The sequence below is a fragment of the Reyranella sp. genome, assembly GCF_036558665.1.
In the GTDB taxonomy this organism is placed as follows: Bacteria; Pseudomonadota; Alphaproteobacteria; order Reyranellales; family Reyranellaceae; genus Reyranella.
On record NZ_DATBFE010000070.1, the window covers coordinates 1 to 52,125 of the forward strand.

52 protein-coding genes and 3 tRNA genes are annotated in these 52,125 nt (G+C 64.9%); 26 read left to right on the plus strand and 29 right to left on the minus strand.

What is annotated here, in order from left to right; translation table 11 throughout:
• Positions 1–98: 98 nt before the first annotated feature.
• A complete protein-coding gene (locus tag VH499_RS10920) occupies positions 99–1,124 on the minus strand; it encodes an isopenicillin N synthase family dioxygenase (RefSeq protein WP_332052758.1) in 1,026 nt (341 codons plus the stop codon).
• A 113-nt stretch (positions 1,125–1,237) separates the two neighbouring features.
• Here VH499_RS10920 and VH499_RS10925 point away from each other — a divergent pair, with 113 nt between their 5' ends.
• Positions 1,238–2,008: an SDR family oxidoreductase gene (locus VH499_RS10925; protein ID WP_332052759.1), complete on the plus strand. Its 771-nt coding sequence runs from the start codon at positions 1,238–1,240 to the stop codon at positions 2,006–2,008.
• Between the two features lie 15 nt (positions 2,009–2,023).
• Here VH499_RS10925 and VH499_RS10930 read toward each other — a convergent pair whose 3' ends face one another.
• Positions 2,024–2,767, minus strand: coding sequence for a 2OG-Fe dioxygenase family protein (locus tag VH499_RS10930; protein WP_332052760.1), 744 nt, complete (start codon positions 2,765–2,767; stop codon positions 2,024–2,026).
• Positions 2,768–2,839: 72 nt separating this feature from the next.
• Here VH499_RS10930 and VH499_RS10935 point away from each other — a divergent pair, with 72 nt between their 5' ends.
• On the plus strand, positions 2,840–3,721 hold the full coding sequence (locus VH499_RS10935; protein ID WP_332052761.1) for an alpha/beta hydrolase: 882 nt from the start codon (positions 2,840–2,842) through the stop codon (positions 3,719–3,721).
• 9 nt (positions 3,722–3,730) lie between these two features.
• On the opposite strand, the gene VH499_RS10940 is transcribed toward VH499_RS10935, so the two are convergent.
• From VH499_RS10940 to VH499_RS10975, 8 genes are all read right to left on the minus strand, one after another.
• Complete coding sequence (locus VH499_RS10940) at positions 3,731–4,489, minus strand: SDR family oxidoreductase (RefSeq protein ID WP_332052762.1); 759 nt, start codon at positions 4,487–4,489, stop codon at positions 3,731–3,733.
• A complete protein-coding gene (locus tag VH499_RS10945) occupies positions 4,476–5,261 on the minus strand; it encodes an SDR family oxidoreductase (RefSeq protein ID WP_332052763.1) in 786 nt (261 codons plus the stop codon). The genes VH499_RS10940 and VH499_RS10945 overlap by 14 nt, the downstream gene beginning before the upstream one ends.
• Before the next feature lie 97 nt (positions 5,262–5,358).
• Positions 5,359–6,528, minus strand: a complete 1,170-nt coding sequence (locus VH499_RS10950) for an ABC transporter substrate-binding protein (RefSeq protein ID WP_332052764.1) — start codon at positions 6,526–6,528, stop codon at positions 5,359–5,361.
• 50 nt (positions 6,529–6,578) lie between these two features.
• A complete protein-coding gene (locus VH499_RS10955; RefSeq protein ID WP_332052765.1) occupies positions 6,579–8,429 on the minus strand; it encodes an AMP-dependent synthetase/ligase in 1,851 nt (616 codons plus the stop codon).
• Positions 8,430–8,442: 13 nt separating this feature from the next.
• Positions 8,443–9,216, minus strand: coding sequence for an ABC transporter ATP-binding protein (locus VH499_RS10960; protein WP_332052766.1), 774 nt, complete (start codon positions 9,214–9,216; stop codon positions 8,443–8,445).
• Positions 9,217–9,328: 112 nt separating this feature from the next.
• Positions 9,329–10,087, minus strand: coding sequence for an ABC transporter ATP-binding protein (locus tag VH499_RS10965; RefSeq protein ID WP_332052767.1), 759 nt, complete (start codon positions 10,085–10,087; stop codon positions 9,329–9,331).
• Complete coding sequence (locus VH499_RS10970) at positions 10,084–11,226, minus strand: branched-chain amino acid ABC transporter permease (RefSeq protein ID WP_332052768.1); 1,143 nt, start codon at positions 11,224–11,226, stop codon at positions 10,084–10,086. Before VH499_RS10970 ends, VH499_RS10965 begins: the two co-directional genes overlap by 4 nt.
• 9 nt (positions 11,227–11,235) lie before the next feature.
• Positions 11,236–12,183: a branched-chain amino acid ABC transporter permease gene (locus tag VH499_RS10975; RefSeq protein WP_332052769.1), complete on the minus strand. Its 948-nt coding sequence runs from the start codon at positions 12,181–12,183 to the stop codon at positions 11,236–11,238.
• 52 nt (positions 12,184–12,235) lie between these two features.
• On the opposite strand from VH499_RS10975, the gene VH499_RS10980 reads away from it, so the two are divergent.
• The 3 genes from VH499_RS10980 to VH499_RS10990 all read left to right on the plus strand — a co-directional run bounded on the left by VH499_RS10980 (position 12,236) and on the right by VH499_RS10990 (position 14,483).
• Positions 12,236–13,417, plus strand: coding sequence for an acyl-CoA dehydrogenase family protein (locus VH499_RS10980; protein WP_332052770.1), 1,182 nt, complete (start codon positions 12,236–12,238; stop codon positions 13,415–13,417).
• A gap of 104 nt (positions 13,418–13,521) precedes the next feature.
• Positions 13,522–14,025 (plus strand): PaaI family thioesterase, encoded by a 504-nt coding sequence (locus VH499_RS10985; RefSeq protein ID WP_332052771.1) that lies wholly within the window; start codon positions 13,522–13,524, stop codon positions 14,023–14,025.
• On the plus strand, positions 14,022–14,483 hold the full coding sequence (locus tag VH499_RS10990) for a PaaI family thioesterase (protein ID WP_332052772.1): 462 nt from the start codon (positions 14,022–14,024) through the stop codon (positions 14,481–14,483). The genes VH499_RS10985 and VH499_RS10990 overlap by 4 nt, the downstream gene beginning before the upstream one ends.
• A gap of 6 nt (positions 14,484–14,489) precedes the next feature.
• Here the strand turns inward: VH499_RS10990 and VH499_RS10995 are convergent, their stop codons facing one another.
• On the minus strand, positions 14,490–15,998 hold the full coding sequence (locus tag VH499_RS10995) for an MDR family MFS transporter (RefSeq protein WP_332052773.1): 1,509 nt from the start codon (positions 15,996–15,998) through the stop codon (positions 14,490–14,492).
• Between the two features lie 98 nt (positions 15,999–16,096).
• Here VH499_RS10995 and VH499_RS11000 point away from each other — a divergent pair, with 98 nt between their 5' ends.
• Entirely contained in the window at positions 16,097–16,903 is an 807-nt protein-coding gene (locus VH499_RS11000) for a transglutaminase family protein (RefSeq protein WP_332052774.1), read from the plus strand.
• Entirely contained in the window at positions 16,900–17,817 is a 918-nt protein-coding gene (locus VH499_RS11005; protein WP_332052775.1) for an SDR family NAD(P)-dependent oxidoreductase, read from the plus strand. The genes VH499_RS11000 and VH499_RS11005 overlap by 4 nt, the downstream gene beginning before the upstream one ends.
• A gap of 64 nt (positions 17,818–17,881) precedes the next feature.
• Here the strand turns inward: VH499_RS11005 and VH499_RS11010 are convergent, their stop codons facing one another.
• From VH499_RS11010 to VH499_RS11020, 3 genes are all read right to left on the minus strand, one after another.
• On the minus strand, positions 17,882–18,865 hold the full coding sequence (locus VH499_RS11010) for a G1 family glutamic endopeptidase (protein ID WP_332052776.1): 984 nt from the start codon (positions 18,863–18,865) through the stop codon (positions 17,882–17,884).
• Between the two features lie 83 nt (positions 18,866–18,948).
• Positions 18,949–19,848 carry a hypothetical protein gene (locus VH499_RS11015; protein WP_332052777.1) on the minus strand — a complete coding sequence of 300 codons (900 nt, stop codon included), beginning with the start codon at positions 19,846–19,848 and terminating at the stop codon, positions 18,949–18,951.
• Positions 19,849–19,899: 51 nt separating this feature from the next.
• Positions 19,900–21,675 (minus strand): adenylate/guanylate cyclase domain-containing protein, encoded by a 1,776-nt coding sequence (locus VH499_RS11020; protein ID WP_332052778.1) that lies wholly within the window; start codon positions 21,673–21,675, stop codon positions 19,900–19,902.
• A gap of 318 nt (positions 21,676–21,993) precedes the next feature.
• On the opposite strand from VH499_RS11020, the gene VH499_RS11025 reads away from it, so the two are divergent.
• The gene (locus tag VH499_RS11025; protein ID WP_332052779.1) at positions 21,994–23,142 is read left to right on the plus strand and encodes a M20 family metallopeptidase; all 1,149 of its coding nucleotides are present in this window, start codon (positions 21,994–21,996) and stop codon (positions 23,140–23,142) included.
• An 18-nt stretch (positions 23,143–23,160) separates the two neighbouring features.
• Positions 23,161–23,568, plus strand: a complete 408-nt coding sequence (locus VH499_RS11030) for a TfoX/Sxy family protein (protein WP_332052780.1) — start codon at positions 23,161–23,163, stop codon at positions 23,566–23,568.
• A gap of 6 nt (positions 23,569–23,574) precedes the next feature.
• Here the strand turns inward: VH499_RS11030 and VH499_RS11035 are convergent, their stop codons facing one another.
• Positions 23,575–24,468 (minus strand): alpha/beta hydrolase, encoded by an 894-nt coding sequence (locus VH499_RS11035; RefSeq protein ID WP_332052781.1) that lies wholly within the window; start codon positions 24,466–24,468, stop codon positions 23,575–23,577.
• A 78-nt stretch (positions 24,469–24,546) separates the two neighbouring features.
• On the opposite strand from VH499_RS11035, the gene VH499_RS11040 reads away from it, so the two are divergent.
• On the plus strand, positions 24,547–26,244 hold the full coding sequence (locus VH499_RS11040; protein ID WP_332052782.1) for an N-acyl-D-amino-acid deacylase family protein: 1,698 nt from the start codon (positions 24,547–24,549) through the stop codon (positions 26,242–26,244).
• A 63-nt stretch (positions 26,245–26,307) separates the two neighbouring features.
• On the opposite strand, the gene VH499_RS11045 is transcribed toward VH499_RS11040, so the two are convergent.
• The 3 genes from VH499_RS11045 to VH499_RS11055 form a co-directional block, all read right to left on the minus strand.
• A complete protein-coding gene (locus VH499_RS11045) occupies positions 26,308–26,865 on the minus strand; it encodes a hypothetical protein (RefSeq protein ID WP_332052783.1) in 558 nt (185 codons plus the stop codon).
• 109 nt (positions 26,866–26,974) lie between these two features.
• Positions 26,975–28,276 (minus strand): aspartate aminotransferase family protein, encoded by a 1,302-nt coding sequence (locus VH499_RS11050; RefSeq protein ID WP_332052784.1) that lies wholly within the window; start codon positions 28,274–28,276, stop codon positions 26,975–26,977.
• A complete protein-coding gene (locus VH499_RS11055) occupies positions 28,273–28,878 on the minus strand; it encodes a 2-hydroxychromene-2-carboxylate isomerase (RefSeq protein WP_332052785.1) in 606 nt (201 codons plus the stop codon). The genes VH499_RS11050 and VH499_RS11055 overlap by 4 nt, the downstream gene beginning before the upstream one ends.
• Before the next feature lie 62 nt (positions 28,879–28,940).
• On the opposite strand from VH499_RS11055, the gene VH499_RS11060 reads away from it, so the two are divergent.
• The 3 genes from VH499_RS11060 (at position 28,941) to VH499_RS11070 (ending at position 31,195) form a co-directional block, all read left to right on the plus strand.
• Entirely contained in the window at positions 28,941–29,693 is a 753-nt protein-coding gene (locus VH499_RS11060; RefSeq protein WP_332052786.1) for a glutamine amidotransferase-related protein, read from the plus strand.
• A gap of 100 nt (positions 29,694–29,793) precedes the next feature.
• On the plus strand, positions 29,794–30,756 hold the full coding sequence (locus VH499_RS11065; protein ID WP_332052787.1) for an SPFH domain-containing protein: 963 nt from the start codon (positions 29,794–29,796) through the stop codon (positions 30,754–30,756).
• Positions 30,757–30,760: 4 nt separating this feature from the next.
• A complete protein-coding gene (locus VH499_RS11070) occupies positions 30,761–31,195 on the plus strand; it encodes an NfeD family protein (protein ID WP_332052788.1) in 435 nt (144 codons plus the stop codon).
• A 28-nt stretch (positions 31,196–31,223) separates the two neighbouring features.
• On the opposite strand, the gene VH499_RS11075 is transcribed toward VH499_RS11070, so the two are convergent.
• Positions 31,224–31,382, minus strand: coding sequence for a hypothetical protein (locus tag VH499_RS11075; protein ID WP_332052789.1), 159 nt, complete (start codon positions 31,380–31,382; stop codon positions 31,224–31,226).
• A gap of 138 nt (positions 31,383–31,520) precedes the next feature.
• Between VH499_RS11075 and VH499_RS11080 the strand changes: the two genes are divergently transcribed.
• A complete protein-coding gene (locus VH499_RS11080; protein ID WP_332052790.1) occupies positions 31,521–32,726 on the plus strand; it encodes an MFS transporter in 1,206 nt (401 codons plus the stop codon).
• Between the two features lie 16 nt (positions 32,727–32,742).
• Here VH499_RS11080 and VH499_RS11085 read toward each other — a convergent pair whose 3' ends face one another.
• Both VH499_RS11085 and VH499_RS11090 read right to left on the minus strand, forming a co-directional pair.
• Entirely contained in the window at positions 32,743–33,189 is a 447-nt protein-coding gene (locus VH499_RS11085) for a hypothetical protein (RefSeq protein ID WP_332052791.1), read from the minus strand.
• A gap of 159 nt (positions 33,190–33,348) precedes the next feature.
• On the minus strand, positions 33,349–34,287 hold the full coding sequence (locus tag VH499_RS11090; RefSeq protein WP_332052792.1) for an acetamidase/formamidase family protein: 939 nt from the start codon (positions 34,285–34,287) through the stop codon (positions 33,349–33,351).
• Between the two features lie 63 nt (positions 34,288–34,350).
• Between VH499_RS11090 and VH499_RS11095 the strand changes: the two genes are divergently transcribed.
• Positions 34,351–35,223 (plus strand): 23S rRNA (adenine(2030)-N(6))-methyltransferase RlmJ, encoded by an 873-nt coding sequence (locus tag VH499_RS11095; RefSeq protein ID WP_332052793.1) that lies wholly within the window; start codon positions 34,351–34,353, stop codon positions 35,221–35,223.
• On the opposite strand, the gene VH499_RS11100 is transcribed toward VH499_RS11095, so the two are convergent.
• Positions 35,165–36,403: an MFS transporter gene (locus VH499_RS11100; RefSeq protein WP_332052794.1), complete on the minus strand. Its 1,239-nt coding sequence runs from the start codon at positions 36,401–36,403 to the stop codon at positions 35,165–35,167. The two genes, VH499_RS11095 and VH499_RS11100, sit on opposite strands and share 59 nt — an antisense overlap.
• A complete protein-coding gene (locus tag VH499_RS11105; RefSeq protein ID WP_332052795.1) occupies positions 36,400–37,221 on the minus strand; it encodes a polyphosphate kinase in 822 nt (273 codons plus the stop codon). Before VH499_RS11105 ends, VH499_RS11100 begins: the two co-directional genes overlap by 4 nt.
• A 98-nt stretch (positions 37,222–37,319) precedes the next feature.
• On the opposite strand from VH499_RS11105, the gene VH499_RS11110 reads away from it, so the two are divergent.
• The 4 genes from VH499_RS11110 to VH499_RS11125 are packed head-to-tail and all read left to right on the plus strand — an operon-like array spanning position 37,320 to position 41,014.
• Positions 37,320–38,444 carry an ABC transporter permease gene (locus VH499_RS11110; protein WP_332052796.1) on the plus strand — a complete coding sequence of 375 codons (1,125 nt, stop codon included), beginning with the start codon at positions 37,320–37,322 and terminating at the stop codon, positions 38,442–38,444.
• Positions 38,444–39,268, plus strand: coding sequence for an ABC transporter ATP-binding protein (locus VH499_RS11115; protein WP_332052797.1), 825 nt, complete (start codon positions 38,444–38,446; stop codon positions 39,266–39,268). Before VH499_RS11110 ends, VH499_RS11115 begins: the two co-directional genes overlap by 1 nt.
• Positions 39,258–40,292: an MlaD family protein gene (locus VH499_RS11120; protein ID WP_332052798.1), complete on the plus strand. Its 1,035-nt coding sequence runs from the start codon at positions 39,258–39,260 to the stop codon at positions 40,290–40,292. Before VH499_RS11115 ends, VH499_RS11120 begins: the two co-directional genes overlap by 11 nt.
• On the plus strand, positions 40,289–41,014 hold the full coding sequence (locus VH499_RS11125; protein ID WP_332052799.1) for an ABC-type transport auxiliary lipoprotein family protein: 726 nt from the start codon (positions 40,289–40,291) through the stop codon (positions 41,012–41,014). The genes VH499_RS11120 and VH499_RS11125 overlap by 4 nt, the downstream gene beginning before the upstream one ends.
• 18 nt (positions 41,015–41,032) lie before the next feature.
• Here VH499_RS11125 and VH499_RS11130 read toward each other — a convergent pair whose 3' ends face one another.
• Positions 41,033–42,022 (minus strand): phosphotransferase, encoded by a 990-nt coding sequence (locus tag VH499_RS11130; RefSeq protein WP_332052800.1) that lies wholly within the window; start codon positions 42,020–42,022, stop codon positions 41,033–41,035.
• Positions 42,023–42,240: 218 nt separating this feature from the next.
• Here VH499_RS11130 and VH499_RS11135 point away from each other — a divergent pair, with 218 nt between their 5' ends.
• Positions 42,241–43,167 carry a hypothetical protein gene (locus VH499_RS11135; protein WP_332052801.1) on the plus strand — a complete coding sequence of 309 codons (927 nt, stop codon included), beginning with the start codon at positions 42,241–42,243 and terminating at the stop codon, positions 43,165–43,167.
• A 68-nt stretch (positions 43,168–43,235) separates the two neighbouring features.
• Here the strand turns inward: VH499_RS11135 and VH499_RS11140 are convergent, their stop codons facing one another.
• A complete protein-coding gene (locus VH499_RS11140; RefSeq protein WP_332052802.1) occupies positions 43,236–44,795 on the minus strand; it encodes a fatty acid--CoA ligase in 1,560 nt (519 codons plus the stop codon).
• Between the two features lie 114 nt (positions 44,796–44,909).
• On the opposite strand from VH499_RS11140, the gene VH499_RS11145 reads away from it, so the two are divergent.
• Positions 44,910–45,881 carry a UDP-glucuronic acid decarboxylase family protein gene (locus VH499_RS11145; RefSeq protein ID WP_332052803.1) on the plus strand — a complete coding sequence of 324 codons (972 nt, stop codon included), beginning with the start codon at positions 44,910–44,912 and terminating at the stop codon, positions 45,879–45,881.
• A 37-nt stretch (positions 45,882–45,918) separates the two neighbouring features.
• On the opposite strand, the gene VH499_RS11150 is transcribed toward VH499_RS11145, so the two are convergent.
• Positions 45,919–46,941, minus strand: a complete 1,023-nt coding sequence (locus VH499_RS11150; protein ID WP_332052804.1) for an NAD-dependent epimerase/dehydratase family protein — start codon at positions 46,939–46,941, stop codon at positions 45,919–45,921.
• Between the two features lie 221 nt (positions 46,942–47,162).
• Here VH499_RS11150 and VH499_RS11155 point away from each other — a divergent pair, with 221 nt between their 5' ends.
• Together VH499_RS11155 and VH499_RS11160 are read left to right on the plus strand one after the other, a co-directional pair.
• Positions 47,163–47,954 carry a glycosyltransferase family 2 protein gene (locus VH499_RS11155; RefSeq protein ID WP_332052805.1) on the plus strand — a complete coding sequence of 264 codons (792 nt, stop codon included), beginning with the start codon at positions 47,163–47,165 and terminating at the stop codon, positions 47,952–47,954.
• Entirely contained in the window at positions 47,951–49,705 is a 1,755-nt protein-coding gene (locus tag VH499_RS11160; RefSeq protein ID WP_332052806.1) for a carbamoyltransferase family protein, read from the plus strand. The genes VH499_RS11155 and VH499_RS11160 overlap by 4 nt, the downstream gene beginning before the upstream one ends.
• A 6-nt stretch (positions 49,706–49,711) precedes the next feature.
• On the opposite strand, the gene galE is transcribed toward VH499_RS11160, so the two are convergent.
• The 3 genes from galE to rlmB all read right to left on the minus strand — a co-directional run bounded on the left by galE (position 49,712) and on the right by rlmB (position 51,627).
• A complete protein-coding gene (gene galE, locus VH499_RS11165; protein ID WP_332052807.1) occupies positions 49,712–50,695 on the minus strand; it encodes a UDP-glucose 4-epimerase GalE in 984 nt (327 codons plus the stop codon).
• A gap of 16 nt (positions 50,696–50,711) precedes the next feature.
• Positions 50,712–50,786 (minus strand) — tRNA-Thr (locus VH499_RS11170).
• A 79-nt stretch (positions 50,787–50,865) separates the two neighbouring features.
• A complete protein-coding gene (gene rlmB, locus VH499_RS11175) occupies positions 50,866–51,627 on the minus strand; it encodes a 23S rRNA (guanosine(2251)-2'-O)-methyltransferase RlmB (RefSeq protein WP_332052808.1) in 762 nt (253 codons plus the stop codon).
• 113 nt (positions 51,628–51,740) lie between these two features.
• On the opposite strand from rlmB, the gene VH499_RS11180 reads away from it, so the two are divergent.
• The 3 genes from VH499_RS11180 to VH499_RS11190 form a co-directional block, all read left to right on the plus strand.
• Positions 51,741–51,827 (plus strand) — tRNA-Tyr (locus VH499_RS11180).
• Positions 51,828–51,865: 38 nt separating this feature from the next.
• Positions 51,866–51,939, plus strand: a tRNA-Gly gene (locus VH499_RS11185).
• 49 nt (positions 51,940–51,988) lie between these two features.
• Positions 51,989–52,125 (plus strand): GTP-binding protein (locus tag VH499_RS11190; protein ID WP_332052809.1); only part of this gene is annotated, 137 nt, incomplete at its 3' end.

Genomic DNA, 52,125 nt, shown 5'->3' on the forward strand with positions numbered 1-52,125 from the left:
ATCGCGGGACAGCATCGTGGGCGGCCGCGAGAATGACAGGTTTTCCTGTTAATTGCCTTTTTGCTTTCGAGCATTCCGCTCGGCCAACGTGCCCCGCCTTACTTCCAGCGCGCGGTCGCGCGCTCGCCGGGGGCGATGGCCGCTTCGTCCGGCGCCGGCACCTTCTGCATGTGCTCGTAGCGTTGGGCGGCGAACCACAGCGCATAGTCGCCGAACTTGATCGGCGGATACTTCGCAGGCCGTTCGGCGGACTGACAGCTCGGCAGGCACTCGATGACCGTGTCGTGGTTGGGATCGAAGAAGAACGGCACGGCGTAGCGGGTCTGGCCCGACACGTTGCGCACGCGGTGCGGCGTCGACAGGAAGCGCTCGTTGGTCCAGCGATGCAGGATGTCGCCGCCATTCACCACGAACGCGCCTTCGACATAGGGCGCATCGATCCAGCGGCCGTCGGGTAGCAGGATCGAGAGGCCCTGCACCTTGTTCGGCGGTAGGAGCGTCATGAAGCCCGAGTCGGTGTGCGGTACCAGGCTCGCGACGCTGGCGTCGTCGCCATCGATCGCGGGATAGCGCGACATGCGCAGGATCAGGTGCGGCCTGGCGTAGGCCCTGTCGAACCAGGTCGCCGAAAGGCCGAGCGCGAGTGCATAGAGAGGCACCAGGCGTTTGCAGAGCGCCTCCAGGGTCGCCATGTAGGCGAGCACCGTTTCGCGAAAGCGCGGCAGCTCGGCGGGCCACTTGTTCATCGCATGGAAGCGGCGGTTGGAGAGCACGTCGGGATCGTCGGCTCCGCGCTCGCGGCGCAGAAAGTAGGCCTCGTTCTGGCTCGCCTTCAGTCCCTGCGCCACGGCGTTGGCTGGCGCCTTCGCCGCGATCGGCACATAGCCGATATTGTGATCGTCGGCCTTCAATGCGAGCTTGGCTTCGATCGGCTGCGCATGGAAGCGCGCCGCCGCCTCGTAGGTGGCATCGATCAAGGATTGCGGCACGCCGTGGCCGGCGAGGTAGTAGAAGCCGACGCGCTCGAAGGCGAAGCGCACCTGCGCTGCCGTTCGTTCTGCGGCACCAGGCTTGCCGGCGAGGAAGTCCGAGGCATCGATCAGGGGAATTTCACCGCCGATCATCGTTGGCGACCTGGAAAGATCCTGCGGCATCGCTCGGCCCTCCGGCTGGCCCGACGCTACCACGAGCGCCGCCTTTGTGCGACACAGAGCGATCGATTTCAGGAGGAAACCGCATGCCATCGCCGCTTTTCGACCTCGCCGGCAAGGTCGCCGTCGTCACCGGATCGAGCAAGGGGATCGGCAAGTCGATCGCGCTCCATCTCGCGCTGCAGGGTGCCAGGGTCGTGGTGTCGAGCCGCAAGGCGCCGGCGTGCGAGGAGGCCGCGGCGGAGATCCGCAAGGCCGGTGGCGACGCCGTCGTCGTCCCCTGCAACATCTCCGACAAGGCGCAGTGCCAGAACCTGATCACCCAGGCGAAGAAGCAGCTCGGGCCGGTCGATATCCTGGTCTGCAACGCGGCGTCGAATCCGTACTACGGATCGACCGAGAAGATGCCGGACGAGGCCTTCACCAAGATCATGCAGAACAACATCCTCTCCAACATCTGGCTGATCAACCTCTGCGTGCCCGACATGCGGGCGAGGAGGGAGGGGTCGGTGATCATCGTGTCGTCGATCGGCGGCGTGCGCGGCACGGCGGTGCTCGGCGCCTACGGCATTTCCAAGGCGGCGGACATGGCGCTCACGCGCAATCTCGCGGTCGAGCTCGGGCCGGACAATATCCGCGTCAATACGATCGCACCGGGGCTCGTGAAGACCGACTTCGCCAAGGCGCTGTGGGACAATCCCGAATATCTCAACAAGCGCCTGCAGACGGCGCCGCTGCGCCGCATCGGCGAGCCCGACGATATCGGCGGCATCGCCGTGATGCTGGCCGGCAAGGCCGGCGCCTTCATCACCGGCCAGACCATCATCGCCGATGCCGGCGTGACCATCGGCAGTTGACGCGGTCGGCTATGATCAGGCCGCTTTCTTCCTGAACGTCACGACCAGCACGTCGCGATAAGCGGGCTGGGCCGCGTTCTCCGGCTCGACGGGCGTGACGCCGTGATAGCAGCGCGAGTCGTCGACCAGCGCCGCGTCGAGGGGATCGGTCAGGGTGAAGCTGCCGAGCGTCCGCCTGTCGAGATCGTGCACCGTGGTCGTACCGCTTCGAATGTTGCGGCGAGCGACCAGCAGCACCAGCACATAGTCCACGCCATCGCGATGCATGCCCTCGGGTGTGGGCCTGCCCTCCTCGCCGAGCCGGGCCTCGATGCGGAACTGGTGCGCCTCGACATGCCAATGCGCCACGTCGGGCGCGAGCCGGCCGAACAGCGAACGGCAGTATTCGAGAATGGTGCGGAAGCTGGCGCCGTCGGCGATCTCGGACCTGATCGGCTCGAACCAGCGTTCGATGCCGCCGTTCAAGACGTTGTAGTCGAGACTCTGGTAGTGCGGCTGATGAGGTCCTCGCACGATCGCGCCCTGACGCGGCGCGGCGAACACGCCAAACCGCCGCCGGCGATAGCGTCCGCCGTCGGCCATGTACGTGTCGGTCGCCAGATCGTTCCAGCTCTCGGCGAAAGCGGCCCAGTCGGCGAGCGTGCCGAAGCGGCCGAGCGCAGTACGCATGTCGGCAGCCTCGACGAAGGCATAGCCGGCGCGCGCGATCGCCCCGCGAATGCCCGTCGCGTTCTGCAGTCCCGTTCCGATCTCGCTCATTGGTCGAAGCGTAGCACCGCCGGGCGGCGGGCCGCCATATGAGCTAAAGTCGAGGCGTGCCGGAGAAAAACAATGCCTTATGCAACGACCGACGATGGCGTGAAGCTCTACTTCGAGGAGACGGGGGTGGGAATCCCGATCGTCTTCGTGCACGAGTTCGCGGCCGACCACCGCTCCTGGGAGGCGCAAATGCGCCACTTCGGGCAGCGCTATCGCTGCATCACCTATGGCGCCCGCGGCTACCCGCCGTCGGACGTGCCGGAGAAGCCCGAGAGCTATTCGCAGGACCGCGCCACCGACGACATCCTAGCGGTGATGGACCATCTCGGGATCGACAAGGCGCATGTCGTCGGCCTTTCGATGGGCGGGTTCGCGAGCCTCCACTTCGGCTTTCGCCATCCCGCGCGGGCCCGCTCGCTGGTGGTTGCCGGCGTGGGATATGGCGCCGAGCGCGACCAGCAGGCGCGCTTCAAGGCCGAAGTCGAGGCGGTAGCGAAATCGCTGCTCGGCGAGGGAATGGCGGCGTTCGCCGAAAAATATGCCTACGGGCCGACCCGGGTGCAGTTCGAGAACAAGGACCGGCGCGGCTTCGCCGAGTTCAAGAAGGCGCTGGCCGAGCATTCGGCGCTCGGCTCGGCCAACACCCAAATCGGCTGCCAGGGGCAGCGGCCCTCGCTCTACGACCTTGTTGACAGGATGCGGACGCTCGCGGTGCCGACCCTGATCCTGACCGGCGACGAGGACTGGCCCTGCCTGGCGCCAGCGTTGCTGATGAAGCGCGAGATCCCGGCGGCGGCGCTCGCGGTGATGCCCAATTGCGGCCACACCATCAATCTCGAGGACCCCGACCAGTTCAACCGCATTGTCGGCGACTTCATTGCCCAGGTCGAAGCCGGCCGGTGGCCCAAGCGCGATCCGCGTGCCATGGGCACGTCGATCACGGGCATGAGGTAGCGGCCAGCGTTATGCCGTCAGCCCGCCGTCGCAGATGAACTCCGAGCCGGTGGAGAAGCTCGCTTCGTCCGACAGCAGGAACAGGATCATGTTCGCCACCTCGCCGGCCTCGCCGAGGCGGCCGAGCGGATGCAGCTCCTCGAGCCACTGCCGGCCCGACATGTTCCCCACGTTCTGCGTGAGCCGCGGCGCCACCATCGGCGTGTCGATATAGCCCGGATGCACCGAGTTGCAGCGGATATTGTATTTCATCTGCGCGCAATGCAGGGCCACGTGCTTGGTAAGCAGGCGCACCGCACCCTTGCTGGCGCAGTAGGCCAGGGCATAGGAAGCGCCGCGCAACCCCAGCACTGACGAGATGTTCACGATCGAGCCGCCGCCCGATTGCTTCATGGCCGGGATCACCGTCTTGCAGCCGAGGAAGGTGCCGAGCGCATTGATATCGTTGACGCGACGGTAGTCTTCCAGCGTGCAGCTTTCGATGTCGGTGCGGGTTCCGATGCCGGCGGCGTTGAGAAGGCCATGCAGGCCGCCGAACGTCTCCGCCGTGACCGCAATGGCTTTCTGCCACGCCGCCTCCCGGGTGACGTCGAGCGGCAGGAAGAGGGCCGACGCGCCGAGCTCGTCGGCAAGCGCGCGGCCTTTCTCCTCGTCGCGGTCGGCGACAACCGATTTGCCGCCTTCGCGCACCACCAAGCGTGCCGTCGCAGCGCCGATCCCCGACGCGCCGCCGCTCACGAGCACGACCTTGTCGTCAAGACGGGGCAAGCGGCAACCTCCTCATCAGGCCCGACGTGATGCCACCGTCGGCCACAATCTCCGCACCGGTCACGAAGCTCGACCGGTCGGAGGCGAGCCATAGCACGACCTCGCCCAGCTCGGGTGGTTCGGCCATGCGGCCGATCGGATGACGCGCGCCGATGAAAGCCTTGCCCTGCTCGTGGCCGACGGCTTGCCACAGCGGGTTGAAGATCGCGGTGTCGACCCCGCCCGGATGCACCGAATTGCAGCGAATGCCGTACTTCTTCTCGGCACAGTAGAGGGCCACGCTCTTGGTCAGCAGACGCACGGCGCCCTTGCTGGCCGTATAGGCGATCGGTCCGGCACCGCTCACCAGTCCGGCGATCGACGAGATGTTGACGATCGAGCCTTTGCCCTCGGGCTTGCGCGGCGCGGTCCTCTTCATTCCCTCGATGGCGTGCTTGCAGCCGAGGAAGACGCCTTCCGAATTGATGGCCTGCACGCGCTGCCATTCCTCGACCGTGGTCGTCTCGACGTTGCCGTTCGCGCCGCTGATGCCCGCATTGTTGACCAGGATGTCGAGCCTTCCCTCGCGCTCCAGCACATCGGCCAGAAGGGCCTTCCATGACTGTTCCGATGCGACGTCATGCGATACGAAGCGGCCGGCGCCATCCTTCGCCGCCTGCATGTCGGCCACGATGACCGTCGCGCCGGCGTCATGCAGAAGCCTTGCCGAAGCGGCACCGATGCCCGACGCGCCACCGGTGACGATCGCCACCCGGTCCGAAAGTTCGCTCATGTCCCGCCGACCTTAGCGGCCGCAGCGCCGCGAACCTAAGGAAAAAGCCCCGCCTTCAGGGGGCGGGGCCGTTTCGCCTGATGTAGTCGCCGCGCGGCTAGAAGCCCAGCGGCTGGCTGACGCGCGTCCAGCGCCCGCCTTTGACTTCGGCCAGGAACGACGAGTTCGCACCCTGGCGGATCTTCGGTCCGAAGTTGATCTCCGGTCCGCCGAAGATGTCGTGATAGCCCTTGATCGCCTCCAGGCCGGAAATGAAGCTGTCGAGCGTCAGGTTCTTCCCGGCGTTCTGAAGGCCTTTCACGGTCAGGTCGGCGGCGACATAGCCGTAGACCGCGCCGATATTGGGATCGATGTTGTACTTGGCCTTGTACTGCTTCACGAAGTTGGCAACTGCGGGGAGCTGGCTGTCGGCATAGGGCATCTCGGTGAGGCCCATCCCGTAGAAGCCATCCATGCCCGGCGCCGCGCCGACGACCAGGTCGTAGACGGCCGCGGAGCCCATGAAGGTGACGTCGTTCCAGCCTTCCTTGCGGGCGGCGGTGTAAGGGACGACGGTGTCGCGCACGATCGTGCCCATGGCGATCAGATCGCAGCCGGCCGACTTGAGCTTGGTGAGCGACGCGGTGAAATCCTGGTCGGTCGGCTTGTGCGATGTCATTTCCAGGATCTTGAGGCCGAGTTTCTTGGCCTGCTCCTCGGCGCCCTCGACGATCTCCTTGCCGAAGTCGGTGTCCTGATACATCACGCAGAGCTTCTTCTTGCCCTTTTGCGTGACCAGATAGTTGATGCCGGCGCGGATCTGGTCGACGTAGCTCGCGCCCGCGACGAACTTCAGCCGGTCGAACGGCTCATACATCGAGCGCGCCGAGGAAAGCGGGAAGAGGTTGGGCACGCCCGCCGCCAGCTCCTCCTTGAAGCAGGCATTGTTCATCGGCGTGCCGAGCGGCGCGATGAAGGCAAACACCTTGTCGCGGTTGATGAGCTTGTTGCAGGCCTGCACCGCCTTGGGTACCTGATAGGCCTGATCCTCGACGATCACCTTGATCTTGCGCCCGTTCACGCCGCCTGCGGCATTGGCCTCGTCGAACCGCATCTTCACGCCGTTCGACGACGACACGCCGTAGGTCGCGGCCGGGCCAGAAAGGTCGGTGTGCATGCCGAACACGACCTCGCTCGCGGTCACGCCGCGGGTCTGCGCCGATGCGCTTGCGCCGGCGGCCGCCGCAAGGACGATCGCCAACGCCGCTACTCTTGCCGAATGCCTCATTTGCTCCTCCCGTTGGGTTTCCACCATGCCGGACGTTTCCACGATCTGGATCACGCCGCTTCCACGTACATGCCGTCAATCAGGCTCTTGTACTTCTCGTTCACGAACTTGCGCTTGAGCTTCATTGTCGGCGTGAGCTCCTCGTCCTCGGCGGTGAGCTGCTGCTCGATCAGCCGGAACTTCTTGATGGTCTCCACGCGTGCGAAGTTCTGATTGACCTTCTCGATCTCCGTGCCGATCAGCTCGATCACCTCGCGGGTGCGGCACAGCGAGGTGAAGTCAGTGAACGGTACGTTGTTGTCCTGTGCGTGCTTGGCGACGTTCTCATAGTCGATCATGACCAGGCAACTCAGGAATTTGCGGCGATCGCCGATCACGACCGCATCCGAAATGTACGGGGAGAATTTCAGCTGGTTCTCGATCTCCGACGGCGTGATGTTCTTGCCGCCGGCCGTGATGATGATGTCCTTCATGCGGTCGGTGATCTTGAGATATCCCTCGTTGTCGAGGGAACCGACGTCGCCGGTATGCAGCCAGCCGTCGCGGACCGTCTCGGCCGTCTTCTGCGGATTGTTGAGGTAGCCCATGAAGACGTGCGGCCCGCGCAGCAGGATCTCGCCCTCGGAGGAGATCCTCACTTCGGTGCGCGGAGCCGCAATGCCCACCGTGCCGAGCTTGATACAGTCGGGCATGCCGGTCGCCACGCCGCAATTCTCGGTCTGGCCGTAGACCTCGCGCATGTCGACGCCGAGCGCGCGGTACCACTTGATGAGATCCGGCGCGATCGGAGCCGCGCCCGTCCCGGCGAAGCGGATGCGGTGCATTCCAATCGCGCGCTTGATGTTGTCCAGCACCATGAAATCGGCCAGCCGGAAGAGCAGGCGCTGGAGGGTCGATGGTGCGCGCCCGTCAAGCCGCGCTTCGGCGATCCCAAGTCCGACGCCGATAGCCCAGCGATAGGCCATCCTGCCGATCCAGGTCGCTTCCTTCATGCGGATGGCGATGCCCGAATAGAAGCGCTCCCAGATGCGCGGCACCGCAAAGAAGCTCGTCGGCGCCACCTCGCGCACGTTCTCGGGCACGGTCTCGACGCTCTCGGCGAAGTTGGCGATGGCGCCCGAGCGCAACGGCAGGAACACGGTGAAGGTGCGTTCGGCGATGTGGCAGAGCGGCAGGAAGGCGAGCTGCTCCCCGCCCATGGTCATGGGGATGAAGGCATCGGCGTTGCTGATCTGGAAGATCACGTTGCGGTGCGAGAGCATCGCACCCTTGGGCGGACCGGTGGTCCCCGAAGTGTAGACCAGGAGGGCCAGATCCTCGGCGCGGGAGCCTGAGACCAGCTTCTCCCACAGCCGCGGATGATCCGTCTGGTGCTGCCTGCCGAGCGCCAGCAGCTCGTCGAACGCCATCACCTGCTCGTCGCGGAAGTCCGACAGCCCTTCCATGTCGAAGACGAACACCTTGCGCACCAGCGGGCAGCGCTCGCGCACTTCGAGGAACTTGTCGAGCTGCTCCTCGTCCTCGACGAACAGGAAGCGCGAGCGGCTGTCGCTCAGGATGTACTCGACCTGCTTGGCCGAGTCCGTGGGATAGATGCCGTTCGAGATGCCGCCGGCGCCCATCGTTCCCATGTCGGCATAGAGCCATTCGGGAACCGTCTCGGCCAGGATCGAGACGACCTCGCCACGGGCGAGGCCGAGCTTCGCCAGACCCAGCCCGGCAGCGCGCGCCCGTTCGCCGTAGTCGCGCCAGCTCGTCGACCGCCAGATGCCGAGGTCCTTCTCGCGGAACGCCGTGCGGCCGTCGCGCGCGCTCACCTGGTGCCAGAAGAGCTTGGGAATCGTGTCGCAGCCCTCGACCTGGATCGCTTGGCCGGAGACTGGCATGGCATCGTCCCTCATCGCGTTCCCCTCGCTATCGCCAGGTCTTGCGCTTCTTCCAGCGGCGCTGCCCGCGTGCGCCCTGTTCCTTGATCCCGAGATAGAACTCCTTGATGTCCTCTTTCTCGACCAGCCGCTCGCAGGTATCGGCCATGACGATGCGGCCGACTTCGAGTACATAGCCGTAGTCGGCAGTGCGCAATGCCATATTGGCATTCTGTTCGACCAGCAGCATGGTCACGCCGCGCTCGCGATTGATGCGGACGATGATGTCGAAGATGTCCTTGACGAGCTTCGGCGAGAGCCCGAGCGACGGCTCGTCGAGCAGCATCAACTTCGGCCGCGCCATCAGGGCCCGGCTGATCGCCAGCATCTGCTGCTCGCCGCCCGACAGCGAGCCCGCGCGCTGGTCGGCGCGCTCGCGCAGGACCGGGAAGTAGCCGAAGACCGCCTCGAGATCCTGTGCCACGCCATCGCCGTCGCGGCGGGTAAAGGCGCCCATGCGCAAATTCTCGCGCACCGTCAGGAAGGGGAAGACCTCGCGGCCTTCCGGCACGTGGCTGATGCCGAGCCGCATCACCTTGTCGGGATCCATGCGCCGGATCTCGCGGCCCTGGAACACGATGTTGCCCTTCTGCGGATCCATGACGCCGCAGATCGTCTTCAGCACCGTGGTCTTGCCCGCGCCGTTGGACCCGAGAATGGTGATGATGCCGCCCTCGGGAACCTCGAACGAGACGCCGCGGATGGCCATGATCGGACCATAGTAGGTCTCGATGTTCGTCACCTTCAGGATGGGTTCCGCCATGGCGCTCACCTTGCCTCCCCAGCGTCGCTGGGAAGGACCCCTCCGTCCGCTATGCGGACACCTCCCCACGCGCAACATGGGGAGAGAGAGAAGTGAACGGATCCGCGCATCCTCAGCCTCCCAGATAGGCTCGCGCGACTTCGGGATGGCTCTGCACTTCCTGCGGCGTGCCGGTCGCGAGCGGCCGGCCATAGTTCAAGGCCAGCACGCGGTCCGACACGGCGGAAACCAGCGTCATGTCGTGCTCGACCATCAGCACGGTGACGCCGAGGACGGTCTTGATGTCCTGGATCCAGAAGGCCATGTCCTCGGTTTCCTCGACGTTGAGGCCGGATGACGGCTCGTCGAGCAGCAGCAAGCGCGGGTTTGTACAGAGGGCGCGGGCGAGCTCGGTCACCTTGCGCACGCCATAGGGCAGATTGACGATCAGGCTGTCGCGGTATTGCTGCAGGTCCAGGAAGTCGATCACGTGCTCGACGGCCGCACGATGCTCTACTTCCATGCGCCGCACCGAGGGCAGGAAGAGCAGCTCCGCGAAAAAGCCCGATTGCTTGTGCGCATGGCGCGCCAGGAGCAGGTTCTGCAGCAGCGTCGCGTGCTCGAACAGCTCGATATTCTGAAAAGTGCGAGCGATGCCGAGGGCGGCGATCTTGTGCGGCGGCACGGTCGTGATGTCGCTGCCATCGAACAGCAGCCGGCCGCCCGTCGGGTTGTAGATGCGACTCACGAGGTTGAAGATCGTGGTCTTGCCGGCGCCGTTGGGACCGATGATGGTGAAGACCTCGCCCTTCTCGACGTCGAAGCTCACGCCGTCGACGGCCCGGATGCCCCCGAAGTTGATCGAGAGATTGTCGGCGGTGAAGAGGCTCATCTCAGCCGCTCCGATCGCATGTAGCTCTTCTGCCGCCTGAAAGTCGCCTTCTTGTACATCGGGAAGGTCGAGAAGAAGAGTTTGATCTTGAGCCAGCGGCCATACATGCCGAGCGGCTCGAGCAAGATTACGAGGACCAGGATCAGGCCGAAGATGCCAGCCTCGACGCCCGGCTTGGCGAGGAAGGCGCCGATCGCGGCGCCCAGACTTCCGATCGGCGCGAGACCCGTGGTCGTGGCGAAGTTGGCGAGACTCTCGGGGATCGAATCGCGCAGGATCGCGATCAGCGGCGGCAGCAAGGCGACGAAGATGGCGCCGAACACCGCGCCGTGCAGCGATCCCAGCCCGCCCACGATGACCAGCAGGAGGAACTGAATGGACAGCAGGATGGTGAAGATGTCGGGCGCGAGATAGGCGATCTTGTGCGCGAACAGCGCGCCGGCGAGGCCCATCAGCCCGGCGGAGTAGGCAAAGGCGAAGGATTTGTAGATCGCGAGATTGACGCCCATCGACTGGGCCGCGATCTCGCTGTCGCGGATCGCAATCCAGGCGCGTCCGGTGGGTGCCCGCAACAGATTGCGCGTCAGCCACAACGCTACGACCAGGAAGAAGAGGCAGAGGTAATAGAACGAGCGGTCGTCCTCGAACACGAGACCGAAGATCGTCGGCTTGTCCACCGGCATGCCGGCGAAGCCGTGTGTCACCGACTCCCAGCGGGTGAACACCTCCTGAATGATGACGGCGAAGGCGAGCGTGGCGATGGCGAGATAGATGCCGGTCATGCGCAATGCGGGCAGGCCGACTACGAATCCCGCAGCGGTGGTAATCACTACCGCCAGCGCCATCGCCACAACCCAGGGCAGGCCCTGCTGCAGGAAGTAGGCGTGGGCGTAGGCGCCGATGCCGAGAAACGCGGCATGGCCCAGCGACACAAGGCCGGTGTAGCCCACCAGCACCATCAGCGAGATGCCGCAGAGCGCGTAGATAAAGACCCAGCTCGTCTCGCCGACATAGTACTCGTCGATGACGAACGGCAGGCCGACCACAAGCAGGGCCAGCAGGCCGTACCAGAAAGCATCGACGCGGTCGCGGAACAGCCGGATGTCCTGCTCGTAGCTGGTCTTGAACAGGAACCGCATGCCGCCGCCCTATACCTTCTTGCGTGCCAGGGTGCCGAACAGACCCTGTGGCCGTATGGCGAGGACGGCCAGCATGACGATGTAGGGCGCGGTGTTCTTGAGCCCTTCCGACAAGGTCGCGCCGGCATAGAGCTCGATGAGGCCGATGATGATGCCGCCGATCAGCGCGCCGGGAATCGAGCCGAAGCCGCCCAGTACCGCCGCGGCAAAGGCCTTGAGCGCGACCGCGAGCCCCATGTTCGTATCGATCAGCGTGACCGGCGAGAGCAGGATGCCCGCCGCCGCCGCGACCGCGGCCGAGATCGCCCAGATCATGGAAAAGATCAGCTTGACCGGAATGCCCATGTAGTAGGCCGCGAGCTGGTTCTGCGAAGTCGCCTGCATCGCGATGCCGATGCGCGTATGGGTGAAGAAAAGATAAAGCAGACCGCACAGCAGCAGGGTGCCGACGACGATCGAAAGATACTGATGGCTGAGGGTAACGCCGCCGATCGTGGTGACGCCACCGAAGGGCGTGGGCAGGGTATAGATCTCCGAGCCCCAGGTGACGCTGGCAAAGGTGCGGAAGATTGCCCCCAGGCCGATGGTCAGCATCACCACGGCGAACTGCGGCTGTCCGATCACGCGCCGCAACACGACGGCATCGAGCAGCGCGCCGAACACCGCCACCAACACGCCGGCGATCAGGAACGCGACCCAATAGTCGAGCTTCCACCAGACCACTGACATGTAGGCGACGAAGGCGCCCAGCATCAGCAGGTCGCCCTGCGCGAAGTTCACGAGCTCCGTGGCCTTGTAGATCAGCACGAACCCGAGCGCGACCAGGCCGTAGATGCAGCCGACTGCAAGCCCGTTCAGGGTGAGTTGCAGAAAGTTAACCAGTTTCCATCCCTTGTGACGGGCGATCTCACGCCACCTCGTACCGTGCCAATATGAACGGCTATTCAGCGCTGTCAACGCTGGGCCGCAAGCGTGCAAACTGGCACAACGAAGCGCAAGGAGAGTGCCGATGGCCGTCGCCAATTCCCCCGGACTGACGTTATCCGAAACCGCTGCGCCCAATCCTTTCTATACGGCGGAGCATGAAGCGTTCCGCGCCACGGTCCGCCGCTTCGTCGACCGCGAAATCATGCCTTACGTCGACACGTGGGACGAAGCGGAGGAGTTTCCGCGCGACCTCTACAAGAAGGCTTCCGCCGCGGGCGTGCTCCAGCTCGGGTTCCCGGAGGAGTATGGCGGCGTGCCCACCGATCCTTTCTTCGGGATCATCAAGTCGGAGGAGCTGGCGCGCCATGGCAGCGGTGGCATCAATGCCAGCCTCAACAGCCACACGATCGGCGCCCCGCCCATTGCAGCGCTCGGGCCCGAATGGATGAAACGCCGGCTGCTGCCCGAGATCCTGGCCGGCGAGAAGATCAGCGCGCTCGCGATCACCGAACCCAGCGGTGGCTCGGATGTCGCGAACCTAAAAACGACGGCGCGCCGCGAGGGCGACCACTACGTCGTGAACGGTTCCAAGATGTTCATCACGTCGGGCGTGCGCGCCGATTATTTCACCGTCGCGGTGCGCACGGGCGGGCCAGGAGCGGGCGGCGTGTCGCTGCTCCTGATCGAGCGCGACCGCGAGGGCTTCTCGCGCACCAGGCTGAAGAAGATGGGCTGGTGGGCGTCCGATACGGCACAGCTCTTCTTCGACAATGTCCATGTGCCCGTCGACAACCTGATCGGCGAAGAGAACAGGGGCTTCATCGGCATCATGCTGAACTTCAACCAGGAGCGGCTCGGCATGTCGGCCGGCGCCTACGGCTATGCCAGGGTCTGTCTCGAGGAAGCGATCGCTTATGCCCGGGAGCGCCACACTTTCGGCAAGCCCTTGATCGCCAACCAGGTCGTGCGCCATCGACTGGTCGACATGGCGATGCGTGTGAATGCCGTGAAATCGACGCTCGAGTTGCTGGCGTGGCGGGTCGGGCGGGGCGAAAAGCCGGTGGCGGAGATCTGCATGCTGAAGAACCTCGCCACCTCGACCCTCGAATATTGCGCCAACGAGGCGATGCAGATCTTCGGCGGCGCGGGATATCTGCGCGGCACCAAGGTCGAGCGCATCTATCGCGAGACCAAGGTGATGTCGATCGGTGGCGGTTCGGTCGAGATCATGAAGGATCTCGCCGCCCGGCAGATGGGATTGTAGGAAGAAAGGAAGATCCCTCGCCCTCGGCTCGGGATGACAGGACTTCCGGGATCAAGGAAGTGCGTCATTCCGAGCACCAGCGAGGAATCTGCCAGGAGTGACGCATGGCCAAATCCCTCACGACTCCGGAAGAGCGCGTGGCGCTGTTCCAGAGGCTCTTTTCAGACACCATTCCCCACAACAAGGCGCTGGGACTGAAGGTGCTCGCGGTCGCGCGCGGGCTCGCCTCGATGCGGCTCGACTGGCGCGAGGAACTGGTCGGCAATCCGGAAACGGGTGTGCTGGCCGGCGGGCCGCTGACGGCGATGCTCGACGGCTGTTGCGGCATGGCGGTCGCGACCATGCTCAAGGAGCCGATGCCTTTCGCCACCCTCGACCTGCGCATCGACTACGCCAAGCCCGCTGTGCCGGGAAAGCCGGTGATCGCCGAAGCCGAATGCTATCGCATCACGCGGTCGGTTGCCTTCACGCGTGCCTTCGCGCATCAGGGCGATGCGAAGGATCCCGTGGCCGCGGCTGCCGGCACCTTCATGCTGGGCACCAAGGGCAAGGTGACGCCCGCTCATCTGACGGGCAGGGAATTGCTGCGCAAAGGAGGGGCATCGTGAGCCGCGGCCTCATGAAGCACCTTGCCGAGGCGCGCAAACAGGGCGATGTCGGCCGGCTCGGCGAGGCCATTCCCTATGCGCGCTGGATGCGAATCGCGCCCGAGAACGGGACGGGCGAGCTGCTCACCCGCATGCGCTATCACGAGTCGCTGATCGGCAATACGTTTCTCCCCGCGATCCATGGCGGCACGCTGGGGGCGATGCTGGAGATGGCGGCGATCTTTCATCTGTTGTGGGAGATCGAAGCGGAGACGGTACCCAAGATCGTCAACATCACGGTCGACTATCTGCGATCGGCGCGGCCGCACGACGTCATCGCTTCGGCCAAGGTGACCAAGCAGGGACGCCGCATGGTCAACGTGTTCGTCGAGGCCTGGCAGGATGACCGCAGCAAGCCGGTCGCGACGGCCCAGGCGCATTTCCTCGTGACGGCCGACGACGAGCCGTCGGCCCTGTGACCTGCTTCAGGGGCGGCCTCGATCCAGGGTCGTGGTCGGGCCGAGCGCGGCGGGCAGACGGGCGCCGAGAACGAGGACGACGAGTCCCACCACGGCTCCCACGACGTAGACATTCCGGACTGCCGCGGCCATGGCCGAGGTGAGCGTGGCGATCTCGGCCGGGGCGAGATGCTGGCGCAACGCCGGTTGCATCAGTCGCGCCGCCACTTCTCCGGCCCGCGGGGCGAAGTGCAGCAGGCCGATATTCACGAGGGCGCCGAACAGCGCGGCGCCGGTCGATTGGCCGACGATGCGCATGAACATGTTCGACGCAGTCGCCGCACCACGCTCGCGCTGGGTGGCGACGGCCTGCACGGAAACGAGATAGGTCGTGTTGCAGGAGCCCATGCCCAGGCCGATAAGCAGCGCGCCGGCGCCTGCCCAGAGCGGGCCGCTTTCCGGCACCATCGTCATCAGAACGATGCTGCCGAGGACGAGCATGGTGCCGCCGAACATCGCGCTCACGCGGTAGCTGGTGCGGATCATGACGCGACCCGAGCCGGCGCTTGCCACGGCCCAACTTATCGACATGGCGGCGAGCACCATGCCGGTCACCGCGGCGCTGCGGCCCATCACGCCCTGAACGTAGGTCGGCAGGAAGGCGCTGACACTCATCATCACCATGCCGATGGCGAAACTGCCGAAATTGCCGAGCGCGATCACCCGGTTGGTCCAGAAGCGGATGGGCAGCATCGGCGCCTCGACGTGACGTTCGTGGCGCACCAGCACTGCCAATGCAGCGACGCCTACCACGATGCACGCCGCCAGCAGCCAGGGACTGAGGCTGCTGCCCTGGATCAAGGCCATCATCAGCGTGCCCGCCCCCAGCATCAGCAGGAAGGAGGCGAGAAAGTCGATGCGCGGCGCGCGCGCGTGCAGCTGCTCGCGGAAGAAGACCGCGAGCATCGTCATGGCGAGCGCCCCGATCGGGAGATTGACCCAGAACACGGCAGACCAGCTGACATGCTCGACCAGGAACGCGCCGAGCGACGGTCCGACGATCGCGGAAATACCGAAGACGCTGGACAGGAAGCCTTGCACACGCGCCCGTTCGGTCGGCGTGTAGATATCGCCGACGATCGTATAGGCGACCGGTTGCACGGCGCCGGCACCCATGCCTTGCAGGGCTCGAAAGACGATCAGCGACAGCATGCCCTGGGCGAAGCCGCAGAGCGTCGAACCGACCAGGAACAGGCTCGCGCCGGCGAAAAAGATCCGCTTGCGCCCGAACAGGTCCGCCAGCCGACCGTAGATGGGTATGCTTACGGCCTGCGACAACAAGTAGGCGGCGAAGATCCAGCTGAAGAGGTGGAAGTCGCCGAGATCGGCGACGATGGTCGGCATTGCCGTCGCCACGATGGTGCTTTCCACCGCGGCCATGAAGGTCGCCATCATGCAGGCGGCCAGGATGAGGCTCCGGCGACCGGCCACTCCAACCACTGGCGCGGCCTCCTGCACGACACCCTTTTCCGACATGCGACGCTCCGACCTTCTCGTCAGGTCATGAAAATACGGTTCGCGACAGGCGTAAACCGCTTTCCGGATGTGCATGGGTGATTTGCGCATCCTGCCTCATGGACTCAATCGTTCCTTTCGGGGCACAACGGCTGGCCATGGATTTCGATGCTCTCAGGACAACTAAGGACGATGCCGTGCGGGATGGCGCCGCTTTCGACGCCTATCTTCGGCCGGGAGATCTGATCGACTCGAACCATCCGGAGATCGTCGCGCGGGCAAGCCGGATGGCGGGCGCCGGCAGTGAGCGCGAGAAGGCATTGCGGCTCTACTACGCCGTGCGCGACGGGCTGCGCTACGATCCCTACAACACGCCGATGAAGCGCGAAGCCTATCGCGCCAGCACGACGCTCGCGGCCGGCCACGGCTATTGCGTGAACAAGGCAGGCCTGATGGCGGCGCTCTGCCGGGCGTCGGGCATTCCCGCCCGGGTGGGCTATGCCGACGTACGCAACCACATGACCACGAAGCGTCTGGCCGAGCTGATGGGCAGCGATGTCTTCTACTACCATGGCTACACGGAGGTCTGGCTTGATGGGCGCTGGCTGAAGGCGACGCCTGCCTTCAACAAGGAGCTGACCGAGCGGTTCGGTCTCAAGCCCCTCGAGTGGGACGCCGCGTCCGACTCGATCTATCATCCGTTCGATCTCGGCGGCCGGCGGCACATGGAATATCTCGCCTATCGCGGCGTGTTCGCCGACATCCCGTTCAATGAGATCCGTGATGCGTTCCGCCACTACTACCCACGCATGACCCGGCTGCAGGAGGAGATGCCGCTCGGAGGCGACTTCGCCGCGGAAGGCGCCGTCGAGGCCGCCCGCAACCAGGCCATCTATTCAAGTTCCGGGAAAGGGAGACGCGAATGACAAACATGCTGAAGGACAAGGTCGTGCTGATCACGGGCGCCGGCGGCGGCATCGGCCGCGAGATGGCGCTGCTGGCGGCCAAGGAAGGCGCCAGGGTGGTGGTGAACGACCTCGGCGGGGCGGTCGACGGCGAGGGCTCGGGCAGCGCCACGCCGGCCCAGAAGGTCTGCGAGGAGATCGCCGCGGCCGGCGGCAAGGCGGTACCCAATGCCGACAGCGTCACGGATCCCGCCGGCGCGGAACGCATGGTGAAGAGCGCGGTCGAGACTTTCGGCAGGATCGACGGCGTCATCAACAATGCCGGCATCCTGCGCGACCGCATCTTCCATCGCATGAGCCACGTGGACTGGAAGATGGTGATCGACGTACATCTCAACGGTGCCTTCAACGTGAGCCGTGCCGCGGCCAACTATTTCAAGGAGCAGAAGTCGGGCGCCTTCGTGCATTTCACCTCGACCTCGGGTCTCGTCGGCAATTTCGGCCAGGCGAACTACTCGGCGGCGAAGATGGGCATCATCGGACTCTCCCGCTCGATCGCGCTCGACATGGCGGCATTCAACGTACGCTCGAATTGCATCTCGCCGTTTGCCTGGACGCGCATGATCGGCACCATCCCGGCCGATACCGAGGCGCAAAAGGCACGGCTGGAACGTTCGAAGCGGATGACGCCGGCCAAGATCGCGCCCATGGCGGTCTTTCTGCTGTCCGACGCGGCCGAAGGGATCAGCTCGCAGATCTTCGGCGTGCGCATGAACGAGATCATGCTGTTCAACGCCAACCGACCGGTGCGCTCGGTGCACAATTCCGACGGCTGGACGCTGGAGGCGATCGCCGAGCATGCGGTGCCGTCGATGAAGCCCTACTTCACCGATCTCAAGCGCTCGCCGGAGTACTTCACCTGGGATCCGATTTGAGGTGCCGCATGCCGGCCCAATTGTCGGCCGGCTTTTGGCTCCGGGCGACTGCGGGGAATCCGGATCACCGATAGACAGTCATGACCCTGTCTTCGTCGACAGGCCTGGCGATTGATATCTTTGCCGTTCGCTGCGGGTTGCTTCGCATCTCGTACATGTCGATGAGCTTTGGCACCTCCACATCGCGCTCGACTTGCGCTCCGGTGCTCGGGTTGGTGGCGACAGCAAGGCAATCGCTGAACAATACCGTGCCGTAGTCGGGCAGGACCTGGATTTGCGATCCTACCGACGGCCGCTCCAGGATCCATTCAGCGGTGGCACCGGAGATCCGCAGCGCGGGAAAGCCAGGGTTGGGGATCGGGGCGGCCTGGTCGAACAGCATCGCCTGACCATTGGATATGTTCTTGATGAGAAACTTCGCGCTGTTGCGACCGGGGTTGGCGCAAACATTGGCCATGATGAAATCAAGATGTTTGATTGTCGGAAACGGCAGCGGTATGGGAATCCCGGCTCCGCTGACGTCCCTTGCCCACCACTGCCACCAGGCGCGATACTGCTCTTGTGACACGCCCGTCGCGATGTCGAGATCCTGACCGGTACCGATTTGCGGCAAGGAGGATTGATAGTATCGGCGCTGACCATCGAGCCCGATCCACGTCGAACTGCTGAAGAACAGGTTGCCGGCCGCTGCGGCCGCTGGCTTGCTTGGGGTCGGAACCTGCCACGCACCATGGATCGAGTCGAAGATGGTTCCATCCCGCGGTGTCAGGTAGGCACCCGACCAGTTAAGGCTACTCTGACGCCTGGCCAGCAGATCGATAGCGGGGCCTCGGCTATTCACGCGCAGGTCGGCAACCAGTTCGAGATCTGCGGGCGAGATGTCGAATCTCTCGAAGTGCGACCGGGACTCGAACATCTTCTGCCAGAAGGCATGCAGAAGCGGCAGTCGCTTCGGATCCGGCCTCGGCGGGAAGCCGAACTTGTCGAGGTCCTGCGCCGGCGCCGTGAGTGGATCAAAATCGGCGGGCGGCGGATCGTAGGCCGTCACGCTCTCCTTGATCTTCTTGGCAAGGGCCGCGAAGTCCTGTGACAAGCTCCTGGGCTTGACTGCCCGTTTCTCGGGTTTCCTTGTCATGACCATTCACCCGCTGCATCACGAATAGTGTTGTTGAAGCGGTTGGCTGATGCGCCAGGAGGAAGAAGCGGCGGGCAGTTCTTGAGTGCGGTCAACAGCGAACCGGCAAGATCCTTTCCGCCGGCCGAATCGCTGGGATAGTGCAAGCCGGCGATTTCCCGGTTCCGCGCCACCTCGTCGGCGAGGACGCTGAGGTCGTCGTTGATGACGCTCTGGTCGCCGGCCGGCACAGTGGACTGTGACAACACCTCCTCTATGCAAAGCTGCATAAGGTGCGCCTGTGTCGAGTGCCCGCTCGGAAACGACGAATGGCCCGGAACGGGAACCGGAGGCAGCAGCGCCGGACATAGCTGCGAAGGCCTTGTGACGTCGTAAAGGGCCTTGAAGTACAGCGCGCCGAACGATCCGATCTGGCTGGCGATATGGAGGACCCGGTACGTTCTCGGGTGTGAACCCGGCGTTATTGTCAGCAGCGCCATGTAGTCGGAAATGAACTCGACGTCCTGCGACAGGATGGCTCCCATCGCATCGGGTCTTTCGTCCCGTGCCGCCAGGACAAGATTGTTCAGGTCGCCATCGAAGTTTGCCACGAGCGCATTCTTGATGGCCGTGAGACTGGGTTCGGCTGCGGCCGCCCAGCCGGTCGGCGCCAGCTCGTGCAGGATGGACCATGCGTACCACTTCGCCGTCCAGTGACGATCTCCAAAGCCGTCGACAGGCGCAGCCCGGCGCAGCTGTCCAAGCTCCTTGGTGTTGGTCGGATCCAACCTGGTGACGAACGGCAGGTCGGCCCGATCGGAGATGAACCATCCGCCGCCGAATTCGCCGGAAAGGCCGGCATTTCCCGTGTTACCGGTATTGCCGGTGTTGCCCGTATTCCCCGTGTTGCCAGTCATGTCGAGTTCTCCTTCCCGATGCAAACACCGCCCCGTGCACCTTTTTCGACATCAGTCCGGTAGTCCGGCGGAGCGCAAGCGGGCCAGCCAGGTGTCGAGTGTGGTGCCCCGGAAAGGACAGACCTTGGCGTAAGGTCCAAGACGGAAGGTCGGCTGGATCCGCAGCAGGTGCCGTGCCGCAATTGCCGCTTCCTCGCGGTGATCGAGGGCCATGAGCGTGGCGACAAGCGTGCGCGAGTTGAAGCGGATCAGTTCGTTCCGCGCCATTGCGCTGCGCGCCCAGTTCAGCGCTTGCTCGTAGCCGCCGTTGATGTAGTGGGCTTGGGCAAGAAGACCCTCGTGCCAGAACGAGAGTGCATCCAGCGGCGAAAGCCGGACGCCCTGTTCGCCCCGGCGCACGGCGGTCGGGCCATCGCCCAGAAAGCCGGAAGTGGCACTGCCCATCGTCCAGGCCATCGCCAGACTGGGTCCCGCCTCGATGGCGCGCTCCAGAGTAGCGGCAGCCTTGTCGAATTCGTGCAGCAGGAAGGCTTGCGCATGGCCATGCACCGCCAGGGCCAGTGCATCGTTGGCGCCCCGTTCAATCGCTTCGGCCGCGTACTTGGCGCCTGCCAGCGCGTCCGCTCGGGGATCGGGCGATCCGATCTCGCCGACGCGAAAAACGTACCAGAAAGCGATGTAGGAATAGGCCGGCGTATAATTCGGATCGTGTGAGATGGCCTGTTCAAGCAGTCCGCGGGCTCGCGAAAAGGAGTCGTAGTCCATGCGGTAAAGCAGGTCGAGCGCCTGCAGTACGAGATCGTAGGCCGTCATATTCTGCGGATGCTTGCGCATTGCGCGCATGAGCTCGCGTTCGCGAACCTGCGGCGCAATCGCTTTCACCACGTTTGTTGCGATGCGATCCTGGAGGGCAAAGAGGTCGTCCAGCTCGCCGTCATAGTAGTCGCCGCGAATGACATTGCCGGTTTCCGTGTCGCTCAGTTCGGTGCTGATGCGGAGAGTGCGTCCGGATCGACGGACGCCGCCGTACAGGACGTAGCGAACGCCCAGCTGGTCCCCGATCGCTCGTACGTCGATGTTCGCGCCACCGTAACCGAGAGTTGAGCCGCGGGAAACGACGAAGAGTTCCTTGAGTGCGGCAAGGCCACGAATGATATCGTCCACCATGCCATCGACGAAGTAGGCTTCGTCGGGACTGTTCAAGTGCATCCGAAACGGCAGCACTGCGAGCGATGGCCGAGGCTCCGAGCCGGTACTGACGTCGCCGACAAGCTTCGCCGGTGCCATCGGGGCGTTCAACGCGAAGACTCTGGTAGGGCGACCAAGATTGCGAAGATGCAGATCGCCCAGATCGATCATATTGACGCCGATGTCCGGTGCTACCTGCTCGGCAATGGCCCCCGACACGACCACGCCGCCAGCTGTGGCATAGGACTGGAGGCGCGCGGCGACATTGACGCCGTCCCCGTAGATGTCGTTGTGCTCGACAATGACATCGGCCGCATTCAGCGCCATGCGGAAGCTGATTCGCTGGTCGACGGGTTCGCCGACGGTGTGGTTTGCAATGGCCTGCTGCAGTTCCAGGGCGCATCGTGTTGCTTCGTGCGCGCTTTCGAAGATTGCCAGGAAGCCGTCGCCGGTGTTCTTGACGATCTGGCCATGCCTCGCCATTACACCCGGGTCGAGTATCGCCGTGCGCATCTGCATGAGACGCAGGTGCGTTTGCTCTTCATGCGCCTCCATCAAGCGGGTATATCCGACGACGTCGGCGGCAAGTATTGCGGCGAGGCGACGTTGAATTTCTAGCAAGGCACAATCCCCCGGCAAGGCAACGCTACCGAGCGCAACCTTGCGGCACCCTTACGCCACCAGCGGAGTACTCAATGCTTTGCACAACAGCACAGTGCTGCTGCTGATTGTGGAGGAGCCCGTCCTCTTCGCCTATTCGACTATATTACCTGGAAGTGCAGAGCGAAAGCGGCGGCAAGTGCGGTCAGCTCAACATTTGTGTAAGGCCGCATGGCCAGCTATGCCGGCCCCAGGACATCTTTGGCAAGATTGTGAACATATGCGCGGCCAGCGCCGAGCAGCAACGCCGCTTGCGCTATCGCCGGACACCGCGGGCAGAATGGGAGAACCAGCGTCATGGTAGCGGAAAGAAGGAAGAACGAACCGGGGATCGATGCCGAGGAGGTGCTGGCCGGCATCGTCGAATGGGTCTCGATCGAGAGTCCGAGCCACGATGCCAAGTCGGTCAACAGGGTGGTCGACCATGTCGAGGGACAGTTCCGCGATCTCGGGCTGAGCATCGAGCGCACCGCGGGCGTCAACGGCTTCGGTGACATCCTGGAGTGCAGGACGCCGTGGGGCGAGGGCAGCGGCATCCTGGTGCTGGCCCATCTCGATACCGTCCATCCGATCGGCATGATCGAGAAGGACCTCAAAATCCGCCGCGAGGGCGACAGTGTCTTTGGACCCGGCATCTATGACATGAAGGCGGGCGGCTACATCGCCTACTACGCACTGCGCCACCTGATCCGCCAGGGCAAGAAGACCAAGTTGCCGGTCACCTTCATGTTCATTCCCGAGGAAGAGGTGGGCAGTCCGACCTCGCGGGCGCGCATCGAGGCCGCGGCGCGCGGCCACAGATACGCGCTGGTGATGGAACCGGGCCGGGATGGCGATCGCGTCGTCACCTCGCGCAAGGGCGTCGGCCGGTTCGTTATGACAGTGAAGGGACGCGCCGCCCACGCCGGCGCCAAGCACGAAGACGGACGCAGCGCCATCCTCGAGATGGCGCGCCAGGTGCTGCGCATCGAAGGCAAGACCGACTACGCGCGCGGCGTCACCTGCAATGTCGGGCTGGTCAACGGCGGCACCGGCGTCAACGTGATTTCGGCCCAGTGCACGGCCGAGATCGATCTGCGTGTGCCCACAACCGAGCTCGCCGAGGAGATGACGCACTGGTTCCTGAATCTCGAGCCGATCGGAAAGGATGTCGAGGTCTCGGTCGAGGGCGGCATCAACCGTCCACCCTATCGGAAGGATGCCGGAATCGCGGCGCTGTTCCAGAAGGCGCAGACGATCTACCGCGAAATCGGCAAGGAGCTGCGGGACGTGCCGCTGACCGGCGGCGGCAGCGACGGCAATTTCACCGCCGCGCTCGGCATCCCGACGCTCGACGGCCTCGGCGCCGACGGCAAGGGCGCCCATGCGGCCTACGAGCAGATCTACTACTCCTCGCTGGTGCCGCGGACCTATCTTTGCACGCGCCTGCTCGAGACGCTGGAGTAGTGTCGCTTCGGAGGGAGGATGGTCGCCGGCGACAGCTTTGCCGAGTTCCTGCGCGAGCAGCTCGCGCCGCTTGGCCACATCACGATTCGACGCATGTTCGGGAAGGCCGGCGTGTTCTGCGACGGGCTGATGCTCGGGATGCTGGCGGACGACACCCTCTATTTCCGGGTAGATGACCGAAATCGGGCGGCGTTCGCGGAAGCGGCGTCGTTTCCACCCCTCAACTACCAAAGCCGGGGCCGCAGTATAGACCTGTCCTTCTGGCGCGCACCGGACCGACTGTTCGATGAACCCGAAGAGCTCGTCAGGTGGGCACGAGTGGCGCTGGAGGCGGCGCGGCGGGTCGCGGCGAAGCGCAAGCGGACAAAGCCTGGGCGCAAGGTCGCCTCGCGCGAGCCATTGCCACGGAGCCGAAGCCGAAAGTGACGGCGATCAGCTTCCCCGCAGCACGTCGCGGATCGCCGCCACCGTCTCGGCCGGCGCTTCCTGCGGCACGTTGTGGCCGACGCGTGGGATCAGCCTGCGCTCGTAGCCGCCGGTGAACATCTTCGCCTGAGTATCGACCTTGGGCACGGGGGCAACGCCATCCGCTTCGCCATGGAGGTTGATGGTTGGAACTGGAATGATCGGCTGCGCTGCAAGCCTCGCCTCGATGCCGGTGACGGCCGGGTCGCCCGGCGCGTAGCCATAGCGATGGCGGTAGGACTGGATCACCACGTCCACGAAATCGGGATTGTCGAACGACACGGCGCTCTTCTCGAAGGTCGCGGCGTCGAACTGCCAATGCGGGGACCAGAGTTTCCACAGGAGCTTGCAGATGTCGCGTCGGTTCTGGGCGAGTCCGGCACGGCCGCGTTCGGTGTGGAAGTAGTACTGGTACCAGAAGCGATGCTCCTGGACCGCTGCCGCCGGCTTCGCCGACGCGGCGATGTTCTGGATGTTGTAGCCGGTGCAGCTCACCAGGCCACGCGCGCGTTCGGGCCAGAGGGCGGAGACGATGCAGGCGGCGCGGCCGCCCCAGTCGTAGCCCGCAAGCACTGCGCGGTCGATCTTCAGCGCGTCCATGAACTGCAATAGGTCGTTGCCCAGCGCTGCCTGCTCGCCCGAACGCGGAATCTGGTCGGACAGGAACCGCGTCGGGCCGTAGCCGCGAAGAAAAGGCACAAGCACATGACACCCGTCGCGGGCGAGAGGCGGCGCCACTTCGTCGAAGCAGCGCGGATCGTAAGGAAAGCCGTGCAGGAGGATGACCGGAGATCCGTTCGCCGGGCCATGCGCCTCATAGGCGATTTCGAGGGCTTCAGTGCGGACCGAACGAGTTTCCATCCTGCGAGCTTAGCGGACCGGGCTCGCGTTGACAGCCTGCAGGGGCGCGCTCACGCTTCTCGGAAAACAGGAGGAAGCATGGCGCGCTTCGATCGCGTGATCCGGGGCGGCATGATCGTCGACGGCAGCCGCCTGCCGCGCTTTCGCGCCGACGTCGGGATCAAGGACGGCATTATCGCGGCAATCGGCAGGATCGGCGCCGACGAGGCCGACGAGACCATCGATGCGGACGGCCTGATCGTGGCGCCGGGCTTCGTCGATCTGCATACGCATTACGATGCCCAGCTCTTCTGGGACCCCTACTGCACGCTCTCATCGTGGCACGGCATCACCTCGGTGGTGATCGGCAACTGCGGCTTCGGCTTCGCTCCGGTCCGGCCGGCGGAACGCGAGCGGGCCATGATGTCGATGACGCGTGTCGAGGCGATCCCGATGGCTTCGATGAAAACCGGCATGCCGTGGGACTGGGTGACCTTTCCCGAGTTCCTCGACGCCGTCGACCGCGCTCCCAAGGCGATCAATATCCTGCCCTACGTGCCGGTCTCGCCGTTGCTCATCTGGGTGATGGGCTTCGACGCGGCCAAGGCCGGCAAGCGGCCGACGAAGGAGCAGCATGCGGAGCTGCGCCGGCTGCTGCACGAGGCGATGGATGCCGGCGCCTGCGGCTGGTCGGCCCAGCGCATGCTGCCGACGGGCCCCGCCGCCGTGCAGCGCGACTATGACGGCTCGCCGATGCCGACCGACGTGATGCACGATGACACGTGCCGCGAGTTCGCGAGGGTGCTGGCCGAGCGCAACGACGGCTTTGTCCAGATGCTCCTCGTGTCGGGTGACAATGCGCGCGACCGTGCCTTCTACGAGGAGGTGGCAACGCTGAGCGGCAGGCCGGTGATCATGAACGTCGTCCAGGCCTTCGACGATCGGCCGCACATCCACCGTCACGTGCTCGCCTGGCTGAGAAGCTGCCGTGAGCGCGGCATCCGGGTCGTGGGACAGGGGCTCACGACCGATGCGGGCTTCACCTTCACCTTCGAGGAGTGGAACCTGTTCGACGACCAACAGGTCTGGTGCGAGGCGACCACCGGAACGCGGTCGGAGCGGCTCGCCAAGCTTGCCGATCCGGCACGTCGGCCGGCTCTGCGGGCGAACCTGCCGATCACGGCGACCGGTCCGCTGCCGCAGATCGCGATTGTCGGGCCGAGGCTCGACAAGAACAGACAGTGGCTCGACTACACGCTCGCCCATGCGGGCGAGAAGATGGGCAAGCATCCGGTCGACGTCATGCTCGACATGGCGGTCGAGGAGGACCTCAAGACCGAGTTCTTCGCCGCCCCGCCCAACGGCAAGATCGAATACCTGAAGGAGCTGGTCGACGATCCCTATGTGCTGTTCGGCGTCAGCGATGGCGGCGCACACACCAAGTTCCTGACCGCCGGGCGCTATCCCACCGAGACGTTGTGCAAGGTCGTCCGTGAGCACGGCATGCTCAGTCTCGAGGAGGCGCACTGGCGCCTGTCGGCGTTGCCGGCCGAGGTCGCGGGCTTCCGCGGCCGCGGCGTCCTGAAGAAGGGAGCGCCGGCCGATATCATTGCCTACGACTTCGACGGGTTGGCGGTGCTGGCAGACGAGATCGCGTACGATCTGCCGGGCGGCGAGTGGCGTCGCATCCAGCGCTCAGAAGGATACCGCTATATTCTGGTGAACGGTGAGATCACGATGCGGGATGGCAAACCGACCAACAGGTATTCGGGCCGGTTGCTGCGCCATGGAGGCTGAGGCGCATCCGACGCCGCAAGGAGAAAAGACGGCCCTCGGAGCCGCCTTCCTCATTTGCCGCGACTACTTCGGTGGGCAGGGATGGATATTCATCTCCGGTCCGAGATCGTAAGGCGGCGGCGCCTGACTGAGCGAGCTGACCTTGCCGTCGACCGCCCATTCGAGCGCGCGCAGGCTGCGCGAGCAGAATTCCTTGTCCACCGGCGCGCGCTGGGCGGTGCGGTTGGCGAATTCGGTGACGAGGACGTCGACATTGAATCGCTTGCGGCGCGAGAGCTCGGTCAAGGCATGGGCGTTGGCGCTGAGCTCCGGACCGAACTTCCTGACGAACGTGCCGTACGTGCCATCGAAGGCGCGGGCCCCGGACGGAGTCTGGCATTGCAGGGTGGCCACCGTCAGTTCCTGCTGCAGCATGCGCGCGCGAATAATTGCCAGATCGGCGTCGTTGTAGCAGATCGCGCGAATCTTGGCGGCGGGCGGGCTCGGGGTGTTCAACGCCGCCTGATAATCCGGCGCCGGCGGCTTCTTCGCCGGAGCTGCGGTGTTGGGGCCGAGCACGCAGCCGCCCAGCGCCAGGCCCCCTGCCACCAGAAGTGCCGCCTGTTTGACTCTTCTTATCATTCACAGACTCCCAACACGTTGGCCGGAAAGAGGTCAGCGGGTACAACAGTTAGCAGACCGTTTCAAACGCAAATACCGCACAGGCCCCGCCGCCCGCAGGAAAGTGATTTCAATGCAAGGCCTTACCCAAGGCCTTGTCGAAAATCTCGAGCCCGAGATCGATTTCCGCCGGTTCGATAGTGAGCGGCGGGGCAATACGGAAGATGCCGAACCCGCCCCGGACGACGCTGGTCATCATGCCGAGTTCAAGACAATGCCGGGCCACGCCCTGCGCAAGGTCGGGATCCGGAGCCTTGGTGCGGCGATCCTTCACAAGGTCGAGGCCGAGCAGAAGGCCTCGACCGCGCACATCGCCGATGCATTCGTAGCGCTGCTGCAGCGCGCGGAGCCCGGCTTTGAGACGTTCGCCGAGTCGCGCCGCGCGCTCGGTGAGACGATCGCGGAGGATGATCTCGATCACCTTGATACCGACCGCCGCCGGCAGGGGATCGGAGGCATGCGTGGTGTAGAAGAGATATCCGCGCTCGGCCGCCACGTCCTCGATCTCGGGCGTGGTCAGCATCGCCGCCAGTGGCAGGCCGGCGCCCAGTGTCTTGGACAAGGTGAGATAATCGGGCACGACGCCGTCATGTTCACAGGCGAACAACGTACCGGTGCGGCCAAGCCCAGTCTGCGCCTCATCGAAGACGAGCTGCAGCCCGCGGGCGCGACATTCGCGGGCCAGCGCCGCGATATACCCTTCGGGAGGCTCGAGCACGCCACCCGAGCTCAGGATCGGCTCGACGATGCAGCCGGCCAGCGCGCCGGTCGACTGGCGATCGATCAGCTCGAAGCCGAAGGCGAGCTCGGCCTGCCAGTCATAGGCGCCGTTTCCGTCGATGAAGCGGGAACGATAGGCGTCAGGAGCCGGCAGGATGAACGATCCCGGCACGGACGGGCCGTAGCCTCGTCGACCGGAGGAATAGGTCGCCGACGCGGCCCCGCCTGTGACACCGTGCCAGGAGCGGCTCATCGCGACCACTTCGTGCTTTCCCGTCACGAGCCTCGCCATGCGCAGCGCGGCCTCATTCGATTCGCCGCCGGTCGAGACCAGCAGCACGCGGTCAAGCCTGCCCGGCGCGACATGCGCAAGCAGGGCCGCGAGATCGACGACAGGGCGTGACAGGATGGACGAATAGAGATGGTCGAGTTCGCCCATGTAGCATCGTGCGGTCGCCACGATCTCGGGATGGCTATGCCCGAGGATGGCGCTCATCTGGCCCGACGTGAAATCGAGGATGCGCCGGCCGTCGGCATCGGTGAACCAGTTGCCTGCCGCGCGTTCGGCGATCAGCGGCGAGAACGCGCCGCCATAGCGCACGAGATGGGCGCGCGCTTTCTCCCAGAATTGCGGGTCGTCGTTGCCGCTCATGCCGCTGCCAGCGCTGCCCTGACGAGCGGCAGCCGGTCGTTGCCGAAGAACATCGAAGTGCCGACGAACATCGTCGGGCTGCCGAAGCCACCGCGGCTGATCAGCTCGTCGGTGTTGGCGCGCAGTCTCGCCTTGCAGGCATCCGTCTCGATGCCGGCGAAGAAGCGCTGGCGTTCAAGCCCGGCGCGCGCCGCGATATCGGCGAGCACATCCTCCTTGGACAGATCCCGGTCATCGCCCCAGTAGGCCTCGAAGGCGGCGCTTGCGAAGGGCACGAGCCTGCCCTCGTCGAGGGCGACGAACGCGCCGCGCATGCACTTCACGCTGTTGACGGGAAAGACCTTGGGCGGAAACACGATCGAGAGCCCATAAAGCCGCGCCCAGTCGGCGAGGTCCTTGAGCATGTAGGCCTGTTTCAGCGGGTTGGGCTTCGCCCGATTGTCGTACACGGTCTGGTTCACGGCATTGAACACGCCGCCGACCAGGACCGGTTTCCAGGCGATTTCAGCGCCGATCTCGGCCGCAAGTGGCTGGACGGCATGGAATGCGAGATAGGTCCAGGGGCTGGAACAGTCGAAGTAGAAGTCGAGTTGGCGCGCCATTTCGTCCCTTTGCCGTCTGTCGGCCTTGTCGTTGCCACAAGCCGAGCGTACTTTGCAAATCCATGACGGTCCCGGCTGAAAAGCCCAAAAAGATTGCCATCGTCGTGCACCAGGAGCATTCGCGGCCCGGCCGGGTCGGCGCCCTCCTCGCGAGGCGTGGATATTCGCTTCACCGTCTTTGCCCCAATCTCGGCTGCGAGTTGCCCGACGACATGTCGGACTATGCCGGCGTCGTGATCTTCGGCGGCCCGATGTCCGCCAACGATTGTGGCACGCTCGCCGGCATCAAGTGCGAGCTCGACTGGATCCCGAAGGTGGTCGAAGCCGGCGTGCCTTATCTTGGCCTCTGCCTTGGCGCCCAGCTCCTGACCCGCGCGGCCGGCGGACGTGTGTCGCCGCATCCGCATGGTCTGGTCGAGATCGGCTATGTCGACATCGAGCCGACCGAAGCGGGCCGCAACTGGATCAAGGCGCCGATGAAAGTCTATCAGTGGCATCGCGAGGGCATGAGTTTGCCCGACTCCTGCGAGCTGCTGGCCACCAACGAGCGCTATCCGGTGCAGGGTTTCCGGTTCGGACCCAATGCCTTCGGTTTTCAGTTCCACCCCGAGGTCACGCTCGAGATGAAGGAGATCTGGACCATGAAGGCCGCCGAGCGCCTGAAAATGCCCGGCGCACAGCAGCGCGGCGTCCATCTTTCCATGCATACACTTTACGATCCGCCGCTCGATCGCTGGATCGACGGTTTTCTCGACCGCTGGCTGGCCACCGACCAGCGCAGTGCGCCGTCGGCAGCGGCGAAAGGCGGCCCCTAGCAAGCCCAGGTCTGCACCTTGCGGCCCAGCAGCCCGCCGATGCGCGATAGCGTGCCGGCACGCGCTGCGCTAGGGTCCCCGCAGATTGGGGGAGGCAGAAATGGGCGCGCTGATTTTTGTCGTGGCGCTGGTCGTCGTCGCCATCGTCCTGGTCTTCGCAGGTGTGAAGACGGTGAACCAGGGCTTCAACTGGACCATCGAGCGCTTCGGCAAGTACACGCGCACTCTGGCGCCCGGCCTGCACCTCATCGTGCCGTTCATCGACACGGTGGGCCGCAAGATGAATATGCAGGAAAACGTGCTCGAGATCCCGGCGCAGAAGGTCATCACCAAGGACAACGCCACGGTCCAGGTCGACGCCGTCGCCTTCTACCAGGTGATCGACGCGGCACGGGCGGCCTACGAGGTGCAGAACCTCCATTTCGCCATCACCAATCTGGCGCTTACCAACATTCGAAGCGTGATGGGCAACATGGCGCTCGACGAGGTGCTGTCCAAGCGCAACGAAATCAACAACACCCTGCTTGCGGTGATCGACCAGGCCACTAATCCCTGGGGTGTCAAGGTTCTGCGCATCGAGCTCAAGGACATCGCACCGCCGGAGGACATCGTGGTGGCGATGGGTCGCCAGATGAAAGCCGAGCGCGAGAAGCGCGCCACCATCCTCGAGGCCGAGGGCGTTCGCGAATCGAGCATCCAGCGTGCCCAGGGCGAGAAGCAGTCGGCGATTCTGATCGCCGAGGGCAAGCGCGAGGCAGCATTCCGCGCGGCCGAGGCACGCGAACGGCAGGCCGAAGCCGAGGCGAAGGCGACCGCCGTGGTCGCGCAGGCGATCGCCGGCAACGGCACGCAAGCGATCAACTACTTCCTCGGCACCAAGTATATCGAGGCGCTGGCCAAGATGGGCTCGTCGAACAACGCCAAGATGTTCTTCCTGCCGGTCGAGGCGGCGGGAGTCATGGCGTCGATCGCGGGCATCGGCGAGCTTGCCAAGGAAGCGCAGGCGCGCGCGGCGGCGGACGGGGCGAGCCGGCCGCGAGGCTCGGTGCCCGCATCGGGCTAGGCGAATGACGATCGTATTTTGGTACTGGTGGGCGCTGGCGGCGGTCCTGCTCGTCTTCGAGATGATGCTGCCCGGCGTGGTGTTCCTCTTCCTGGCGATCGGCGCGGCAGTGGTCGGCATCCTGCTGCTCGTCGGGCCGGGCGTCGCCCTCGAGTTCCAGCTCTTCGTCTTCGCGATCGTCGCCGTGGCTTCGGCCTTGCTGCTTCGACGATCACTACGCCGCCTGCAAGGCCGCAACGGGGAAGCTTCCCTCAATGAGCGCGGCAAGGCGATGGTGGGGCACGTCTTCGTGCTGGATCAGCCCATCCTGAACGGCCGCGGCCGGCTCACACTCGGCGATGGAAGCTGGATCGTGACCGGCCCCGACATGGCGGCCGGCGCCAAGGTGCGCGTGGCGGCTGTCCACGGCACCGAGCTCAAGGTCGAGCCGGCGCCGTGACGCGTGCGTCAAGGACGCGAGGCAGGCGTCAATTGGACGGCACGACCACGGTCGTGCTTGGCGGCGGTGTAGCGACGACGGCGGCAGGTGCCGGTTGGGGATGCTCGACCACGGTTCGCTCGGATCGGACCGAACAGGCGGCGGTAAGGCCGCAGAGGACAAGCGCCACGACGGTAATTTTCCTCATCGGGGTCTCCTGTGAAGCTCGGATACCTCAACGGCGGACAGGCCCTGCGGTTGCCATGGCCGAAGGCGGGTGGGCGGGGAGCGTTGCCAATAGTTAACCGATAGGTTATGTGTTCTTCCGTGCATACGGAGACGCAGCATGGAACGGTCTTACGGATGGGTGGTGGTAGCGGCCGGCGCGCTGATGGGCTGTGTTGCGATCGGTGCGATGTTCTCGCTCGCGGTCTTCCTGCAGCCGATGTCGGATGCGACCGGCTGGTCACGCACCGGCATATCGAGCGCCATGACCCTCGACTTCCTGACGATGGGCGTTGCGGCCTTCGGCTGGGGGGCGCTGACCGACCGCTTTGGCCCGCGGATCGTCGTCCTGTCGGGCGCGCTCCTGCTGGGGCTGGGTCTCGCGATGGCGAGTCGCGCCGAAAGCCTGCTCGAGTTCCAACTCGTCTATGGCGTGATCGTGGGCGTCGCGGCGGGGGCCGTGTTCGCGCCCATGATCGCGACCGTTACGGGATGGTTCGAGAAGCGCCGCAGTCTCGCGGTATCGCTCGTGTCGGCCGGCATGGGCGTGGCGCCGATGACGATCTCCCCGTTCGCGCGCTGGTTGATCTCGACCTATGATTGGCGCACGGCCCAGCTCACGATCGCGATCGCTGCCTGGCTGCTGCTGGTGCCGACCGCCTTCCTGGTACGCCGCGCGCCGGAGGTGTTGAACGCCAGGGGGCCCGCCGGTACGGGCGATTCGGGCATGACCGTGCGGCAAGCCCTGCGCTCCCCGCAGTTCATCGTGCTTGCGCTCACCTTCTTTTGCTGCTGTGCGACACATTCCGGCCCGATCTTCCATACGGTGAGCTACGCGATCGCCTGCGGACTGCCGGGCATGGCCGCCGTCACGATCTACAGCGTCGAAGGCCTGGCCGGCCTGGGCGGGCGCCTGCTGTTCGGCCTTGCCGGCGACAGGTTTGGGGCCAAGCCGGTGGTGGTCGTGGGACTCCTGATCCAGGCGCTGGGCGCCGGGACCTACTTCTTCGTCCGCGAGCTCGGTGAATTCTATGCGGTCGCGATCGTGTTCGGCATGGCCTATGGCGGAGTGATGCCACTCTATGCGGTGATCGCCCGTGAGTACTTCCCGATGCGCATCATGGGCACGGTGTTCGGCGCCGTCGCCATGATCTCGAGTCTCGGCATGGCGCTCGGACCGATCGTCGGCGGCTGGATCTTCGACACCTTCGCAAGTTATGGCTGGCTCTACATTGCCTCGTTCGGAATCGGCCTGGGGGCCGCCGGCATCGCGCTTGCCTTCCCGCCGTTGCCGTCGCGCGCCCGGCCACGCTTACAGCCGGCTTGAGGAGTGACCGACAGGTTCAGTCGTAGATAACGGGATCGAACGTCGCATCCGTCGCTCCCAGGAGCGACAGCGCGTCCTCCAGGGAGCGGACGATCGGTGGCACATCGAAGCCGGCAGCCGCGTGATGCATGCCATACATGCGAAACAGGCCTGCCATGACGTCGCTCGAAACGATGAACACACGACGCTTGTGATCGGCCGGCCACGGCGCATAGGCGCGGGCGAGGATCACGGTAGTGTCCACCTCCTCGCAAGCATCGCTGAAATCGACGATCGTGTCGGCTGGGCCTCTGCGCGCCACGAACGTTGCGAGCGCCGAGTCGGCAAGATCGAAATTGCTGCGCGTCAATCTTTCCGGGAAAGGCAGGAGCAACAGCTTGTTCGTTTGGTCGAACCGCAGTGGAATGACGAATGGCGCCGCCAGGAACGCTGGCGCTTGGAAGAGCTTTGTCGCCAAGGTCATCGTCGCAGGTCTCCGCTAAAGGACGAGGTACTGCCTAGACTGACACAATCTGTGACAAATGCCGTCTGCGTCTGCGCATAGCGCGGACGCCCTCTCCTGACAGACGTCGTGCAATGCACCGGTGCAGCGGCATCGCGCCGGCCGCACCCGAGACGAATTCTACATCCCGATCAATGCTTTCTCCATCATACAATGCACACCCTTGTTGCCGTCGACTGTCTGGGTGATGTGCAGGTCTCCCTTAAGACTGCACAGCATATAGGCGTCCTCCCGGTTTAGCCCGGTCCCGGCGGTGATCAGACGGATCATGTCGCGCAGGGCTTCCTTGGCTGCATCGTCGAGATCGGGGTCGAAGCCGTGTGTGATCCAGTGGGTTGCCGTCTCGGCGCGCGGATTGTTGAGTTTCATGTCCTTACGCACGGTGAATCGGAAGGTGCCCGAGAGCGAGGTCTCCAGAGCCGTGAGGTTCACCTCGCCGTCACCCTGTATGCCATGGCCGTCCCCGGTCGAGAACAATGCGCCTGGCGCGAAGACGGGGAAATAAACGGTGGTACCCACATTGAAGTGCCGGTTGTCGATATTGCCCCCGAAGGCGCGCGGCTCGATCGAGCTGCACTGGCCCCATTCCGGCGGCGGCGCCACGCCCATGATCCCGAAGAAGGGTTTGAGCTGGATCTCGGTCCCCCATGGCAGGGTGCAGACGCCGCGATTGGAATCGATCGGGATGTGGGTGAGGCGATAGAACGGGAAATCTTCCGGCAGCGTGCCCATCAGCGGCCGCTGGACGTTCCAGCCCCAGTTGGTGCGGAATTTGATATCGAGCACCTCGACCGCCAGCACATCGCCGCGCTCCGCTCCCTCGACATGGACCGGACCGGTGAGGATGTGGCGGCCGAGATGGGGCCTGAGCTTGGCCAGGATCGCGCGGTGCTCGGGCAGCACGTTCATCGGCGGCTGAGGCAGGATATCGGTCCCACCGGACACACAGTGGATGGTGGCGATATCACCCGATTTCAGCCCGAGGGACGGCTTGAGCTGATTGTCGAAATAGCCCCAATGGCAAGTCTCGGGCGAGGAATGAAGCTCGTGCGTGGCCATGCGGTCCCCCCTGGTATCAGCGTTGAAGCACGAAGCGAGGCCTCAGTGCTATAGGCGGAAGTGATGAACTATCGCCATGGCTACCATGCCGGCAACTTCGCCGACGTCCTCAAGCATGTCGCACTGGTCGAGCTCCTCCGGCTCCTGACCGCCAAAGACAAGAAGCTGTTCGTGCTCGATACCCATGCCGGCGCCGGCGGCTACGACCTGGAGGGCGGCGAGGCTCTCCGGACCGGCGAGGCCGCGACCGGCATCATCCGCCTGTGCGCCGCCGGCCGGGCCGACATGCCTGCGCCAGTCGTGCGCTATCTCGCGGCCGTGGCCGCTTACGACCGCAAGTTCGGTCGGCCACGCCGACAGCTCGGGCACTATCCCGGCTCGCCGCGCCTGATCCGGCTCGCGTTGCGGGCAGGCGACCGGTTCGTCGCCTGCGAATTCCAGCCGCGCGAGGCGTTGGCGCTCAAGCGCGAATTCGCGGGCGATCGCGCGGTCGAGGTGCGGCAGGCCGACGGTTATCAGGCGCTGAAGGCGCTTCTGCCGCCACCGGAGCGCCGTGGGCTCATGCTGATCGATCCGCCGTTCGAGGCGGCCGACGAGTTCGAACGGCTGCTGCGCGCCCTGCGGCATGGGCTTCGCCGCTTCGCGACCGGCTGCTACGCGGTCTGGTATCCGGTCAAGGACACTGCCGCGACGGACTTCGCAGGGGCGCTTGCGGCCCTCGCGCTGAAGCAGTTGACGCTCGAACTGCGGCTGGGCGGGCCGGTCGAGCCAAGCGGGCTCGCGGCCTGCGCTCTCGCCGTGATCAATCCACCCTGGAAATTCGAGCAGGCAATGCGCGAGGCGCTGCCATGGATCGCCGAGCGTCTCGGGCACGGCGTCAGGGCGATCGTGCGCGCCGGGTCAGCCAGCGCGCCGGTTCCGGCGCCAGAACCATGATCGTGAAGGCGATGAAGCAGAGCAAGGCTCCGGCCAGGATCGCGCCGGCATAGGAGCCGAAGAAGTCATAGGCATAGCCCGCGGCCGGCGAGCCGAGCAGAGCCCCGAAGGCGACCCCGCTATAGAGCGCGCCAATGACGGCGCCGAGGGCCCGGCCGCCGAAATAGTCCGCGGCGAGAGACGGCGCGATGGCCACGAAACCGCCGTAGAACGCCCCGAACAGCAAGGCGAAGAAGACGAGCGCAGTCGCGCTCGTCGACAGCGACCACACGACCAGCATGACGCCTGCGCCGATCAGCATCAGGGCGAAGGAGAGCCGGCGGCCGAGCCACGGGGTGATGCTCGCGAACAGGAATCGGCCCACCGTGCTGCCGACGCCCAGCAAGGTGATCAGCAGCACCCCGAACCCCGATCCCAGGCCGATATCGCGCACGTAAGGCACGAGATGGACGAAGGGGGTAAACAAGCCGAACGACATCAAGAGCGCCGCCGTGTAGACGGCCCAGAACGGCCCGGTCCGCACGGCCTGGGCGAGCGTGAAGCCGGAGGACGAGGGCGACGCCTTGCCGGCGGCTGCAGCCTCGCCGTCCGGCTCCAGCCCATAGAAATGCGGACCGCGGCGGATCAGCAGCCCGGCGACGCCCGCGCCCAGCACCGTGAGGGCGGCCAGCACGAGATAGGTGTCACGCCAGCCGATACGGGCGATCAGCGCGTTCGCAAGCGGTGCGCCGATCAAGGTTCCGACCCCGATGCCGGCCACGGCGAGGCCGCTTGCCGTGCCGCGCCGCCGCACGAACCAGTGCTGGACGGCGGTCACACTCGGCACGTAGGAGAAGCCCACGCCCAGTCCCACACCGAGGCTGTAGCCGAGATAGACCTGCCACAGCGTGGAAGCGTGGGCGGCGATCACCAGACCGAGCGCGACGATCAGCAGGCCTCCGGTCACGACGGGCCGCGGGCCGACGCGGTCGCCGACCAGGCCCGCCGGCAGGCCGAGCAGGAAGTAGAGAAACGCCGCGATCGAGAAGACGAGCGAGGTCTCGCCGCGCTGGGCGCCGAACTCCGCCTCGAGCGGACCGAAGAAGGCGGCGAAGGAATAGGCGACGGCATAGCCTGTCAGCATGCAGACGAAGGCGCCGGCCACCACGCGCCAGCCGGGGAAGACACGCGTTTGGATCACTTCTTGCCGCCGCCATCGTTCTTGTCGTCAGGTTTCCAGCCCCACAGCTTGCGGGCGGCCTCGGCGATGCGGGGGTCGAGCTCATGCTCGGTGATCTTCACGCCGCGGCCCAAGGCGTCGGCGATGATGGCCAAGGCCGCGAGGCGCGCCTGCTTCTTGTGGTCGGTCGGAATGACGTGCCACGGCGCGTGATCGGTGTCGGTCTTGTCCAGCATGTCCTTGTAGGCTTCGAGATACTGTTTGCGCTTGGCGATGTTGCGGAAATCCTCGAGACCGAGCTTGTGGCGCTTGTACGGCTTGCGAAGCCGCTCGATCGTACGTCGCTTCTGTTCCTCGGCGCTGACATGGAAGAGGAGCTTGATGACATGTACGCCGTCGTCCGTGAGCTGGCGTTCGAATTCGTTGATCTCCCGATAGGCGCGCTTCCAGGCCGCTTCGTCGCAAAAGCCCTCGATGCGTTCGACCAGCACACGGCCATACCAGGTGCGGTCGAAGATCGCCCAGTTGCCGGGCGCCGGCAGCCTTTCCCAGAACCGCCAGAGATAGTGCCGGCCCTGCTCGGCAGGCGTGGGCGCGCCGATTCGCCAGACATGTGTCGAACGGGGCTCCAGGCCGTAGATGATGCGCTGGATCGCGCCACCCTTGCCGGCGGCGTCCCAACCGTCGATGCCGATGATCACCCGGCCACCGGTCCGCATATGATGCACCTGGAGATCCAGCAGCCGATGCTGCAGCTTCTTGAGCTTGTGCTCGTAGGTCTCGTCGTCGATCGGCTCGTCGATCATCTCGATATGGTCGAGCACCGGCCATTTGCCCATCGTTTCCCTCCGGCAGCCGATCGTGCCAGCCGGCGATCATCGACGCAATTTGCCATCCTGATTGACAGGCTGGACGCCCACCGCGACTAATCCCTCCGATGGTTTCGACTCCCATTTTCAAATATGTCGAACAGGGTGGCACGCCCGTTCTCCAGGCTTCGGGCAACTGGACCGTGTTCAGCATCCGGGGTCTGCGACGTCGACGGCGGCTGAACCGCGATCGGCCGCCGGTCCGACAGGAGCCGCGGCTCATCGACATCACCGGTGTGGAACGCCTCGATACGGCCGGCGTTCTGGAGCTGTTGCAACTCGCGGGAGGCGGACGGGATACCCCCGTGCGGGCGAGAGAGCAGGGTCAGGCCGACCTCTTTCGCGTGGTCCAGTCGCACAATGTCCAGACGCCATCCGAACCGCATGTCAACTGGATATCGAACTGGCTCGCCGAGGTCGGACACAGCCTGGTCGACATCTATCTTCAAATCATCGCGCTCTGCGACTTCTTCGGCGAGATCCTGGTCGTCACCGCGGGTGCGCTCGCGCAACCGAAGCGGTTTCGTCCCTCCGCCATCGTGCGGCAGATGTACGAAGTATGGATTGCGGCGCTTGCCATCGTCGGCGTGCTTTGCTTCCTGATCGGCGTCGTGATCGCCTATCAGGGCGTGCAGCAGCTCAGACAGTTCGGAGCGGAGACCTTCACTGTCGAGGCGGTCGGCGTCGGCATATTCCGCGAGCTGGGCGTGCTCCTCACCGCCATTATCGTCGCCGGCCGCTCGGGCAGCGCGTTCACCGCCCAGATCGGCACGATGCAGGTCAACCAGGAGGTCGATGCCATGCGCACCATCGGCCTCAATCCGATCGAATGGCTGGTCCTGCCACGGATCCTCGCGCTCCTGCTCTCGATGCCGCTGCTCGTGTTCTGGGGCAATATGGCGGGCTTGCTGGGTGGCGCGGTGGCCTGCACCATCTATCTCGACTTCACCTTCGTGCAGTTCTTCGCCCGCTTGCGCGATACGGTCGGCATCTGGAACTTCTATACCGGCATGATCAAGGCGCCGGTGTTCGGCATGATCATCGCCGCGATCGGCTGCTTCGAGGGACTTCAGGTCCGCGGCAGCGCCGAGAGCGTCGGCCAGCTGACCACCCGATCGGTAGTGGAATCGATCTTCTGCGTCATCGTGCTCGACGCGGTGTTCTCCATCATCTTCCTGCTCGCGGGCGTGTGATGGCCGAAGGCGGACAACTCGCCGACCATCGCAACGGCCGCGACGTGATCCTCAGGCTGCGCGGCGTGCGCACGCAGTTCGGCGACCACGTGATCCACGACCATCTCGATTTCGACATGTTTCGCGGGGAGGTGGTCGGGCTGGTCGGCGGTTCGGGTACCGGCAAGTCGGTCCTGCTGCGCACCATCATTGGCCTCAATCCCGCGCGTCGCGGTGAGATCGAGATTCTCGGCACCAACACGCGCCACCTGCGCGGCAAGGCGGAGCACGCCCTGCATGCGCATATGGGCGTGCAATTCCAGGACGGTGCGCTGTTTTCGTCCCTCACGGTAGCCGAGAACATCATGGTGCCGATCCGCGAGCACGCGGGCCTCGAGGAAGAGGCCATGCGCTGCATTGCCGCCCTCAAGATCGCGCTGGTGGGTCTGCCGCCGGACAGCGGCGAAAAGAGGCCGTCGGAGCTGTCCGGTGGCATGCGCAAGCGCGCCAGCCTGGCGCGCGCACTTGCCCTCGATCCCGAACTCCTGTTCCTCGACGAGCCGACCGCCGGTCTCGACCCGATCGGCGCCGCCCACTATGACGAGCTCGTGCGGGAGCTTCAGCAGAGCCTGGGCCTCACCGTGTTGATGGTGACGCACGACCTCGACAGCCTCTATGCTGTCTGCGACAGGATTGCAGTCCTGCTCGACAAGCGCGTGGTGGCAGGTACCATGGACGAGTTGCTGGCCTACGATCATCCGTGGGTGCAGGAATATTTCCACGGGCCGCGCGGGCGGGCGGCAGCGACGGGGCAGGAGCGAAAAGCAGCGTCCAATGGAAAATAAGTCGCCTTATGTGCTGATCGGCGCGGCGATGATCCTGTTTGTCGTCTCCCTCGTCGGCTTCGTCATCTGGAAGCTGCGCGAGGGCGATCAGACCTCGTACGCCTACTACGTCATCCTGTTCTCGGGCGACGTCCAGGGACTGAGCGTCGACTCGCCGGTCTACTACCGCGGCCTGCGCGTGGGCCGCGTGCAGGACATCGAGCTCACTTCGCGGCGCGACGTCCAGCGCAGCACGGGTCGCGAGCGCCTGAGCGAGAAGATCGAGGTCACGGTCGCGGTGGCCTCGCAAATCGACATTCGCGAACGGTCCTACGCGGTGTTCGAGAAGCCGTTCATTGCCGGCGCAGCCTATATCCAGATCGTGGGGCGGCTCGAATCCGACGAGATCAAGCCGAAGAAGAAGCTCGGCGACAAGCCGTATCCGGAAATCCGGGAAGGAGCGTCCTTCCTGCAGGCGACCTCGACCTCGGCCCAGGAGCTTCTCAGCAAGGCGAGTGTGACGGTCGATCGCCTGAACACACTGCTCAGCGAGGACAACCTTGCCGCCTTCAGCGATACGATGCGCAATATCTCGACCGTGACGGGTGGCGTCGCCAAGCAGGACGCGGCGATCCAGTCGGCCCTCGCGCAGCTTCCCGGCGCCGTCGCCGATTTCCATCAGACCTTCGACAAGCTGAACAAGCTTTCAGATTCGCTCGCTCTGATGGCGATGGAACTCGGACCGCAGGACGCGCAGACCCGCAAGGCGCTCGCGGGCAGGAACAAGGGCGAGCTGGCGAAGACCATCGACGACGCGAGGGTGGCGCTCAACAGCATCAACGGCGCGGCGAGCCAGCTCAACAAGCTGCTGACCGCAAGCCGCCAGCCAATGCAGCAATTCTCGCAAACCGGACTTACGGAGCTCTCGCTCGCGATACACGAGCTCAGGGAGCTGACGGCCAATCTCAACATCATTGCCACCAAGCTCGAGCGCGATCCGGCGGGCTTCGTGTTCAGCGGCAAGCAGGGGTACACGCCCAAATGATGCGCTTTGCTGCGGCAGCCGCCGCGCTGCTGCTGGGCGGCTGCGCGCTGATCCAGGCGGCCGAAGAACCGACCAATCTCTACCAGGTCACGCCCAAGAGCACCTTCGATCCCGATCTTCCGAGCGTGCGCTGGCAGCTCGCGGTGGAGGTTCCGGCGGCGGCGGCCAATCTCAATACCGGCCGCATCGCCATCGCCCACTCGCCGACCTCGTTCGACTATTACGCCAAGACGGCGTGGACCGACCGCGCCCCGCTGATGGTGCAGACGCGTATCGTCGATTCCTTCGAGAACTCGCGCAAGATCATAGCGGTGGCCCGCGAGTCGATCGCTCTCGTGCCCAACTATCTGCTGCAGCCCGACCTGCGCAATTTCGAGGCGATGTACTACTATGGCGGTCCGCCGATCGCCCATGTGCGCATCGTCGCCAAGCTGGTCCAGATGCCGGACCGGCAAATCATCGGCGAGGCGACCTTCGAGCGTTGCGTGCGGGCGCGTGCCGACAAGGTTCCGAAGGTCGTGGAAGCGTTCGATCAGGCGCTGGGCAGCGTCATCAAGCGCCTGGTGGCCTGGACGCTGCGCACGCCATCGCCAAGGCTGCCGACAGAGCAGACCGCAGCTGACATCAGCAAATTTCGCAATCCCGCCAATGTCGTGGTCGACAGCACCAATTGCCCCGTTGGCAGCGACTCGTCGATGGTGCCCGTTACTGACGAGCCCTGAGCAGACGGCTACCGCCGATCAGGCGCGGGTCTTGACCATGGACCAGCCAAGATCGGCCATCGCCCTGGCGCGATTGCCGTACTTCGTCGCCGTGGTCGAGGAGGCATTGCCGTCGAGCCCGCGCTTGTAGACGCCTTGCACGATCGCGGCGAGGCGAAAGAGCGAAAAAGCGACATAGAAGTCCCAGTGCTCGATGCCCTGCCGGCCGGTGCGGCGGGCATAGGCGGCCAGGTATTCAGCCTCGCCCGGGATGCCGAATGCCTCGAGGTCCATGCCGGCATAGCCGCCCGAGGCGCCGAAGCCCTGGCCGAAATGATACATCATGCAGTTGTAGCCGAGATCGGCCAGCGGGTGCCCGAGCGTGCTGAGTTCCCAGTCGAGCACGCCGATGATGCGCGGCTCGGTCAGATGCACGATCGTGTTGCCGAGGCGATAGTCGCCATGGTTGATGCGCGTCTCGTCGCCCGGCGGAATATTGGCCGGCAGCCACTGCTTCAGGTGTTCCATCGACTCGATGTGCTCGGTGCGCGCCAGATCGTATTGACTCGACCAGCGTGCGATCTGTCGCGGGATGTACTGCCCCTCGCGACCGTATTCGGCCAGGCCGACGGCGCGATAGTCGACATTGTGGATGCGGGCCAGCACGTCGTTCATCGAGTCGAAGATGCGGCCGCGATCGGCCGGCGACACCTCCGGCATGTTCGGATCGGCGAAGATCCGGCCAGGCATGAACTCCATGATGTAGAAGGCGGTCCCGATCACCGCGTCGTCCTGGCAGAGCAGGTACGGCTTGGGCACGGGCACGTCGGTGTGGTCGGACAGCGCCTTGATGACGCGGAATTCGCGATCGACCTGGTGAGCCGAGGGCAGGAGCTTGCCCGGTGGCTTCTTGCGCAACACGAACATGCGTCCGGCGGCATCCGTTAGATGGAACGTCGGATTGCTCTGCCCGCCCTCGAACTGCAGAACGCGCAGGGGGCCACGGCAGCCGTCTATATGCGAAGCCATATAGCGGGCGAGACACGCCTCATCGAATACATGGGCGTCGCGAACGGGCGTCAGGTTCGAGGGCAATTCGGACATTGGTATGGCAGGGTCATGTCGTTTCGGGGATGCAGGCGTTCTAGCGGCGTCCGACCACTTTTTCGAGGGATGTTTGGGGACGATGCGGCGTAGCGAATCACAAGACGGCAAATGTGTCGTCGAAACACGCCCAGAGGACATGAATGTCAACACTTCGCCATATCCCGTACGCGGTACTGACGGCGGGCAGTTTGCTCGTCGGCGGCGGCGCGTACGCGCAATCGATGTACAGCATCGATCAGCGCCAGGCCGAGCAGCAGGACTGGATCCGTCACGGTGTCCGTGACGGTCAATTGACTCCCGGTGAGACGGCGCGCCTCGAGCAGGGCGAGCACGCCATCAACCGCGCCCAGGCGCGTGCAGAGGCCGACGGCCATGTGTCGCCGTGGGAGCGGCAGCGTATCGACGGCATGGTCAACCGCGAGAGCCACCAGATCTACCGTCAGAGCCACGACAACCAGCAGGCGTGGGACCGGGGCGGCCGCGATGGCTGGGGCCGCGCGGGATGGCAGGACCGCAATGGCTGGCGTGCACACGACGGAGGTTGGGGTTACCGCGACGCCGACCGCCGCGACTGGGGCCACGACCACGACGGGAACGGCAATCAGCATGGCTGGGATCATCGCCAGGCGGACAACCGCGACTGGGGCCGTGACCACAACTGGAACGGCAACCAGAATGGTTGGAATCAGAACGGCCAGCACGGATGGAACGGCGGCACGCCCGGCCAGCAGCACTCCTGGAGCGGCAATTCCGGCCAGGGCGGCTGGCAGCATGGCTCGACATCGAGCCAAGGCAATCAGGGTGGCGGCTGGCAACACGGCGGAACGGCGACGCCGGGTACCGGCATGGCAAGTACCGGGTCGCACAGCTGGTCCGGCGGCAGTTGGGGCGGCGCTCAGCAGGCTGGGCAGCAGGGCCCACGGATGATGCCCGCCGCTGCGCCCGCGGCGCAGGCCTGGACGCAGTCCCGCACGACGACCACGACACAGAGCTGGAACCAGCCGCGTACGGCGAGCAACTACGGGAGCCGGACGTATAGCGGCGGACGGAGCTTCGGCCACCGCTGAGATCATTGTACGGACAGTGCGAGGTTCGGCCGGCGACTTCCGTGGGAAGTCGCCGGCTCCTTCGACCGTCAGTTGACCTGCCGTTCGCGGTCGCCCCAGTAGGCCTTGCGCAGTTCGCGCTTCAGGATCTTGCCGGTGGGATTGCGCGGCAGGGCATCGATGAAGTCGATTGACTTCGGTAGCTTGTAGCCTGCGATCCTGTCGCGCGCCCAATCGATAAGTTCGCCCGGCATCACCTCGGCGCCGGCTTTCCTCACCACCACCGCCTTGACGGCTTCGCCCCAGCGTTCATCGGGCACGCCGATCACCGCTACATCGGCCACGGCCGGATGGCCGAAGAGCGCGCTCTCGACCTCCGCCGGATAGATGTTCTCGCCTCCCGAGACGATCATGTCCTTCACGCGATCGTGGATGTAGAGGTAACCTTTGCCGTCGAGATAGCCCGCGTCCCCGCTCAGGAACCAGTCGCCCTTGAAGGCGCGCGCCGTCGCTTCCGGCAGTTTCCAGTAGCCGCCCATCACCTGCGGTGAGCGGATGGCAATCTCGCCTACCTCGCCCACCGGCCGATCGTGCCCGTTCGCGTCGACGATCCGCAGCTCCACCTCCTTCTGGGCGTAGCCGCAGGACAGGAGCTTCCTCGGGTCGGACGGGTCGTGATCTTCGGGCGGCAGGAGCGTGACGGCGCCCGTCGTCTCGGTCAGCCCGTAAACCTGCTGGAAGCCGCAGCCAAAGACCGCCATCGCCTGCTTGAGCAATTCGGCCGGGATCGGGGCAGCGCCATACACGATCAGCTTCAGGCTCGAGAGATCGGTCTCGCGGATCTGGGGCGCCTGCACGAGGAACAGGATCATCGCCGGCACCAACAGGATGACCTCGATGCGCTCGCGCTGGATGAGCTCGAGGATCTCGGCCGCTACGAACTCGCGCACCACATGGTTGACCGCGCCGGCATAAAGGCCGGCCATGCCCCAGCCGGCGCCGCCGATATGGAACATCGGCAGGCAGACGATGGTGCCGGCCCCCGGCTTGAACTGCCAGCTCTCCGTCCATGTCCGGAACATGAAAGCGAAGTTGGCATTGGTCAGCTCGGCGCCCTTCGGCAGCCCCGTCGTGCCGCTGGTGTAGAATTGGACCGCGGTCTCCGACGGTTTGGCCGGCAGTTGCGGATCGAGATCGGGATGCCGGTCGCGCCAGAAGGGGAAGGGCTCCCAGCCGGGGCGAGTGCCGGACAGCGCCACGATGCGGCGCACGTCACGCAAGTGATCGTGAATCCTGTCGATCACCGGAAAGAACTCCTCGCCCACGAACAGGATCTCGGCTTCGGCATCGTTCAGGATATGGAGAACTTCGGGTGCTGCGAGCCGCCAGTTGACCGAAACCATCACCGCGTTAGCCTTGGCCACGCCGAAAAGAAGCTCGAAGTAGAGGTCGCTGCTTTTGTCGAGATGGGCAACGCGGGTACCCGGCTTTATTCCTTCAGCGATCAGGCCCTGTGCCACGCGATTGGCTGCACGATCGAGCTGGTCGTAGGTCGTCGTCCGCCCCCGATAGACCAGGGCGGCAGCGTCGCCGCGCCGCATGGCGTGGGTGCGCACGATGTCGCCCAGTCCAACCATCTCCATACCCATCTCGCGCTACTCCCTTCGCTTGATACCAATGGTCCCTGGAGTGCGACGAATTTCGAGTGATTTCAAGAAATTGATCACCTACTGTCGGTCGAAGAGCGAGGTTTGCGGAGGATCATGGGCAAGCGCATATTGGTGACCGGCGGGGCGGGATTTCTGGGTTCTCATCTGTGCGAGCGCCTGCTGCGGGCCGGCAACGACGTGTTGTGTGTCGACAACTATTTCACCGGCAACAAGGACAACGTCGCCGCCTGCCTCGATCATCCGCACTTCGAGCTGATGCGCCACGACGTGACGTTCGCGCTCTATGTCGAGGTCGACGAGATCTACAACCTCGCCTGTCCGGCCTCGCCGATCCACTACCAGCACGATCCGGTGCAGACGACCAAGACCAGCGTCCATGGCGCCATCAACATGCTCGGCCTGGCCAAGCGGCTGCGGGCCAAGATCTTCCAGGCCTCGACCAGCGAGGTCTACGGCGACCCCAACGTCCATCCCCAGGTCGAGAGCTATCGCGGCAACGTCAACCCGCTGGGGCCGCGCGCCTGCTATGACGAAGGCAAGCGCTGCGCGGAGACGCTGTTCTTCGACTACTGGCGGCAGCATCGGTTGCGCATCAAGGTGGCGCGCATCTTCAACACCTACGGCCCGCGCATGCATCCCAACGACGGCCGGGTGGTGTCGAACTTCATCGTCCAGGCGCTCAAGGGCGAGGACATCACGATCTACGGTGACGGCATGCAGACCCGCGCGTTCTGCTACGTCGACGACCTGATCGAGGGCTGGATCCGGCTGATGGAGCAGACGCCGGACGATTTCACCGGGCCGGTCAATCTCGGCAACCCGGTCGAGCTGCCGGTGCGGCATCTCGCCGAGAAGATCCTGGGGCTGGTCAACGGCCGCTCGAAGCTGGTCTTCCAGCCGCTGCCGGTCGACGACCCGATGCAGCGCTGCCCCGACATCACCCTGGCCCGCCAAAAACTGGGCTGGGAGCCGAAGGTCGGCCTCGACGACGGCCTCGCCACGACCATCGCCTATTTCGATGGCCTCCTGAAGAGCAACAAGGCCCTGCGGCGCGTGGGCCGCTGAGCGGCGACGACGCGCCTTCGGCCGCGGCGCGATGCGATTACTGGGCCGCGACGGCCCGGGGAAGGGCGTTGACGACCGACGCCTTGCCCGACGTCATCTCGTCGTAGATCCACTTGTAGGTCTTTTCCATGCCGTCCTCGAGACGGATGGACGGGGCCCAGTTCATCACCTTCTTGATCAGCGTATTGTCGCTGTTGCGGCCGCGCACACCCTTGGGAGCATCGAGGTTGTAGCGGCGCTTCAGCTTCACGCCGGCAATCTTCTCGACGATGTCGACCAGGCGGTTGATGCTGACCAGCTCGTCGCTGCCGATGTTGAGCGGCTCCACGATGTCGCTGTTGAGCAGCTTGATCGTGCCCTCGGTGCAGTCGTCGATGAACATGAACGAGCGCGTCTGCTGACCGTCGCCCCAGATCTCGATCTCGTGCCTGCCCGACAGCTTGGCCTCGATGACCTTGCGGCACATCGCTGCCGGTGCCTTCTCGCGGCCGCCATCGTAGGTGCCGTTCGGGCCATAGACGTTGTGATAGCGTGCGACGCGGGTGGCGATGCCGTAGTCCTCGCGGAAGTGGCGGGCCATGCGCTCGCTGAACAGCTTCTCCCAGCCGTAGCCGTCTTCCGGCAGCGCGGGATAGGCATCCTCTTCCTTGAGCGCAGTCACGTCGGGGTCGGTCTGCTTGTCGCCGTTGTAGACGCAGGCCGACGAGGAGAAGAAGAAGCGCTGTGCGCCGGCTTCCTTGGCGGCCATCAGCATGTGGGTGTTGATCAGCACCGAAAGCATGCACTCGGCCTTGTGGGTCTCGATGAAACCCATGCCGCCCATGTCGGCGGCAAGATTGTAGATCGTCCGCGCACCCTTGGCGGCGGTGCGGCAGGCCTCGAGAAGGGAAAGGTCACCGACCTGGTTCTCGACGCCCGGGCTCTTCTGGTACCACTCGACGAGCGGCTTCACATCGACCGCGCGGATCCTGGTGTGGCCGCGCTTCTGCAACTCGTGGACCAGATGGCCGCCGATAAATCCACCAGCACCGGTAACGACGACAAGATCATCCTTGGACATGAACAGGCCTTTCGAAATCAACGCGAGGGCGTGTCTCCCGGACTTACCGATGTCTCGGTTTCACGCCAGCGCTCGCACTTGGACGGACCGCTGATAGTGCTCGTTTGCGCGTCCGACGCTCGACCGTCAAGCCTTGCTCGGAATTGTCACGGATAAGTTGCAAGGCGGATGAAAACAGGTGGTCCGTATCAGATATTTGCCATATACCAACACACTAGCCGTTGTTTCACGTCGTGCTCGCCGACATCACTCCCGTCATCCTGACCTTCAATGAGGCGGCGAACATCGGCCGCTCGCTCGAGCGTCTGGCGTGGGCTCGCGAGATCGTCGTGGTCGACAGCGGTTCGACCGACGAGACGCTGGCGATCGCCGAGCGCTTTGCCAATGTCCGCATCGTGCATCGGCCGTTCGACAGCCACGCGCGTCAGTGGCGCTTCGCGACGACCGAGACGGATCTGACAAGCGACTGGGTCCTTCGGCTCGACGCCGACTACATGATGGAGCCGGCCCTTCGCGAGGAGATCGCCAACCTGAGGCCCGACGGCACCGTCGCTGCCTATCGCATTGCCTTCACATACTGCATTGACGGCCGCCCGTTGCGCGCTTCGCTCTATCCCGCCCTTCCGGTTCTCTTTCGCCGTGGGCATGGACGCTTCGAGCAGGACGGACATACCGAGAAGCTCGCGATCGACGGACTCATCGTGCCGCTCCGGGGCCGCCTGCTGCATGACGATCGAAAAGATCTCGGGCGGTGGGTCCGCAACCAGATGCGCTACCAGGCCTGCGAGGCGGCCAAGCTTGCCAGCCGGTCCTGGTCCGAACTCAGTTGGGCCGACCGCGTGCGGCGTACCCGGGTGTTCGGGCCGATCGCCGTCGCGCTCCATTGCCTGATCGTCAAGGGGCTCCTGTTCGATGGCAGGGCGGGCCTGCTCTACACCGCCCAGCGTGTCACGGCCGATCTGATCCTCTCCATGCATCTGCTGCAGCGCGATCTCGGTAAGCTGGGCAAATGACCTACATCCTCGGGCTGAATGCCTACCATGCCGACGCCGCGGCTTGTCTGGTCAAGGATGGAGAGCTGGTCGCCGCCGTCGAGGAAGAGCGCTTTCGACGCATCAAGCATTGGGGCGGCTTTCCCAGCGAGTCGATCCGCTATTGCCTCGCGGAAGCGGGCATCGAGCTTGCCGATGTCGCCCATGTCGCCGTCAACACCGACAATCGGGCGCAGCGGTGGCGCAAGCTCGCCTTCGTCCTGACCTCCGGCATCAGTCCCGCCTATGTCGCCAGGCGTCTGCGGGCGCGGGCGCAGCGCGCCGACGTCAAGGGCGAGCTCGAGAAACATCTGCCCGATCAGGAATTTCGCGGCTCCGTCCATGCCGTCGAGCATCATCTTTGTCATCTTGCCTCGGCCTTCTTCGTCTCGCCCTACGCGAAGGCTGCGGCGGTATCGGTCGATGGCTTCGGCGATTTTTCGTCCGCCGCATGGGGCCTGGGCGAGGGCGGGAAGCTGTCGATCGAAGGTGGGGTCTTCTTTCCGCATTCGCTGGGCGTGTTCTACGAGGCGATCACGCAATTCATCGGCTTTCCCCACTACGGTGACGAATACAAGGTGATGGGGCTGGCACCCTATGGCGAGGCGCGCTTTCTCGAGCCGATGAAGAATCTGGTCCGGCTGAAGAATGATGGCCGGTTCGAGCTCGGTCTTCGCTACTTCCGGCACGCGGCGGGGGAGGGCGCGAACTACGAGGTGAAGGATGGCATTCCCTCGGGCGGCCGGCTCTGGAGCGATGCTTTGCCCTCGCTGCTGGGCGCTGCGCGCGACCCGGCCGCGCCGCTCGAAGATCGCCACCGCGACATCGCTCGCTCGGCGCAGGTCACTTACGAGGATGCCTTCTTCAACCTCATGCAAGCAGTGCACCGGCGCTGCGGGCTCGAGGCCGTCGTGCTCGCCGGCGGCTGTGCCTACAACTCGGTCGCCAACGGCAAGATCTTCGAGCGCACGCCGTTCAAGAAGGTCTATATCCAGTCCGCGGGCGGCGATGCCGGCGGCGCCATCGGCGCGGCTTTCGCAACCTGGCACAAGGTCGAAGGCGACCGGATGCACCGCCGCTTCGTGATGGAGCATGCCTATTGGGGACCGTCCGCCTCTCCGCGCGACGTCGCGGCGGCGCTCGGCGCACGGCAGGTGGATTTCGATGCGGCCGGCTGCACCATCGAGCAGATCGGCGACGAGCAGGCGCTTTGTCGGCGCACCGCCGCGGCGATCGCCGATGGCAAGGTGATCGGCTGGTTCCAGGGACGGCTCGAATGGGGGCCGCGCGCGCTCGGCAACCGTTCGATCCTGGGCGATCCGCGTCGTGCCGACATGAAGGATATCCTCAATCTCAAGATCAAGCGCCGCGAGTCGTTCCGGCCGTTCGCGCCCTCGATCCTGCGCGAGGCGGTGAAGGACTGGTTCGAGACCGACGGCGACGTCCCCTTTATGATGCAGGTCTTCAAGATCCGCTCCGGGAAGCGCAGGGAGATCCCGGCCGTCACGCATGTCGACGGCAGCGGTCGGCTGCAGACCGTGGGCCGTTCGGCCAATCGGCGCTATTGGACGTTGATCTCGGCCTTTCGCGATCTCACCGGCGTGCCGATCGTGCTCAACACCAGCTTCAACGAGAACGAGCCCGTAGTGTGCCGGCCCGAGGAGGCCATCGACTGCTTCCTGCGCACCAGGATGGACGTGCTGGTCCTGGGCGATACCTTCATTTCGCGATGATCGCGCTCAGCGCGGCATCGCCCGGCGCCAGCGCAGCGTGTCATCGATCTGGGTGGCAAGGTCGCGGATCGGCCGCCAGCCGAGTTCCCGCGCCGACTTGGAAATGTCGCCGACCAGCTTGGGCGAATCGCCGGGGCGGCGCGGCCCGACCTGGTGCGGCACCGGACAGCCGGCAATCCGCGCGGTTTCCGCGACCGCCTGCCTGACGCTGTAGCCGGTGCCGCTGCCGAGATTGAACGACTCGTGGATGCCATCGGCGGGCCGGCGTTTCAGCCAGCCGAGCGCCCGCACATGCGCGTCCGCAAGATCGCTGACATGGATGAAGTCGCGGATGCAGGAGCCGTCCGAAGTCGGATAGTCGGCGCCGAGGACGGTGAGGGCGGGACCGAGCCCAAGCGCCGCGTCCGCGGCCAGCGGCAAAAGGTGCGTCTCCGGCGCATGCGCCTCGCCGATCTCGCCGCCCTGGTCCGCACCCGCGGCATTGAAGTAGCGCAACGACGCCGAGCGCAGTCCACCGGCAGCCGCCTTCTCCAGGGCCTGTTCCACGCGCGCCTTGGACTCGGCATACGGACTGAGCGGCGCGATCCGGTGAGTCTCCGTCAGCAGGTCGGATTGCGGCAGGCCGTAGACGGCGCAAGAGCTCGAGAAGACGAAGGCATCCACGCCATGGCGCAGCGCGGCGTCGATCAGCGCGTGGGTCTTCGTCACGTTGTTGAGCATGTAGCGCTCGGGCTCGCGCACCGACTCGCCCACCTCGATGTATCCCGCGAGATGAACGATCGAACTCGGCCGGTGGCGCGCGAACACCTGGTCGAGTTGCTCGCTGTCGCCAATGTCGCCACGCTCGAGCGGTCCCCACTTGACCGCCCACTCATGGCCTTTCTCGAGCGAGTCGAAGCACACGGGAGTGAAGCCGGCCTCGGCCAGCGCCTTGGAGACGTGACTGCCGATGTAGCCCGCGCCACCCGCTACCAGTACGGCGCCACTCACGACCCGCCTCCATGACTGGTGCCGGGTGAGGGATTTGAACCCCCGACCTTCGGTTTACAAAACCGCTGCACTACCGCTGTGCTAACCCGGCCCCGCCCGGTCTCATACGTTTTGCCGACCATCATCCGCAAGCCACTCAGCAAGGAAAAAGCAAAAGAACAGCGGACGGGCTAGCCGCGCCGTCCGCGCGCCCATTCATACGCTGCAATCGCGGCGGCGTTCGAGACATTCAATGCGGAAAGACGGCCCATTGTCGGAATGATCACCAGACGATCACATTTTTCCTCGGTCAGCCGGCGCAGGCCTTCACCTTCGGCGCCCAGCACGATGCACACTCGCCCGCGCAGATCGAGCGTATCGATGGGCGCATCGCCGCGCTCTTCGAGCCCGTAGAGCCAGAAACCTGCCTGCTTGAGCTGCTCGAGCGCGCGCGCGAGGTTGACCGCGCGCACGAGCGGCACGAGCTCGAGGCCACCCGACGCTGCCTTGGCCAGCACACCCGTGTCGGCCGGGGCATGCCGCTCGGTGACGAGTACGCCGGCAAGGCCGAAGGCCGCCGCCGAGCGGAGGATGGCGCCGACATTGTGAGGGTCGGTCACCCGGTCGAGGGCGAACAACAGGGCGTCCTCGCGGCAGCGGGCCAGAACATCTTCCAGAGACGGTTCTTCCAGCGGCGCCGCGAGGGCAGCCATGCCCTGATGGACGGCGCCCGCGGGCAGGTGCCGCGCCAACTCCTCGCGCGAGACGATTTGCACCGATCGGCCGCTGAATTCGGCGGCCTCGCGGTCGGCGGCTTCCCTGGTCGCCAGGATCCGCTCGATCCGGCGTTCGGGGTTGGCAAGCGCCGCCAGCACCGGATGGCGGCCGTAGAGCCACATCGGCTGGTGGCCGCCGCGAGGCGGTTTGGCGGTGCGGAGCGGGCGCGAACGCATGGCGAGGGTTGTAAAGGGATTTGGCGCTTGACGTAACTCATTGGATTTGCGAGCAACGCGCGCCCGTTTTGGCGGGCCGAACAGGCTTATCTCGCGCTGCGTGCCGCAGGTTCGGAGGGGTGGCCGAGCGGTCAATGGCAGCAGACTGTAAATCTGCCGACTTCGCGTCTACGAAGGTTCGAATCCTTCCCCCTCCACCAACGGATTGCAGCGTACAGGTTGGCCCTGTCCAGGAGTTGCGGGTGTAGCTCAATGGTAGAGCTCCAGCCTTCCAAGCTGGCTATGCGGGTTCGATTCCCGTCACCCGCTCCAGGTCGGGGCGCATTGTCGAGGCGGAAAGAATCACGAGGACCGTGGCACCATGACGAAGGCGAAGTTTGAGCGGACGAAGCCGCACTGCAACATTGGGACGATCGGACATGTTGACCATGGGAAGACGTCGTTGACGGCGGCGATCACGAAGGTTCTGGCGAAGACGGGGGGAGCGACGTTCACGGC

What these genes read in the sequence shown, in the direction of transcription:
- VH499_RS10920 (WP_332052758.1), bottom strand. Translation starts at nt 1,124, where the DNA reads ATGATCGGCGGTGAAATTCCCCTGATCGATGCCTCGGACTTCCTCGCC.
- VH499_RS10925 (WP_332052759.1), top strand. Translation starts at nt 1,238, where the DNA reads ATGCCATCGCCGCTTTTCGACCTCGCCGGCAAGGTCGCCGTCGTCACC.
- VH499_RS10930 (WP_332052760.1), bottom strand. Translation starts at nt 2,767, where the DNA reads ATGAGCGAGATCGGAACGGGACTGCAGAACGCGACGGGCATTCGCGGG.
- VH499_RS10935 (WP_332052761.1), top strand. Translation starts at nt 2,840, where the DNA reads ATGCCTTATGCAACGACCGACGATGGCGTGAAGCTCTACTTCGAGGAG.
- VH499_RS10945 (WP_332052763.1), bottom strand. Translation starts at nt 5,261, where the DNA reads ATGAGCGAACTTTCGGACCGGGTGGCGATCGTCACCGGTGGCGCGTCG.
- VH499_RS10950 (WP_332052764.1), bottom strand. Translation starts at nt 6,528, where the DNA reads ATGAGGCATTCGGCAAGAGTAGCGGCGTTGGCGATCGTCCTTGCGGCG.
- VH499_RS10955 (WP_332052765.1), bottom strand. Translation starts at nt 8,429, where the DNA reads ATGAGGGACGATGCCATGCCAGTCTCCGGCCAAGCGATCCAGGTCGAG.
- VH499_RS10960 (WP_332052766.1), bottom strand. Translation starts at nt 9,216, where the DNA reads ATGGCGGAACCCATCCTGAAGGTGACGAACATCGAGACCTACTATGGT.
- VH499_RS10965 (WP_332052767.1), bottom strand. Translation starts at nt 10,087, where the DNA reads ATGAGCCTCTTCACCGCCGACAATCTCTCGATCAACTTCGGGGGCATC.
- VH499_RS10970 (WP_332052768.1), bottom strand. Translation starts at nt 11,226, where the DNA reads ATGCGGTTCCTGTTCAAGACCAGCTACGAGCAGGACATCCGGCTGTTC.
- VH499_RS10980 (WP_332052770.1), top strand. Translation starts at nt 12,236, where the DNA reads ATGGCCGTCGCCAATTCCCCCGGACTGACGTTATCCGAAACCGCTGCG.
- VH499_RS10985 (WP_332052771.1), top strand. Translation starts at nt 13,522, where the DNA reads ATGGCCAAATCCCTCACGACTCCGGAAGAGCGCGTGGCGCTGTTCCAG.
- VH499_RS10995 (WP_332052773.1), bottom strand. Translation starts at nt 15,998, where the DNA reads ATGTCGGAAAAGGGTGTCGTGCAGGAGGCCGCGCCAGTGGTTGGAGTG.
- VH499_RS11000 (WP_332052774.1), top strand. Translation starts at nt 16,097, where the DNA reads ATGGACTCAATCGTTCCTTTCGGGGCACAACGGCTGGCCATGGATTTC.
- VH499_RS11005 (WP_332052775.1), top strand. Translation starts at nt 16,900, where the DNA reads ATGACAAACATGCTGAAGGACAAGGTCGTGCTGATCACGGGCGCCGGC.
- VH499_RS11015 (WP_332052777.1), bottom strand. Translation starts at nt 19,848, where the DNA reads ATGACTGGCAACACGGGGAATACGGGCAACACCGGCAATACCGGTAAC.
- VH499_RS11025 (WP_332052779.1), top strand. Translation starts at nt 21,994, where the DNA reads ATGGTAGCGGAAAGAAGGAAGAACGAACCGGGGATCGATGCCGAGGAG.
- VH499_RS11030 (WP_332052780.1), top strand. Translation starts at nt 23,161, where the DNA reads ATGGTCGCCGGCGACAGCTTTGCCGAGTTCCTGCGCGAGCAGCTCGCG.
- VH499_RS11035 (WP_332052781.1), bottom strand. Translation starts at nt 24,468, where the DNA reads ATGGAAACTCGTTCGGTCCGCACTGAAGCCCTCGAAATCGCCTATGAG.
- VH499_RS11040 (WP_332052782.1), top strand. Translation starts at nt 24,547, where the DNA reads ATGGCGCGCTTCGATCGCGTGATCCGGGGCGGCATGATCGTCGACGGC.
- VH499_RS11045 (WP_332052783.1), bottom strand. Translation starts at nt 26,865, where the DNA reads ATGATAAGAAGAGTCAAACAGGCGGCACTTCTGGTGGCAGGGGGCCTG.
- VH499_RS11050 (WP_332052784.1), bottom strand. Translation starts at nt 28,276, where the DNA reads ATGAGCGGCAACGACGACCCGCAATTCTGGGAGAAAGCGCGCGCCCAT.
- VH499_RS11055 (WP_332052785.1), bottom strand. Translation starts at nt 28,878, where the DNA reads ATGGCGCGCCAACTCGACTTCTACTTCGACTGTTCCAGCCCCTGGACC.
- VH499_RS11060 (WP_332052786.1), top strand. Translation starts at nt 28,941, where the DNA reads ATGACGGTCCCGGCTGAAAAGCCCAAAAAGATTGCCATCGTCGTGCAC.
- VH499_RS11065 (WP_332052787.1), top strand. Translation starts at nt 29,794, where the DNA reads ATGGGCGCGCTGATTTTTGTCGTGGCGCTGGTCGTCGTCGCCATCGTC.
- VH499_RS11070 (WP_332052788.1), top strand. Translation starts at nt 30,761, where the DNA reads ATGACGATCGTATTTTGGTACTGGTGGGCGCTGGCGGCGGTCCTGCTC.
- VH499_RS11075 (WP_332052789.1), bottom strand. Translation starts at nt 31,382, where the DNA reads ATGAGGAAAATTACCGTCGTGGCGCTTGTCCTCTGCGGCCTTACCGCC.
- VH499_RS11080 (WP_332052790.1), top strand. Translation starts at nt 31,521, where the DNA reads ATGGAACGGTCTTACGGATGGGTGGTGGTAGCGGCCGGCGCGCTGATG.
- VH499_RS11085 (WP_332052791.1), bottom strand. Translation starts at nt 33,189, where the DNA reads ATGACCTTGGCGACAAAGCTCTTCCAAGCGCCAGCGTTCCTGGCGGCG.
- VH499_RS11090 (WP_332052792.1), bottom strand. Translation starts at nt 34,287, where the DNA reads ATGGCCACGCACGAGCTTCATTCCTCGCCCGAGACTTGCCATTGGGGC.
- VH499_RS11095 (WP_332052793.1), top strand. Translation starts at nt 34,351, where the DNA reads ATGAACTATCGCCATGGCTACCATGCCGGCAACTTCGCCGACGTCCTC.
- VH499_RS11105 (WP_332052795.1), bottom strand. Translation starts at nt 37,221, where the DNA reads ATGGGCAAATGGCCGGTGCTCGACCATATCGAGATGATCGACGAGCCG.
- VH499_RS11110 (WP_332052796.1), top strand. Translation starts at nt 37,320, where the DNA reads ATGGTTTCGACTCCCATTTTCAAATATGTCGAACAGGGTGGCACGCCC.
- VH499_RS11115 (WP_332052797.1), top strand. Translation starts at nt 38,444, where the DNA reads ATGGCCGAAGGCGGACAACTCGCCGACCATCGCAACGGCCGCGACGTG.
- VH499_RS11120 (WP_332052798.1), top strand. Translation starts at nt 39,258, where the DNA reads ATGGAAAATAAGTCGCCTTATGTGCTGATCGGCGCGGCGATGATCCTG.
- VH499_RS11125 (WP_332052799.1), top strand. Translation starts at nt 40,289, where the DNA reads ATGATGCGCTTTGCTGCGGCAGCCGCCGCGCTGCTGCTGGGCGGCTGC.
- VH499_RS11130 (WP_332052800.1), bottom strand. Translation starts at nt 42,022, where the DNA reads ATGGCTTCGCATATAGACGGCTGCCGTGGCCCCCTGCGCGTTCTGCAG.
- VH499_RS11135 (WP_332052801.1), top strand. Translation starts at nt 42,241, where the DNA reads ATGTCAACACTTCGCCATATCCCGTACGCGGTACTGACGGCGGGCAGT.
- VH499_RS11140 (WP_332052802.1), bottom strand. Translation starts at nt 44,795, where the DNA reads ATGGGTATGGAGATGGTTGGACTGGGCGACATCGTGCGCACCCACGCC.
- VH499_RS11145 (WP_332052803.1), top strand. Translation starts at nt 44,910, where the DNA reads ATGGGCAAGCGCATATTGGTGACCGGCGGGGCGGGATTTCTGGGTTCT.
- VH499_RS11150 (WP_332052804.1), bottom strand. Translation starts at nt 46,941, where the DNA reads ATGTCCAAGGATGATCTTGTCGTCGTTACCGGTGCTGGTGGATTTATC.
- VH499_RS11160 (WP_332052806.1), top strand. Translation starts at nt 47,951, where the DNA reads ATGACCTACATCCTCGGGCTGAATGCCTACCATGCCGACGCCGCGGCT.
- rlmB (WP_332052808.1), bottom strand. Translation starts at nt 51,627, where the DNA reads ATGCGTTCGCGCCCGCTCCGCACCGCCAAACCGCCTCGCGGCGGCCAC.